At 57.9% G+C, this 57,671-nt stretch carries 51 protein-coding genes, 1 tRNA gene and 1 pseudogene (1 of these 53 running past the window's edge); 36 read left to right on the forward strand and 17 right to left on the reverse strand.

Translation table 11 applies throughout. The annotated features are described in order from the left end of the window. The first annotated feature begins 36 nt into the window (after nt 1–36). Nucleotides 37–1,229 (forward strand): IS3 family transposase gene (locus HMPREF1257_RS05780; protein ID WP_156904635.1). Its coding sequence is split into 2 segments (ribosomal slippage): nt 37–316 and nt 316–1,229, totalling 1,194 coding nucleotides; the frame shifts between segments, so codons are not numbered across the junction. 53 nt (nt 1,230–1,282) lie between these two features. Further along, a complete protein-coding gene (locus tag HMPREF1257_RS12490) occupies nt 1,283–1,456 on the forward strand; it encodes a hypothetical protein (RefSeq protein ID WP_232208528.1) in 174 nt (57 codons plus the stop codon). A gap of 69 nt (nt 1,457–1,525) precedes the next feature. On the opposite strand, the pseudogene HMPREF1257_RS12625 reads toward HMPREF1257_RS12490, so the two are convergent. From HMPREF1257_RS12625 to HMPREF1257_RS05800, 5 genes and pseudogenes are all read right to left on the reverse strand, one after another. Further along, nucleotides 1,526–2,116, reverse strand: a pseudogene (locus tag HMPREF1257_RS12625) (transposase); the annotation flags it as partial. 719 nt (nt 2,117–2,835) lie between these two features. Then, entirely contained in the window at nt 2,836–5,025 is a 2,190-nt protein-coding gene (locus tag HMPREF1257_RS05785) for a YhgE/Pip domain-containing protein (RefSeq protein WP_023026461.1), read from the reverse strand. Then, entirely contained in the window at nt 5,022–7,694 is a 2,673-nt protein-coding gene (locus HMPREF1257_RS05790) for a YhgE/Pip domain-containing protein (protein WP_023026463.1), read from the reverse strand. Before HMPREF1257_RS05790 ends, HMPREF1257_RS05785 begins: the two co-directional genes overlap by 4 nt. 233 nt (nt 7,695–7,927) lie before the next feature. Beyond that, on the reverse strand, nt 7,928–8,221 hold the full coding sequence (locus HMPREF1257_RS05795) for a hypothetical protein (protein WP_023026465.1): 294 nt from the start codon (nt 8,219–8,221) through the stop codon (nt 7,928–7,930). A gap of 216 nt (nt 8,222–8,437) precedes the next feature. Further along, a complete protein-coding gene (locus HMPREF1257_RS05800) occupies nt 8,438–9,121 on the reverse strand; it encodes an IclR family transcriptional regulator (RefSeq protein ID WP_023026467.1) in 684 nt (227 codons plus the stop codon). 52 nt (nt 9,122–9,173) lie between these two features. Between HMPREF1257_RS05800 and leuC the strand changes: the two genes are divergently transcribed. The 3 genes from leuC to HMPREF1257_RS05815 all read left to right on the forward strand — a co-directional run bounded on the left by leuC (nt 9,174) and on the right by HMPREF1257_RS05815 (nt 12,134). Further along, nucleotides 9,174–10,595: a 3-isopropylmalate dehydratase large subunit gene (gene leuC, locus HMPREF1257_RS05805; RefSeq protein ID WP_023026469.1), complete on the forward strand. Its 1,422-nt coding sequence runs from the start codon at nt 9,174–9,176 to the stop codon at nt 10,593–10,595. A 22-nt stretch (nt 10,596–10,617) separates the two neighbouring features. Next, nucleotides 10,618–11,208: a 3-isopropylmalate dehydratase small subunit gene (gene leuD, locus HMPREF1257_RS05810; protein ID WP_023026471.1), complete on the forward strand. Its 591-nt coding sequence runs from the start codon at nt 10,618–10,620 to the stop codon at nt 11,206–11,208. Between the two features lie 137 nt (nt 11,209–11,345). Beyond that, entirely contained in the window at nt 11,346–12,134 is a 789-nt protein-coding gene (locus tag HMPREF1257_RS05815; protein WP_023031207.1) for a hypothetical protein, read from the forward strand. 28 nt (nt 12,135–12,162) lie between these two features. On the opposite strand, the gene HMPREF1257_RS05820 is transcribed toward HMPREF1257_RS05815, so the two are convergent. Further along, nucleotides 12,163–13,161: a bifunctional NUDIX hydrolase/histidine phosphatase family protein gene (locus tag HMPREF1257_RS05820; RefSeq protein ID WP_023026475.1), complete on the reverse strand. Its 999-nt coding sequence runs from the start codon at nt 13,159–13,161 to the stop codon at nt 12,163–12,165. A gap of 149 nt (nt 13,162–13,310) precedes the next feature. Here HMPREF1257_RS05820 and HMPREF1257_RS05825 point away from each other — a divergent pair, with 149 nt between their 5' ends. Both HMPREF1257_RS05825 and HMPREF1257_RS05830 read left to right on the forward strand, forming a co-directional pair. Next, nucleotides 13,311–14,309 (forward strand): NAD(P)H-dependent glycerol-3-phosphate dehydrogenase, encoded by a 999-nt coding sequence (locus HMPREF1257_RS05825; RefSeq protein ID WP_023026477.1) that lies wholly within the window; start codon nt 13,311–13,313, stop codon nt 14,307–14,309. Between the two features lie 22 nt (nt 14,310–14,331). Then, on the forward strand, nt 14,332–15,399 hold the full coding sequence (locus HMPREF1257_RS05830) for a D-alanine--D-alanine ligase family protein (RefSeq protein WP_023026479.1): 1,068 nt from the start codon (nt 14,332–14,334) through the stop codon (nt 15,397–15,399). Between the two features lie 42 nt (nt 15,400–15,441). On the opposite strand, the gene HMPREF1257_RS05835 is transcribed toward HMPREF1257_RS05830, so the two are convergent. Next, a complete protein-coding gene (locus HMPREF1257_RS05835; protein ID WP_023026481.1) occupies nt 15,442–16,341 on the reverse strand; it encodes a DUF3515 domain-containing protein in 900 nt (299 codons plus the stop codon). On the opposite strand from HMPREF1257_RS05835, the gene HMPREF1257_RS05840 reads away from it, so the two are divergent. The 8 genes from HMPREF1257_RS05840 to HMPREF1257_RS05875 are packed head-to-tail and all read left to right on the forward strand — an operon-like array spanning nt 16,289 to nt 23,517. Beyond that, nucleotides 16,289–17,326 carry a thiamine-phosphate kinase gene (locus HMPREF1257_RS05840; RefSeq protein ID WP_034659362.1) on the forward strand — a complete coding sequence of 346 codons (1,038 nt, stop codon included), beginning with the start codon at nt 16,289–16,291 and terminating at the stop codon, nt 17,324–17,326. The two genes, HMPREF1257_RS05835 and HMPREF1257_RS05840, sit on opposite strands and share 53 nt — an antisense overlap. A 2-nt stretch (nt 17,327–17,328) precedes the next feature. After that, nucleotides 17,329–17,967, forward strand: coding sequence for a uracil-DNA glycosylase (locus HMPREF1257_RS05845; protein WP_023026485.1), 639 nt, complete (start codon nt 17,329–17,331; stop codon nt 17,965–17,967). A gap of 10 nt (nt 17,968–17,977) precedes the next feature. After that, nucleotides 17,978–19,330, forward strand: a complete 1,353-nt coding sequence (locus HMPREF1257_RS05850; protein WP_034659361.1) for a DAK2 domain-containing protein — start codon at nt 17,978–17,980, stop codon at nt 19,328–19,330. A 2-nt stretch (nt 19,331–19,332) separates the two neighbouring features. Beyond that, nucleotides 19,333–21,459 (forward strand): ATP-dependent DNA helicase RecG, encoded by a 2,127-nt coding sequence (locus HMPREF1257_RS05855; protein WP_023026489.1) that lies wholly within the window; start codon nt 19,333–19,335, stop codon nt 21,457–21,459. Between the two features lie 19 nt (nt 21,460–21,478). Beyond that, nucleotides 21,479–21,691 carry an acetyl-CoA carboxylase biotin carboxyl carrier protein subunit gene (locus tag HMPREF1257_RS05860; protein ID WP_023026491.1) on the forward strand — a complete coding sequence of 71 codons (213 nt, stop codon included), beginning with the start codon at nt 21,479–21,481 and terminating at the stop codon, nt 21,689–21,691. Further along, nucleotides 21,692–22,285: a 16S rRNA (guanine(966)-N(2))-methyltransferase RsmD gene (gene rsmD / locus HMPREF1257_RS05865; protein ID WP_023026493.1), complete on the forward strand. Its 594-nt coding sequence runs from the start codon at nt 21,692–21,694 to the stop codon at nt 22,283–22,285. Between the two features lie 15 nt (nt 22,286–22,300). Next, on the forward strand, nt 22,301–22,774 hold the full coding sequence (gene coaD / locus HMPREF1257_RS05870) for a pantetheine-phosphate adenylyltransferase (RefSeq protein WP_005280301.1): 474 nt from the start codon (nt 22,301–22,303) through the stop codon (nt 22,772–22,774). Next, complete coding sequence (locus HMPREF1257_RS05875; RefSeq protein ID WP_023026495.1) at nt 22,771–23,517, forward strand: sulfite exporter TauE/SafE family protein; 747 nt, start codon at nt 22,771–22,773, stop codon at nt 23,515–23,517. The genes coaD and HMPREF1257_RS05875 overlap by 4 nt, the downstream gene beginning before the upstream one ends. A 28-nt stretch (nt 23,518–23,545) precedes the next feature. Here the strand turns inward: HMPREF1257_RS05875 and HMPREF1257_RS05880 are convergent, their stop codons facing one another. From HMPREF1257_RS05880 to HMPREF1257_RS05900, 5 genes are all read right to left on the reverse strand, one after another. Beyond that, on the reverse strand, nt 23,546–24,310 hold the full coding sequence (locus HMPREF1257_RS05880; protein WP_023026498.1) for an amino acid ABC transporter ATP-binding protein: 765 nt from the start codon (nt 24,308–24,310) through the stop codon (nt 23,546–23,548). Beyond that, nucleotides 24,310–25,263, reverse strand: a complete 954-nt coding sequence (locus HMPREF1257_RS05885; RefSeq protein WP_023026500.1) for an amino acid ABC transporter permease — start codon at nt 25,261–25,263, stop codon at nt 24,310–24,312. The genes HMPREF1257_RS05880 and HMPREF1257_RS05885 overlap by 1 nt, the downstream gene beginning before the upstream one ends. Next, complete coding sequence (locus tag HMPREF1257_RS05890; RefSeq protein WP_023026502.1) at nt 25,256–26,143, reverse strand: ABC transporter substrate-binding protein; 888 nt, start codon at nt 26,141–26,143, stop codon at nt 25,256–25,258. Before HMPREF1257_RS05890 ends, HMPREF1257_RS05885 begins: the two co-directional genes overlap by 8 nt. Further along, nucleotides 26,143–26,979, reverse strand: coding sequence for a DUF368 domain-containing protein (locus HMPREF1257_RS05895; RefSeq protein WP_023026504.1), 837 nt, complete (start codon nt 26,977–26,979; stop codon nt 26,143–26,145). The genes HMPREF1257_RS05890 and HMPREF1257_RS05895 overlap by 1 nt, the downstream gene beginning before the upstream one ends. 354 nt (nt 26,980–27,333) lie before the next feature. Then, nucleotides 27,334–27,407, reverse strand: a tRNA-Leu gene (locus tag HMPREF1257_RS05900). A gap of 144 nt (nt 27,408–27,551) precedes the next feature. Here HMPREF1257_RS05900 and polA point away from each other — a divergent pair. The 3 genes from polA to HMPREF1257_RS12500 all read left to right on the forward strand — a co-directional run bounded on the left by polA (nt 27,552) and on the right by HMPREF1257_RS12500 (nt 31,553). Next, the gene (polA, locus tag HMPREF1257_RS05905; RefSeq protein ID WP_034659248.1) at nt 27,552–30,200 is read left to right on the forward strand and encodes a DNA polymerase I; all 2,649 of its coding nucleotides are present in this window, start codon (nt 27,552–27,554) and stop codon (nt 30,198–30,200) included. Nucleotides 30,201–30,204: 4 nt separating this feature from the next. Continuing rightward, nucleotides 30,205–31,143, forward strand: a complete 939-nt coding sequence (locus HMPREF1257_RS05910) for a DNA glycosylase AlkZ-like family protein (protein ID WP_023026508.1) — start codon at nt 30,205–30,207, stop codon at nt 31,141–31,143. 206 nt (nt 31,144–31,349) lie between these two features. Then, nucleotides 31,350–31,553 (forward strand): hypothetical protein, encoded by a 204-nt coding sequence (locus HMPREF1257_RS12500; protein WP_232211478.1) that lies wholly within the window; start codon nt 31,350–31,352, stop codon nt 31,551–31,553. On the opposite strand, the gene HMPREF1257_RS05920 is transcribed toward HMPREF1257_RS12500, so the two are convergent. Further along, the gene (locus HMPREF1257_RS05920; protein ID WP_023026512.1) at nt 31,517–31,984 is read right to left on the reverse strand and encodes an RDD family protein; all 468 of its coding nucleotides are present in this window, start codon (nt 31,982–31,984) and stop codon (nt 31,517–31,519) included. The genes HMPREF1257_RS12500 and HMPREF1257_RS05920 overlap by 37 nt on opposite strands. A 10-nt stretch (nt 31,985–31,994) precedes the next feature. Next, nucleotides 31,995–32,726, reverse strand: a complete 732-nt coding sequence (locus HMPREF1257_RS05925; RefSeq protein ID WP_023026514.1) for a class I SAM-dependent methyltransferase — start codon at nt 32,724–32,726, stop codon at nt 31,995–31,997. A 249-nt stretch (nt 32,727–32,975) separates the two neighbouring features. Between HMPREF1257_RS05925 and rpsA the strand changes: the two genes are divergently transcribed. The 7 genes from rpsA to HMPREF1257_RS05960 all read left to right on the forward strand — a co-directional run bounded on the left by rpsA (nt 32,976) and on the right by HMPREF1257_RS05960 (nt 41,178). Further along, nucleotides 32,976–34,457 carry a 30S ribosomal protein S1 gene (gene rpsA / locus HMPREF1257_RS05930; protein WP_023026517.1) on the forward strand — a complete coding sequence of 494 codons (1,482 nt, stop codon included), beginning with the start codon at nt 32,976–32,978 and terminating at the stop codon, nt 34,455–34,457. Between the two features lie 296 nt (nt 34,458–34,753). Next, nucleotides 34,754–36,802: a glucose PTS transporter subunit IIA gene (locus tag HMPREF1257_RS05935; protein WP_023026519.1), complete on the forward strand. Its 2,049-nt coding sequence runs from the start codon at nt 34,754–34,756 to the stop codon at nt 36,800–36,802. 74 nt (nt 36,803–36,876) lie between these two features. Further along, on the forward strand, nt 36,877–37,479 hold the full coding sequence (gene coaE / locus HMPREF1257_RS05940) for a dephospho-CoA kinase (RefSeq protein WP_023026521.1): 603 nt from the start codon (nt 36,877–36,879) through the stop codon (nt 37,477–37,479). A gap of 75 nt (nt 37,480–37,554) precedes the next feature. After that, on the forward strand, nt 37,555–37,917 hold the full coding sequence (locus HMPREF1257_RS11615) for a DUF4259 domain-containing protein (protein WP_023026523.1): 363 nt from the start codon (nt 37,555–37,557) through the stop codon (nt 37,915–37,917). A 39-nt stretch (nt 37,918–37,956) separates the two neighbouring features. Next, nucleotides 37,957–40,050, forward strand: coding sequence for an excinuclease ABC subunit UvrB (gene uvrB, locus HMPREF1257_RS05950; RefSeq protein WP_023026525.1), 2,094 nt, complete (start codon nt 37,957–37,959; stop codon nt 40,048–40,050). Between the two features lie 151 nt (nt 40,051–40,201). After that, a complete protein-coding gene (locus tag HMPREF1257_RS05955) occupies nt 40,202–40,654 on the forward strand; it encodes a universal stress protein (protein WP_023026527.1) in 453 nt (150 codons plus the stop codon). 83 nt (nt 40,655–40,737) lie between these two features. Beyond that, nucleotides 40,738–41,178, forward strand: coding sequence for a universal stress protein (locus HMPREF1257_RS05960; protein WP_023026529.1), 441 nt, complete (start codon nt 40,738–40,740; stop codon nt 41,176–41,178). Between the two features lie 91 nt (nt 41,179–41,269). Here the strand turns inward: HMPREF1257_RS05960 and HMPREF1257_RS05965 are convergent, their stop codons facing one another. The 3 genes from HMPREF1257_RS05965 to HMPREF1257_RS05975 all read right to left on the reverse strand — a co-directional run bounded on the left by HMPREF1257_RS05965 (nt 41,270) and on the right by HMPREF1257_RS05975 (nt 45,368). After that, a complete protein-coding gene (locus tag HMPREF1257_RS05965; RefSeq protein ID WP_023026531.1) occupies nt 41,270–43,528 on the reverse strand; it encodes a UvrD-helicase domain-containing protein in 2,259 nt (752 codons plus the stop codon). A gap of 143 nt (nt 43,529–43,671) precedes the next feature. Continuing rightward, entirely contained in the window at nt 43,672–44,688 is a 1,017-nt protein-coding gene (locus tag HMPREF1257_RS05970; RefSeq protein WP_023026533.1) for a DoxX family protein, read from the reverse strand. A 77-nt stretch (nt 44,689–44,765) separates the two neighbouring features. Then, on the reverse strand, nt 44,766–45,368 hold the full coding sequence (locus tag HMPREF1257_RS05975) for an MBL fold metallo-hydrolase (protein ID WP_023026535.1): 603 nt from the start codon (nt 45,366–45,368) through the stop codon (nt 44,766–44,768). A 64-nt stretch (nt 45,369–45,432) separates the two neighbouring features. On the opposite strand from HMPREF1257_RS05975, the gene uvrA reads away from it, so the two are divergent. The 11 genes from uvrA to argJ form a co-directional block, all read left to right on the forward strand. Continuing rightward, a complete protein-coding gene (uvrA, locus tag HMPREF1257_RS05980) occupies nt 45,433–48,273 on the forward strand; it encodes an excinuclease ABC subunit UvrA (protein WP_023026537.1) in 2,841 nt (946 codons plus the stop codon). A 104-nt stretch (nt 48,274–48,377) separates the two neighbouring features. Continuing rightward, the gene (locus HMPREF1257_RS05985; RefSeq protein ID WP_232208517.1) at nt 48,378–49,193 is read left to right on the forward strand and encodes a hypothetical protein; all 816 of its coding nucleotides are present in this window, start codon (nt 48,378–48,380) and stop codon (nt 49,191–49,193) included. A 270-nt stretch (nt 49,194–49,463) separates the two neighbouring features. Then, nucleotides 49,464–49,985, forward strand: a complete 522-nt coding sequence (infC, locus tag HMPREF1257_RS05990) for a translation initiation factor IF-3 (protein ID WP_081443661.1) — start codon at nt 49,464–49,466, stop codon at nt 49,983–49,985. A gap of 35 nt (nt 49,986–50,020) precedes the next feature. Then, nucleotides 50,021–50,215, forward strand: coding sequence for a 50S ribosomal protein L35 (gene rpmI, locus HMPREF1257_RS05995; protein ID WP_005280326.1), 195 nt, complete (start codon nt 50,021–50,023; stop codon nt 50,213–50,215). Nucleotides 50,216–50,271: 56 nt separating this feature from the next. Beyond that, a complete protein-coding gene (rplT, locus tag HMPREF1257_RS06000; RefSeq protein ID WP_023017886.1) occupies nt 50,272–50,655 on the forward strand; it encodes a 50S ribosomal protein L20 in 384 nt (127 codons plus the stop codon). Nucleotides 50,656–50,818: 163 nt separating this feature from the next. Then, on the forward strand, nt 50,819–51,229 hold the full coding sequence (locus HMPREF1257_RS06005; protein WP_023026542.1) for a TM2 domain-containing protein: 411 nt from the start codon (nt 50,819–50,821) through the stop codon (nt 51,227–51,229). Between the two features lie 95 nt (nt 51,230–51,324). Then, nucleotides 51,325–52,131, forward strand: a complete 807-nt coding sequence (locus HMPREF1257_RS06010; RefSeq protein ID WP_023027922.1) for an RNA methyltransferase — start codon at nt 51,325–51,327, stop codon at nt 52,129–52,131. A gap of 120 nt (nt 52,132–52,251) precedes the next feature. Beyond that, nucleotides 52,252–53,298, forward strand: a complete 1,047-nt coding sequence (gene pheS, locus HMPREF1257_RS06015) for a phenylalanine--tRNA ligase subunit alpha (protein ID WP_023026546.1) — start codon at nt 52,252–52,254, stop codon at nt 53,296–53,298. A 23-nt stretch (nt 53,299–53,321) separates the two neighbouring features. Further along, nucleotides 53,322–55,838, forward strand: a complete 2,517-nt coding sequence (pheT, locus tag HMPREF1257_RS06020; RefSeq protein WP_023026548.1) for a phenylalanine--tRNA ligase subunit beta — start codon at nt 53,322–53,324, stop codon at nt 55,836–55,838. A 202-nt stretch (nt 55,839–56,040) separates the two neighbouring features. Next, nucleotides 56,041–57,084, forward strand: coding sequence for an N-acetyl-gamma-glutamyl-phosphate reductase (argC, locus tag HMPREF1257_RS06025; protein ID WP_023026550.1), 1,044 nt, complete (start codon nt 56,041–56,043; stop codon nt 57,082–57,084). A 28-nt stretch (nt 57,085–57,112) separates the two neighbouring features. Next, nucleotides 57,113–57,671, forward strand: partial view of a bifunctional glutamate N-acetyltransferase/amino-acid acetyltransferase ArgJ gene (gene argJ, locus HMPREF1257_RS06030; protein WP_023026553.1) — the start only. The gene runs 611 nt beyond the window's last position; only the first 559 of its 1,170 coding nucleotides appear in the window; its start codon is at nt 57,113–57,115; its stop codon lies off the right edge, out of view.

Genomic DNA, 57,671 nt, shown 5'->3' on the forward strand with positions numbered 1-57,671 from the left:
GCCCAGTCGGGCTGGAAAGAAAGGTAATCTACCACCATGTCCAGGTACTCCGAACAGTTCAAACGCGATGCCGTGGCCCTCTACGAAAACAATGAGGACCTCTCACTGAACTCAGCATCAGCAGAGCTTGGCATCAACCGTGCCTCGCTGCATTCTTGGATCAAGAAGTACGGCACCGGCAAACGTGCCCGCATAAAAGCAGTGCACGATCAAGCCCAAGCAGCGAATAATTCCGAACGGATCCGCCAGTTAGAAAAAGAAAACGCAAAACTGCGCGAAGAACGTGACATCCTGCGCAAGGCCGCTAAATATTTTGCCGAAGAGACTCACTGGTGATCCGCTTCCAGTTTGTCTATGACCACCGAACCGAGTACTCGGTCAAGCGGATGTGCCATGTGTTAAAGCTGAATCGTTCCTCGTTTTATAAATGGGTCCAAACCCGTAAAAATCGCAGGTTAAAGATATATTCTGATGCCGTTATCGGTGCGAGGATCGCAACCATCTTTGATGATGAGCTTGGTCTCTACGGCGCTAAACGCATCGCTGCAAGCCTTAAAGCCGATACGAGCTTTGGCCCGACGAATCACAAGAAAGTCGCACGAATCATGAAAGCCATGGGGCTTAAAGGCTTTACCAAACGCCGCCGATGCATCACTACCAGGCGCAAGCCTGGCCACCGCGTCATGCCGGATTTACTTGGCCGCAAATTCACAGCCAACGAGCCGAACCGCGTCTATGTCGGCGATATTACCTATCTGCCGTGTAAGGGAGGGAAAAACATGTATTTGGCCACAGTCATTGACACGTATTCACGCAAACTTGCAGGTTATGCACTCGCAGACCACATGCGAGTCTCACTGGTCATCGATGCCCTAGCCCACGCACACGGTGTACGCGGCAGTCTTGACGGGGCTGTATTCCATTCCGATCATGGCAGCGTGTACACCTCACAAGCTTTTAGGAACTATTGCTCGTCGTTGGGTGTGCGCCAGTCTATGGGCGCGGTAGGAACGAGTGCTGATAACGCCCTAGCAGAATCGTTTAACGCCACGCTCAAGCGGGAAGTCTTGCGTGATAGGAAAGTCTTTGACAATCCGATCTCCTGCCGCCGGGAAGTCTTCCGGTGGTGCATGCGCTACAACACGCGCCGGCGGCACTCCTGGTGCAATCTTGTAGCGCCTGATGTCTTTGAAGCCGAGACTTCAGCTACACTGACTAAAGCAGCATAGCTAACCCCCGACGTGTCCACTTTCCGGGGGTCAGGCCCGAGATAGGAAAATAGGTGACCATTCCTGCTCATTTTCTTCAGCTCCAGGTAAATACCCCGGTGGATATGGTGGGTGTACCACCATTTTTTGTTGCCGCGTTTAGATTTCGGGATTTGCTCAAAGGGGACGTCTTTGACGTAGGTACGGGCTTTGAGTTGAGTTCTAAATACGGTGCCGAACTGGTGTAGCTTGCCTGTCCATTCAGCGGCTTCATCTAGAGTGCTTACTGCCAGTAGCTCAAATGAAAGCCGTCGCAGTGCTTTACCCATCGGGGAGGTGGGGTGAAGGCCGGTGCCGCGTTGAATGTTGCGTTTGACGTGGACAATGCATCGCTGCACGGCGGTGTCAGGCCACAGGCGGCTTACTGCTTTAAGCCCTCCTGAATGCCCGTCACAGGTGACAAGTCGTGGTGGGGCCAGAGGGTCTAGCAGGCGCATATACGACCAGGATGATTCCTTAGTGCACCAGAACCAGTTGATGACATGGCTGGCATCGGCGACTACGACTAGGCACTTGGTGTTGACGTAAGTGCCGTCGATGAAGATTTGATCGTATATTCGCTGCTTATCAACGCTTCGGGGAGGTTGGATGAGCCAGAAAGATTTGAAGCGTCGTTGCAGAGTTCGCGTTGAAACACCGCAGGTTTTAGCGGTCTCTGCCAGGCTGCGGCCTGAGGTGAGCCAACTGATAAAAAGGCGGAACCATTTTGCTTGAACTGCGTCGTCATTGGCGCGGGTGAAGGTGGCTTTGCAGGTGCGGCATCGCCAGCGTTGACGCCCAGTACTCGTCGTTCCGTGTTTGGTGCACGCCCCGCTACAGACGGGACATCGAGGATGATTCTTACTCATCCATTCATCGTGAACCTCGGCACCTAGCACATCAGCACGCCCCCGACGGTATTTCAGGTCCGAGGCTGCGTTATCCCTCCGGATAAGTGAAATAATCCTAATACCAGCACGCCAGACCGGCTAAACATATAACTTCACCAACACATCCTGTCGTTTAGGCCGCCGCTGGTGGCTTGCGTTTCTTGGCTGGCTAGGGTGTGTGCTTTGGCTAAGGCCTGGCCTCTGATGCGTCCACTTTCCTGGCTCAGCCTCTAGCGCGAGTGACAGTGGCTTTACAGGCGTTCCATCGCCATCGCTGGCGGATTGATGCTTGTAGTCCCGTATTTTGGTGCACGCCCTGCTACAGACGGGGCATCGAGGATGATTCTTACTCATCCATTCATCGTGAACCTCGGCGCCTAGCACATCAGCACGCCCCCGGTGGTATTTCAGGCCCGAGACTGCGTTATCCCTCCGGATAAGTGAAATAATCCTAATACCAGCAGGCCAGACTGGCTAAACATATAACTTCACCAACACATCCTGTCGTTTAGGCCGGAGGCATCGGAAAGCGCCTGCTATGGCCCCAGAGCCCGCCCTTCGCGCTCACTGGCTATGCGAGAGCTGGGGTGGGTTGTGGGCCTCCGTGAGCGCCAAGGGAGGGTGGTGGCTCGACCACTGCAAGAAAGAACGCCCAGCGAGCCTCTCAGGCTGCACTGGGCGTTGTTCGAAGGTGGAAGCTAAGCCATGACCTTCGTCTTCTTAATCGCCTTCTGGAGGCGCTTGTGGTAGTTATCCATGGCCGGGCGCAAGAACAGGCCGAGGATGAGCGCTGGGATGGCGAAGAGGAGGAGCATGCCGAGCTCGTGGAGGATATCGGCTTCGTAAATGCCGGCGATGGCGCTGCGGAACGCGTCGATGCCGTAGGTAGCCGGCAGCCACGGGCTGACATTTTGGAACCATTCCGGAAGCAGCGGCAGGGGATAGGCGCCGCCGGAACCGGAGACTTGGATAACCAAAAGCAGGACTGCGAGGGCCTTACCCGCGCTATCGAATGTGATAACCAGTGAATATATTATCAACATAAACACCAGTGAGATTATCCACGAGGCAAAGAGCATCATGAATGGGTGCTCGGGCTTGATCTCCACAAAGAAGATCAGGCTGAGGACGACAAGGGTTGCTTGGGCGATACCGATGAGCCCGAACGTAAGGAAGCGGCCCAAGAAGGCTTGGTTCCTAGTGAAGTGGTCCTTCTTGTCGAGGCCTTCGTTCTTCTTCAGGTACTTGCGCTCAGCGTTGGTGTGCACCAGCACACAGGCGAGCAGGGCGCCCACCCACAGCGAAAGCGTGAGATAGAACGGCGTCATTCCAACACCGAAAGCAGCAACATCGTAGATGGGCTGGCGGTCCACATTGACCGGCGAGGCGATGCGGGAGGCCAGAAGCTCGGGGTCATCGCCAATGAGACCGGCGAGCTGGCTGAGGTCACCGCCGTCGCGGATTTCATCGATCTTTTGGCTGAGTTCGCCAAAGCGGCCTGCCTGCTGCTGCAATGTGCCGGATAGACTTGCGGTTAGATCGCGCACCCGCACGAGTGCATCGTTGTCGTCAGAGACGGTATTGCGGATGCCCGCGATATCGCGCTTGACCGCATCAACATCGCTAGCAACCGTACCTACACTATCTCCCAGAGCCGCTAGCTGTGGCTTCAGATTAGAGTTATAGGAGTTGCGGGCGTTTTCGACGGCCTGCTTGGCGCTGGCGATCGCATCTTGCGTTTGCTGCTTGGAGTCCTGGGAATCCCCGCCACTTTCGATGTTATCGGCTGTAGAAGTCAAAGAATCGTGCAGCGCATTGCTCTGGGCAATGCTGGCATCCAGCTGCCCCATCATAGCCTTATATCCTGCCGCTACAGGGCCTGGAAGGTCGACCTTATCGGCTTCCTTCTGGATGCTGTCTTTGACGCCTTGGAACGCGGCGGTTTGCTGTCCCACGCGGTCTGCGGCAGTGCGGAAGGTCTGGGCGGTTTGCGCGGAGGTGGCGCTGGCGTTGTTCAGCAATTCCTCGATTTGTGAGGATAGTACCTCGTAGCTCTGCGTCGTTGCGGCAAGGGAAGCATCCAATGAACCAGTGGATTCATCCAGCGTGGACTTTAGGATATCGATGGGGGAATCGCCGTTGTCATTGGTCGTGCTGGAGGCTTGGTTTCCCGCCTCATTCAGGATGTTATTGGCCGCCTGGGTGAGCGGAATGGTGGAATCTACCAGGTTGCTCAGCGCCATGACCGTGCCAGAGGCCGCATCGAGGCGCGACTGTACGGTATTGACTCGGTTGTGCACGTTATTGAGCGCAGCCTGGGTATCACCCTCATCAAGGTACTGGTCTAGCGAGGAAATGACGCCTAGGCCCACATTGGATACGACGCGGGTAAATGACTCATCGATCTTCTGGATCACACCGGTAGCACTGCGTTGGGTAATCGTGGTCGACAGCGCGTTCTTCTTCTCGTTGGTGTAGAGGTTGAGCTTGCTCGGCTCGGTTCCTTCCACATAGAAGGTGAGGAGGTTGGAGCTAAAATCCTTGGGCAAGACGATGCCGGCGTAGTACTCACCGGATTTGGTGCCTTCTACGGCATCATCGCTGTTGGTGAGGACCCAGTTGATTTCGTCGTTGCGACTGAGCTGGGATAAAACCTCATCGCCTAAGTTGAGCTTAAGCGAAGCGAGGTCGCTTTGGTGGCCCTCATCCTCACTGGCGACGGCGATTTTGAGCTGTTTGGTGTTGGCAAATGGATCCCAGCTGGCGAGCACGTTAAAAGTGGTAAAAAGCAGCGGGATAATGGCGAGGCCGAAAATGATGACGGCGGTCATTACGTTGCCACGGATGGCCTTAAGGTCATCGCGGAGAATGGTCAGGATATTGTTCATGACTTATCTCCCTTTCCGGATTCTTCGCCGTCGTCGGCGGGCTTATCTGTAGTATCGCCCTGCGATTGTGGGGTGGAAGATATTTCGGGGTGTTTATCTGACTGGACATCTTCTAGCCGATACTGATTGGGGTTTTGGCGTTGATGCTCTAGGTGCTGCTGAATTTCTTCATCGCTGAGATCCGCCAAGCGGTTATCGTGCGCGATGCTTTGTTTAACGTATTCCAGCGAACAAATGACCGCGACCGCAATCAGCGCCACGAGGCATGCAATGCCGAAAAGGATCGCTTTCTGGTCCGGCATGAACCGGGAGCAAATCACGAGCGCGAGCACCAAGGCCACCCCGATGGCAATGGTCAGCTTCATCAGCTGCGAATAATTCTTCCGCGCGGTCATCCACTTGGTATCCAAGCTCTTTTGGTATCCCTCGCGGTCTGCGGAGGCATACAGAAGATCGGTGAAGCGGTAGCGGCTGCCAATCAGGTGGACCTGCTCGTTGATAACGAGCCCGCCCTTGGCCAGCTCGTCATTGACCAGCATGGTGACGTTGGACAGGCTGCGCCTTAAGAGTGTGCCCATGAGGTAGGCAACAACCGCCATTCCGGTCAGCGCGGCGATATCGCGGATGTAATGGGTGCCGTAGAACCCGCCCACCGTCTCGCGCATCGCGTCGATGCCGTAGGTAAAGGGCAAGAAGGGGTGGACGGCGCGGAAGAAGTCCGGCGTCATCTCGATGGGGTACAAGCCCGATGCGCCGGGAATCTGAATGAAGGCAAAGACCACCGCTATGCCGCGGCCCACGTGACCGAATGTCGAGACTAGGCCATAGGTAATGCTGAGGTAGCACAGGCTGATGAATACGGAGGTAAGGACATAAGCGGTGGCGCTGACGTGCTCAACGCCGATGACCAAGTTACCGATGGAAACGATCAGCGCCTGGGCAATGGCGAAAAAGCCGAGCAGCAAGAAGCGCGAGAAGTACGCCTTAGTGATGGTCAGATCCCGGCGGCCCTGTGGGTCAACCTCGGCGCGGAAAATGATTAGGAGCATAAACGCGCCGATCCACAGCGTGAGGTTGATAAACAGCGAGGACATGCCGGAGCCGTAGTGCGTGACGGGGAAGACCGCATGGCTTTCCATCTCTGCAGGCGAGGAGAGGAAGGAAGACACGTGGTCCGTATCAAGACCGTTGACGGACTTCAGCACGGTGTTGTTATTGGCCGTGTTGCTTAAGGCAATAACATCGGTGCGCGCGGAGCGAAGGCCTTCTTCGACGCGATCCAGATCAACCGAGAAGCGCTTTACCACTTCTTGGGCGTGGGTTAGCTGCTCGTCGACGCCCCCGAGAAGCCCGTCCGTTTGCCCAACCAGAGCCTTTTGGCTGTTGAGCGAGGCAGATAGGCGTCCGGCGGTAGCTGAGACATCAGACAGCGCAGAATTGAGCTTAGGCAGGCCGTTGGCCACGTCATCGCGCAGTCCGTGGGAATCATCGCGGGCCTGGGACGCCATGGAATTGAGCAATTCCGAGGTTTTATTCAGCGAATCAAGGGTGGCATTGGTATCGCTGTTAAGGGAATCCAGCTCTCCTAACACCGCCCGGTTTTGATTGTTGCGGTCGCGCAGATCAGAGACCGATTGGTTGATCTGCTGGGAGACCTCTGGGGGAAGTGCTGGCAAGGAAGCGACACCGGCTAATTGGTCGATGGCTTTATCCGCCTGGCCGAGGATGCCTTGGGCGCCGTCGGTGGCGGCATCGACGCGGTTGAGAGCGCCGTTTAACCGACCGGTGACAGAACCGATATTGGCATTGGCGTTCGCGGTGCCATCGGCAACCGCAGTCGTGCCTTGGATATAAGCAGCTGTTGCATCGTCGGCGAAGGAAGTTACTTCCTTTTGCACCTCGTCGGTCAAGGAGGTGACCTGGTTTAAGGCCTGCTGCGCGTCATCAATCGTGGTCTGCACGGAGCCTAGCGACGTGCGCGCCTGTGCGATAGTGGGGCGAGCATCGTCGATAGTGGCGTTGACATCCGCCAGGGAATTGCGCGAATTGGCCACGGTATCGGCGGTCTCTGAGAACGAATTCGCGGTATTGCCCGCGGTGCTATTGATCCTATCGCTGAGGTCGCCGCCAGAGTTTCTCAGCTCGGTGGAAACCGATTTCGCGACGTTTTCATTAAAGGTCGCGCTAATCGTGGTTTCGAGGGTAGAAGAACCAGAGTCGGTGACCTTTGGCGCAATGGCATTGATTTTCTCATTTACCTGGTACTCCAAGGTGGGCTGAGAATACGTGCCTTGGAACAGGCTGACAAAGTCAGAAGAAAAATCTTCCGGCACAATGATGGAGGCAAAAACGTCGCCAGATTTTACGGCGTGTTCAGCTTCGCCGCGGTCCATAAACTGCCAACCGAGCTTGTCATTGTTGTGCAGCTTTTCCATCATTTGCCCGCCGACGTCAATATCGCCGGTGAGATCTGACGAGGCACCCTTGTCCTCGTTCACCACGGCTACCTTGAGGTGTTCGGTATTGCCATAGGGATCCCAAAAACCGGAGACATTGACCCAAGAATATAAGGCAGGGGTAATCATCAAACCGATGAGAATCACCCAGACTTGCGGCGTCCGCCACAGGCGGACGAAGTCTTGGAGAAAAAGCTTCCAACTAGTAATCACTCGAAAGACCGTAGCACCGAAACGGTGTTAACTAATAGTCAAGCGGGCAGATTCCGCGAAATTGACAGCTTGGTCACCTCTTAGCCACCGTGCTCCGCGAACGACTGCGGCTAAGGTTAATAAAAGGTTAATTCACGCTGGGCTAATACGTAGAAAAGCGCCGCCATAATCCATGCACCAAAGCGGTGGATTATCGCGACGCTCGGGCGCTGCAGGGCGCTTGCCGGCGAGGCTTAGTGCTCGTCGTAGTGGTCACCGTGAGCGGCGTGGCGGTGACCGTCGTGGATGTAGTCAACGTGGTCGCCGTGCGGGACAGCAACGTGGCCGCAGCCCTCACCGTGGGTGTGGTCGCCGTGGGGTTCAGCCTCAATGTGCTCGTTGGTCTCGCACTCGTCCCAGTGGCCTTCGTGCTCGCGGTGGATGTGGCCATCGTGGACGAAGTCGGTGTGGTCCTTGTGTGGGAAAGCAACGTGGCCGCAGCCTTCGCCGTGGGTGTGCTCGTGTTCAGTGTGGGTAGCGTGAGTCATAATCGTGAATCCTTTCTGCGTCTTGGACGGGGAGTGACCTTCTCGTTTTCACTCTGTTTTCATTAAATCATGTTTTCAGTTCGGTTTCAATAGTGTGCGGGAGATTTTTCGGTGTTTTTCACTAGGACGCAATTGGGGTGGGCTATGCGGAGGTAAAACACGGCAACGCCCTGGGCCGATGGGCGGCGCAGGGCGATGGTTACGGAGATGGGGATGCTAGAGCGACTCTGAAAGCTCTCGGGCAGCGGAGGTAAGGAGGTGGGCGTACTTCTTAGCGGGCGAGGGGCGGAAGCGCTCAGCGGAGCCTGAGATAGACAGCGCTGCGCGAAAAACGCCAGAAGAATCAAAGACGGGGGCGGAAATGGAAGCTAGGCCAGCTTCGCGTTCCTCGATGGATTCTGCATAGCCTTGGCGGCGGGCAGCTTCCACCTCGGCGGTGCTGAATTGCGCGGCGTCAAGGGGGAAATCCACGTAGCCGGCGATGATGCGTGCTGCAGAACCAGAGGTTAGTGGTAGCTGTCGCCCCACCGGAACCACGTTGTGTAGGCCGGATTTGGGTTCGCGAGTGGCAATGCAGGTGCGGGTGGTTCCCGTGAACTCATAGAGCTGAATGGACTCACCGGTGCGGTTGAGGAGCTGATCCATGATGGGGTCTGCGACTTCTAAGATGTGATCGCGGTTGCCGGGGAGTGCTGGACCTGCCTTCCACTTTCCTTCAGGGGTGCGCACGAGGATACGGTGTGCTTCTAACGCGGTGGCTAGTCGGTGCGTCGTTGCCCGAGGTAGTCCCGTGGTTTCACATAACTCATTAAGGGTCGATGGATGGTTTGCGGCGGCCATCATGATGGCCATTGCACGATCTAGTACCTTAATGCCGGAAACTGCGCTATACTCTCCCATATAATGAAATCTACGTCCCAAATTATGAGATTTCAAGTGTGGAGTGATGTTTATGAACCAGCAGCTGACCTTGGCAGAAAAAGTATGGCGTGACCACGTTGTCCAGCAGGGCGACGTGGGCGCACCAGACCTTATCTATATTGACTTTCAACTTTTGCACGAAGTTACCAGTCCGCAGGCCTTCGATGGGCTGCGCCTGCAAGGCCGCACAATGCGGCACCCGGAATTGCACCTGGCAACCGAGGATCACAACGTGCCAACGGAAGGCATTAAATCCGGCAACCTCTTAGAGATTAAAGATGAGATATCGCGCACCCAAGTTTCTACCTTGCGCAAGAACTGCGAAGAATTTGGCGTGCGGTTGCACTCGATGGGTGATGAGCAGCAAGGAATCGTGCACACCGTTGGCCCACAACTGGGCATTACTCAGCCCGGCATGACTATTGTGTGCGGCGATTCGCATACCTCGACCCACGGTGCGTTCGGCTCCATCGCCATGGGCATCGGCACCTCAGAGGTAGAGCACGTCATGGCTACCCAGACGCTATCTTTGAAGCCATTTAAGACGATGGCCGTCGAAGTCACCGGCGAATTGCAGGAAGGCGTCTCCGCAAAGGACCTCATCCTGGCGATCATCGCCAAGATCGGCACCGGTGGCGGCCAAAGCTACATCATCGAATACCGCGGTGAAGCCATCCGAAAGATGTCCATGGAAGCCCGCATGACCATCTGCAATATGTCCATTGAGGCCGGCGCTCGTGCCGGTATGGTTGCGCCCGATGAAACGACGTTTGAGTACGTCAAGGGTCGCGAGTTCGCTCCTAAGGGCGCCGACTGGGATGCCGCGGTGGAGTACTGGAAGACGCTGCCTACTGACGATGGCGCCGAATTCGATCGCGTCGTAGAAATCGACGGATCAGCGTTGACACCATTTGTGACGTGGGGAACGAACCCGGGCCAAGGCCTGCCGCTGGGCGAAACCGTGCCGGATCCAGAAGATTGCGGCGATGACAATTCCAAGGCCACCGTGAAAAAGGCCTTGGAGTATATGGACCTGCAACCAGGAACCCCACTGCGCGATATCAAGATCGATACCGTCTTCGTGGGATCGTGCACCAATGCCCGCATCGAGGATCTGCGCGCCGCCGCCGAGGTGGTCAAGGGCCGCACCATCGATGCCAATACGCGCATGATCGTGGTTCCTTCCTCCGCGGTGGTTAAAGCCGATGCGGAAAAGGAAGGCCTCGACCAAATCTTCCAGGAGTTCGGTGCAGAGTGGCGCACGGCGGGATGCTCCATGTGTCTGGGCATGAACCCTGATCAACTGAAACCAGGGGAGCGGTCTGCATCCACGTCTAATCGTAACTTTGAAGGCCGGCAGGGCCCTGGCGGGAGAACCCACCTCGTTTCCCCACAGGTTGCTGCCGCTACCGCCGTCACCGGATACCTGTCCAGCCCGGCTGACCTGAAATAAGCACGCGAGAAAGGTTGAAATAATGGAGAAATTTATCACCCATACCGGCACCGGAGTCCCGCTTTGGGCATCCAACGTGGATACGGACCAAATCATTCCCGCGCGCTATCTCAAATCGGTCAAGCGTACGGGCTTTGCGGAGGGCCTGTTTTCCAACTGGCGCTCTGATTCCACCTTCGTACTTAACCAAGAGCAGTTCAAGGACGGCTCCGTTCTCTTTGCAGGGCGCGACTTCGGTACCGGTTCCTCTCGCGAGCACGCAGTATGGGCCCTGCGCGAATACGGCTTCAAAGCAGTGTTCTCCTCGCGTTTTGCGGATATCTTCCGTGGCAACTCGGGAAAGTCTGGTCTGCTAACAGGGCTGATGGAACAAGAGGACATCGAGCTTATTTGGAAGCAGTTGGAGGCAGGGGAAACCCAAGTCACGGTCGATCTGGAGGCGCGCACCGTTCAGGTTGGTGAAAACACCTACTCATTCGATATTGATGACTATACGCGCTGGCGCCTGATGGAAGGCCTCGATGACATCGGCATCACCCTGCGCAATGAAGAAGCGATCACGAGCTTCGAGCACTCCCGCGCCAGCTTCAAACCTGCGGTTCACGCGGACTAATCCAGCAGGTGCGCCTCACGCTTTGGCGGGGGCGCACACCACCGTCGCCATGATCCGGGGCAGTGGTGGGGTAACGGTCAAATAACAATACTAACTTTGCAAGCGTGCAGCTGGGTTTATCTATTATTCTCTGCGGTATGACTTCGCCTTATTCCGGATCACGCGACCATGATGGCTACAACCACCACTCCCAACAGCCCTACTCAGGTGGGCAACCGGGATATTTTCGTGAGTCGCCCGGCCCAGGCGATACTGATACCGTCAGCATTATTGGCGATAGTTTCCGCTATTTCGGCCGCAATTGGGTACCGTGGCTTTTTGCCCCGCTGGTGCAAATGGTCGTTCTTTTCGTCGCATACCTCATCATTGCCATCGTCTTTGCCGCCGGTGGCGGTTCCCTTTCCATCGAGGCGGCGACCGAGGGAGCAGCCTTGGACGGTTCCCTCGGCGTCCTGGGCGTGGTGTTACTCGCCCTCGCGGTAATAGCCCTGTTAATTGTCTATCTGTGGGCAAATGCAATCTGGTACCAAGCCGCTAATAAGCAGGTCAATGGCCAGGATTTAACATTCAGGGATTTCTTCACGTTCAAGGGCATGGGTGGCATCATGCTGGCCTACCTCGTTACCAGCGTGGTCATCGGCATCGGCATAGTCCTGCTGGTAATTCCCGGACTTTTCGCCCTGTTCTTCTGGTGGTGGGTCCCCGCCGTCAAGGCAGTACGCCCTGACCTAGGCCTAGGGGACTGCTTTAAGTTTTCCGCGGAGATCGCAAAGAGGGACGTCGGTACCACCTTGCTGGTCGGAATCGCGCTCATCATCCTCTACATGGCGCTGGGCTCAACCGTGGTGGGCGTCGTCGTGTTGCCGGGACTCATGGCCTTGACCCCCACCCTCTTTGTGCGCCGCAACCTCGGCATGCACGGCTAGGGGCAGGGGCTCGTGCGTCCCGGTCTGACTAGCGCACCGGCAGGGGGCTGGGAAGATAATCGGCGCCAGTTAATTCACCGTTATTGAAGGACAAAACCCACACCGAGGCCTTTTTAAACTTCAATTCCTCCTGCGGCTTCTTGAGGAATTGCGGCGCTAAGTCCTCAATGATGCCGGGGATGGTTTGTCCCTGGCTGATAATGACAGGCACCCCGCCGTCGTTTACAACACGACGGAAAGCTTTCTTGGCGGCCGCCGGGTTCTTTTCCCACACCTCGTCGCCAAAGTCCTTATTAATGGCAATGTCTTTACCCAGCTCATCGGCAAGCGGCGCGGCGGTTTGCTGGCACCGGTGCGGGCGAGCGGAATAGATCGCGGTGGGGTGGTATGCGGCCAGCATAGGCACGAGCATTTCCGCTTGGCGGCGGCCCTTCTTATCCAAAGGTCGCAGGTTGTCATCGCCTTCCCACTTCTTACGGTCATGGGCGTGAGCGTGGCGAACGTACAATACGCGCGTCGTGGGGGCGAGCTGCAGCCGCTTTTGCGCCTTGGCGACGACGTCGGTGTCAACGTCATAAGACAAAAGCTGCTGTGCTTGGTCAATGGGCACCCAACGCAGCTCGTCGGTCTCATCGTTGGGCGTATATGTGCCGTTGAGGTAGAACGCCGCCCAGTAATAGACCACCTTGGTGCGCCCCTGTACAGGGTAGGTAACCTTGCCAATCAACTTGCCAAGGCGCACGTGAAAGCCGGTTTCTTCCTCGATTTCCCGCGCCGCGGTAGTAGGCAGCGATTCGCCTGGGTCCACCTTTCCCTTGGGCAGGGACCAATCGTCATAATGCGGGCGATGGATGAGTGCGATTTCTGGGTTCGCAGGGTCGCCGCGCCAGACGACGGCACCGGCGGCAAGGGTAGTGCGGGGAAACTCCTTGGCGGGATCCACCGGAATTTCTTGATGCCGGCCGGAAATGAATTTTTCGGACTTTTTATCTTTATCGGTCTCGTGCATCTTCTTCGCGCTCGGCATAGCTCTTTGTGCCTTCCTTCGGTAAGTGAAAATTTGGCGTTAACCTCATGGTCATTGTTCCACGGGGGAGATCCCTGCCGCATCCTTGCCACGCCCAGAATGATAAATGCCTTAAGGTGGAAATAATAGGAAAACGTTTGGAGGAAGCCATGGTAAATGTAGCGGTGATGGGTGCTGGTTCCTGGGGTACCACCCTGGCCAAAGTATTTGCGGATGCAGGAAATGATGTCACCCTGTGGGCGCGACGGACCGAATTGGCGGACGCGATTAATAGAACGCACATCAACCCGGATTATTTGCCGGATATTCACCTACCTGCGGCACTGCGCGCCACACACGACGAGGCAGAGGCGCTCTCCGGCGCGGATATCGTGGTCTTCGGCGTGCCATCGCAGTCCTTGCGTGCCAACGTGGAGCGGTGGGCGCCCGCACTGCCTGAAGATTCCACCCTGGTCTCCATTTCCAAGGGCGTAGAGACCAGCACGCTAAAGCGCATGAGCGAAGTCATCGTGGATGCGGCGGGCGTGGATCCCCAGCGCGTGGCGGTACTTTCTGGGCCCAACTTGGCTAAAGAAGTGGCGCAGGGGCAGGTTGCGGCCACGGTCATCGCCTGCACCGACGAAGAGCGTGCCAAGGCGGTGCAGGCGGCCATCGCAGCGCCCTACTTGCGGCCCTACACAAATACCGATGTCATCGGCGCCGAAATCGGTGGTGCTTGCAAAAACGTCATCGCCTTGGCCTGCGGCATGGCCTCAGGCAAGGGGCTGGGCAATAACACCATGGCTACGATGATTACCCGCGGCCTGGCGGAAATTACGCGCCTTGGCATGGCATTGGGCGCGGAGCCTTTCACCTTTTCCGGCTTGGCAGGTTTGGGCGATTTGGTGGCTACGTGTAACTCTACGCTCTCGCGCAACAGAACCTTCGGTTATCGCCTCGGTCAAGGCGGCAGCCTAGAAGAAGCGAAGGCGGCCACCAATGGCCAGGTGGCAGAAGGTGTGTTTTCTTCGGATTCCATCTTCCGCTTAGCCCAGCAGGCTGGTGTAGAGATGCCCATTACGGAAGCCGTCTACGGTGTGTGCCATCAAGGCATGGCGGTAGACGATATGATTATCGCCCTTATGGGTCGCTCCAAGAAGTCGGAGTAGCAGAAAGGTAAAATCATCGCCTATGACTGAAAAGACCCGCGTGGCCGTCCTTTATGGTGGCCGCAGTACCGAGCACTCCGTGTCCTGCGTATCTGCAGGCGCAATTATGAAGCACCTCGATCCGAAAAAATTCGAGGTGGTGCCCATTGGCATTACGCGCGAGGGTACGTGGACGCCCGGTGATACCGAGGGGCTAGAAATCGTCGATGGCGTCATGCCAGAGGTCAAGTACGGCACGGAAATGGCATTGTCTGTCGATCCTTCGCGCAAGGGCGAAATCCGCGCGATTAATGATGGATCGTTGTATGCCCAGGTCGACGTTATTTTCCCCATTCTCCACGGTCCCTATGGTGAAGACGGCACTATGCAGGGGCTTTTTGAGCTTTCCGGTATCCCTTATGTGGGCCCTGGCGTATTGGCGTCTTCGGTGGGGATGGATAAGGAATTTACCAAGAAGATTCTATCCGCAGCGGGCTTGCCGGTGGCACCAGAGGCTATCGTCCAAGGGCGTACGGAATTAACCGCGGAGGAAAAAGACAGCCTCGGTCTCCCGGTCTTCGTCAAACCCGCCCGCGGGGGCTCTTCGATTGGAGTATCCAAGGTGAGCGACTGGGCAGATTTCCCAGAAGCCATACGCATTGCCTTGGAAGACGATGACAAAATTTTGGTCGAGCCAGAAATCGTCGGCCGCGAGGTGGAAGTCGGTGTCCTGCAATACCCGGATGGCGAGCTGATTGCCTCGGTGCCGGCCCTGCTCAAGGGCATTGATGATTCCGATGAGGGTTTCTATGGCTTTGAGACCAAGTACCTAGATAACGTGGTTACGGCCCAGATTCCCGCGCCTTTCCCGGAAGAGCTCACGGAGCAATTGCGCGATATGGCGATTCAGGCCTTTAAGGCGCTCAACTGCGCCGGCCTTTCCCGCGTGGATTTCTTCGTCACCGAAGAAGGCCTGTACATCAATGAGGTCAATACCCTGCCGGGATTTACCCCGATTTCCATGTACCCGCAGGTGCTGGCGGCCTCTGGCGTGGATTATCCCACGCTACTTGAGGTGCTCATCGCCCGCGCCCAAGCACGCACCGCGTAAGCCCGTACCGCGTGACGTAGCGGTACGGCAGTCACGCTGGTTTTACCTTTCTGGAATGTGCTCCGCGGTGATATCGCTGAGGGCCACCAATGCTGCCTGCGCGGAATCCTGCGGGGCGTGCAGTGCCAGGTAATTCTCGCGGCCTAGCGCAAACCAGGTTCCAGCAGTAGTGCCTTGCGCCAAGGTCGTGTCCTCAAACCACGCAATGTCGTTGACCTGTTGGAGCTGCACGCCTGCCTCGTAATTTTCCGGCTGGGCGACGCCACAGCGCGCGACGATGTCCTCGTGCCCCTCAGAGCTCCACACGTAGGTGTCCTTATCGTCTACATCGCGGCGGTGGTAGCCATCCGCAATCTCATCCGGTAGCGCCTTTTCTACTGCGGCGCAGCGGTCATTTTTGGCCGGTTTCAGATCGCGCAACGGGGCAGGGTGGGTCTCCGCTGGCTTATTCTCCAGGGTAGAAACGGCCTCGTTGAGGTCCTTCGGCTCTTCGTCATTAAAAGTCGTTACCGCCACGACGGGAAAGCGCTGGGTCGAATACCAGGTAGAAAGGTTGGAGCCAGAGGTTGCGTCCTTTACCTTGAACCACTGCTCACCATCGATATCTTGCGTGGTGGAGTAATCGGTGTACTGGAAGGGCATGGAAACACCACAGCGCGCCGTTACCTTTTCCTGGGAATTGGCGGCCCAGGCGGCAACGCCGGCGGGTACGGGTTCCGCAACATCGGCGCGCGGTTGACCCATGGCTTCATCGGGAAGCGCGTGCACAAAGTCAGTGCACGCCTGCGAGTTGGCCTCTGGGGAATCCACCGGGGAAACCGCCACGGGGGACTTGGCCGTGTTTGTGAATACGTATTTCGCGCCGAAAAGGACCGCTAGAACCATCACTATGGACAACCCAAGTGAAATGAAGATCGCGGTGCGGTTAAATTGGGATGTCATAGGGGCTCATTTTATCGAAAGGATGCCGGTGAACTTAAGTCAGACTCTCGCGGACGTGGGGGAGCAGGCGGTGATTCGAGAAATTACCGCGGCCGCTCCCAGTAGCTTGAATGGCGATGATGCTGCTGTGCTTTTCGCGGCACCACCTAATTCACGCACGGTGGCCTCTACCGATCTGATGGTAGATGGCCGGCACTTCCTGCGGGAATGGTCCACGCCGCGCGAAATTGGCAAAAAGGCCATTCTGCGCAACTTCGCCGATATCGAAGCCATGGGTGCGCGCCCAGTGGCGGCCCTTTTAGCCATCGCTGCACCGAGCGACACGCCGGTGAGTTTCGTCAGGGGCGTGGCCAAGGGCATCGCCGAGCATTGCTCTTTCTACAATGCTGAGCTGGTGGGCGGGGATATTACGAAATCGGACCTGCTGGTTATCAATATCACCGCCATTGGCTTTTTGGGCGGCAGCCGGGCCGCGTTGACCCTTGATGCGGCGCGGGCGGGCCAGAAGGTCGTGGCCCACGGCGAGATTGGCCACGCCGCAGCAGGCTTGTCCCTGCTGCAGCGATTTGGCCGCGACCTGCCGGCAGAGCATGCGGATTTGTACCCGCTCATTGATGCCCAATGCGCCCCGTGGCTCAGCCCCGGCCGCGGCGTTATCGCCCGCGCCGCTGAGGTTACGGCCATGACCGATAATTCCGATGGCCTCATCCAAGACTGCGGAACCATGGCGCAGCGCTCTGGGGTACACATTGATTTGGATGCCGATGCCATCCAGCCCGATCCACTCCTGCACGCCGCGGCCGCCGTCCTTGACTGCGATCCGTGGCAATGGGTCCTAGCCGGCGGCGAGGACCATACCCTGATTGGAACCACCGCAAAGCAGGCGCCTTCGGGGTTCCGGGAAATCGGCACCGTCTCGCGCGGTAGCGGCATCACCGTAGATGGTCAACGACCCCGTTATGCAGAAGGGTGGGCAGGATTTTAGATATGCACCCGACTTACCATCCCTCGTGGGAACCGGTTCTCGCGCCGGTGCTGGAGCAGCAGTGGCCACGGATTTCTCAGGCGCTGGACAATCAGGATTACCTGCCGCCGGCAGAAGACGTATGCAGGGCATTGCAGATGCCGCTTGACGATGTCCGCGTGCTCATCGTCGGCCAAGATCCCTATCCCACCCCCGGCCACGCGATGGGGATGGCCTTTTCCACCAAGCCAGGGGTTAAACCCCCGCGGTCCTTGGTCAATATTTACCGCGAGCTGTATGACGATGTGGGCGTTCGCGGGCGCGAAGACGGCGATCTGAGCGCCTGGGCCGACCAGGGGGTACTGCTTCTGAACCGGGTGCTGACCGTGGCGCCGGGGCAGGCGGGATCGCACCGGCGCATCGGCTGGGAAGAGGTGACCGAGGCCGCCATTCGCGCCCTTAACCGCACGCCTATGGTGGCCATTTTATGGGGCCGCGATGCCCAAACCTGCGAGCGCTTCCTCCCCGATGTGCCCTGCATTACCTCCCCGCACCCGTCGCCGCTTTCGGCCAGCCGCGGGTTCTTTGGGTCTCGCCCATTTTCCCGGGCAAACGCCCTTTTGCGGGACCAAGGCGCGCGAGAGATCGCGTGGGACTTGTAAACTATTGCGCATGTCATACCCCAGCACGCTGGACGCTCACGGATTGCGCAATTGGGCGCACCGCGCTGTAGGCGAGCTTTCCCATCGGCGCGCCGAAATCAATGCGCTCAACGTTTTTCCGGTGCCGGATTCTGATACCGGCTCGAATATGGCGCACACCATGGAAGCCGCCGTCGCCGAGGTGGAAAAGGGCGGCGGCGACGTTGCGGCCGCGCTAGCCATGGGGGCTGTGCGCGGGGCGCGGGGAAATTCCGGAATGGTCCTCTCGCAGGTCTTGCGCGGGGTCGCGGAGGCCACCGTGGATTCCACCATCGATGGCGCCATCTTTGCGGCTTCGCTTATGCATGCGGTAGAGCTCGTGGACCGAGCCATTGCGGAGCCGGTGGAAGGCACGGTCATTACCGTATTGCGGTGTGCGGCAGAAAAGGCGGAGCACACCGCGCGGCAACCCGAATCTAGTTTTCACGGCGTCGTAGCGGAGACGATTTCGGCAGCCCAGAAAGCCCTTGCGGAAACACCCTCGCAGCTGCCAGAACTGCGTGCAGCCGGGGTCGTGGATGCAGGCGGTGCCGGTTTAGTCATCCTTTTAGAAGCCCTCCTTGCAGAAATCGAGGGCACTACCAGCCACGCAGCCGAATCCATGGAAGAGACCGTCACTGAACTCGAGGTGGTCTTCTTTTTCGAAGGCGATAGCGCGGTACTGAAGGAGAAGATTGCCCCCTTGGGCACGAGCCTGGTCATCGCGCAGGCAGGAGAGGATAGCGCCTCCATCCATATCCATTCCACCCAGGCCGGTGAGGTCATCGAAACCGCCTTTGCCGCAGGATCGGTCAGTAACTTGCGGCTTGAGGCACTTCCGGAGACCTCGGCCCCGCGCGGAGACACTGGCGCCGGTCATACGCGCACCGTCTATGCCGCAGTGCCCGCCGGCCCCGTGGCTGAGCTTGTGCAGTCCGCTGGGGTTACGGTGGTCGAACCAGGAGAAACCATCCACGCGGCTGGCGAGGACATCGTCTTATCCAGCGGGCTAGAAGAACACGCAACTGCAGCGCATACCGTGGACATTTCTTCGCTTGCGGCGGGGCTTGCCGCCATCTCCGTCTATGAGCCGGATAATGCGGATACCGCCGCGGTAGTAGAATCCATGCGCGATGCGGCGCAGTCGATGCGGGTGGCGCACCCAGCGGAAGAATCTGAAGAAGCCATCGCTAAGATGTGCCGCCAGCTGCTCGCCGCAGGCGGGGAGCAGGTCACGGTCATTAGCCCGCTTACTATCTCGCAGGAAGAATTGGCGGCAGAGCTTGGCGTCGACGTTGTGGCCCTGCAGGTGCCGGATATTCCCACTGAGATTGGGGTGGAATAGCGATGCTTGGCTGGCAGGATGACCGACCTTTGACTGATGTACTGGATAAAAAAGACGCCACGAAGATCACCAAAGCGCTGGGATATAAGACCTGCGGGGAACTCTTAGCGCACTATCCGCGTGATTACATTCGCCACAATCAAGACGTGGGGCTTGGCGATGCCGCCGAGGGCGATATCGTAACCGTCACCGGAACCGTAACGGGAATAACGACCCGCGATACGGGCAAGACGACCATCATCAACGTCCAGCTCGATGGTCATATTATCGCCACGTTTTTTAATGCCATGTACGTCTTGCGCATGCTCCATCGCGGGCAGCGGGTGATGATGAGTGGAAAATTGAAATATTTTCGCCAGCAGCCCCAGCTACAACAACCGGATTTCGTAGAAATCGATGCCTTCGGACGCCCAGACGGGGAACTAGCCGCCTACCAGGCGCCTGCGGCGGGAAAGAAGAAGCCCCAAAAGGCAACTGGGTCCCTGCGCAACCTGTCCCAATTCGGCCGACTCGATAAATTATTGCTCGAGCGGGAATGGATCCCGGTATATCCCGCCACGGCAAAGATCACCTCGTGGTACCTCATGGGGGCCACCCACTACGTGCTCGCGCATACCCCAACCATCCGGGAACCATTAGACCAGCAGATGATTATCAGCCTGGACCAAGCGGTGCGCGAAATCCATGAGCCCGGCGCGGCTGGCCCGCAGCGCGCGATCCAGCGCCTCAAGTACAACGAGGCGCTCTCCATTGGCCTGGTCATGGCGCTGCGCCAGCGCGATGCGCACGCGCACACGGCGCCGACGATGCCCGCCATTTTGGGCGGCTTCCGCGAAGAGTTATTGACCCACCTGCCTTTTGAGCTCACACGAGGCCAGCGACGGGTCATCACTGAGATCGATGATGACCTGTCTGGTTCCTTACCCATGATGCGCTTGTTGCAGGGCGAGGTGGGCTCGGGGAAAACGATGATCGCCACCTGCGCCATGCTGCAGACCGTCGATGCTGGGAGCCAGGCGGCGCTGCTTGCTCCCACCGAGGTTTTGGCTTCCCAGCACGCGGCCTCTATTGGCACGTCGGTGCCAGAAGGCGTCAAGGTTGTGCTCTTAACCGGCTCCATGCGGACCGCCGAGAAGCGCCAAGCCCTCCTGGATATCGTCTCGGGTGAGGCTAATATCGTCATCGGCACGCATGCCATCATTCAAGAATCGGTCGAGTTCTTCGATTTGGGGTTGGTGATCGTGGATGAGCAGCACCGCTTTGGCGTAGAGCAACGCGATAGCCTGCGCTCTAAGACGCGCGAGGGGATAAGCCCCCACGTTTTGGTCATGACGGCAACCCCCATCCCACGCACCATCGCCATGACGATTTTCGGTGATCTCGCGGTATCGACGCTCGCTGAGCTGCCCGGCGGGAGAAAGCCGATTCAATCCGCAGTGGTGGCGGAGTGGCGGCCCATATGGGTGGCGCGGGCGCTCGAGCGCATCCGCGAGGAAGTGGCGCATGGCCACCAGGCTTATATCGTCTGCCCGCGCATCGAAGGCGAGGGCGGCGTGCTTGAACTGGCGGAACAGCTTGCTGCTGGCCCGTTTAAGGGGCTGAGGGTAGATATCTTGCACGGCAAGATGCCGAATAAGGATGAGGTCATGACCTCATTTGCCCGGGGCGAGATCGATATCTTGGTATCCACCACGGTCATCGAGGTGGGCGTCGATGTTCCCAACGCCACGGTCATGCTCATCCGCGAGGCGGAGAATTTCGGCGTCTCCCAGCTACACCAATTGCGCGGGCGCGTAGGCCGCGGTGGCAACGCGTCCATTTGCCTGATGCATACGAAAGCGGAGGATAACTCGGCCTCGTATCGGCGCATTACCCAGATTGCCCAGACCTCGTCTGGGTTTGACCTTGCGGAATTAGACCTTCGGCAACGCCACGAGGGCGATATCCTGGGTGCGGTGCAATCTGGTACGCACCGGACGCTGCGGTTGCTCAACCTTGCCGATGACCAAGATATCGTTGAGCGCACTCACGCGGATGCGTATGCCATGGTCCAGCGCAATCCCCAGTTGGCCGAAGAGTTGACGCGGAATTTGAGTCAAAGCGAGCAGGAATACTTGGAGAAAAATTAAGAGGGGATAGGCTATAGGTATGAAAATCTACGCCCCCTTCGCGGGCATCGTTCGCTGCCATGTCGATGTAGGCGAGAAGATCAGCACTGGTCAAGAGCTAGCTACCGTTGAGGCGACGAAGCTGGAATCGCCCGTCGTGTCCCCAGGCCCGGGGACGATTACTCGCATAGCGGTGGCAGATTTTAGCGATGTTATTGGCGGAGACTTAATTATGGAGATTGGAGAAGCGTAAATGACGCGGATTATTGCAGGCGAAGCGCGGGGGCGGACCATCAAGGTTCCGGCGGAGGGTACGCGCCCGACCGCCGATCGCGCGAGGGAAGGCCTGTTTTCTTCGTTGAATGCCCGCTGGGGGTTCCAGGGTTCCAAGGTGCTTGACCTATTCGCTGGTTCCGGTGCCTTGGGGTTGGAAGCATTAAGCCGTGGGGCAGAAGAGGCGGTGCTGGTGGAATCGAACCCTGCGGCGGTGTCCATCATCAAGCACAACATTGGCGTGGTGAAACATCCTGGTGCCCGCGTGGAGGAAAGGAAGGTATCTACGTACCTGGCCAGTGCCCCGCGCGGCTACTTCGATCTTGTTTTAGCGGATCCGCCTTATGCGTTTGACGATGTCGCCGGGCTCATCGCCGCAATAGAGCCAGTGCTTACAGATAGCGCGATGGTGGTCATTGAACGCCACGTCGAATCGCCCGAGACCGAATGGCCAGAAGGGTTTGTGCCGACGGGGCAGAAATTAAAGAAGCGTACCTTCGGCATCGCGCGCATGGATATGGCAGTCTATACCCGTCCCGGCACCGACGATGCCGATGACACCTTAGATAACTAGAGAAAGCGATATTTTATGACCACAGCCGTATGTCCTGGGTCTTTTGACCCCATCACTCTTGGCCACGTCAATATTTTTGAGCGCGCCAGCCAGATGTTTGATGAGGTTACGGTGCTTGTTACTGGCAACCCAGAAAAGCCTTCCGGGTTATTTAGCGTGCACGAGCGCATGGATCTCATCCGCCAAAGCGTGGATTCGCGCATTAACGTGGACTATTGGTCCGGCCTGCTCGTGGACTATACCTCGCAGCACGGCGTAGACGTTTTGGTCAAGGGACTGCGTTCTTCCCTGGACTATGAATACGAGCTGCCGATGGCCCAGATGAACCGGCGCTTGTCCGGCATCGATACGGTCTTTTTGCTAACCGATGAAAAGTACGGCTACATCAGCTCTTCCCTGTGCAAGCAGGTCGCGCAATTTGGCGGCGAGGTCACCGGCATGCTTCCTGATCCGGTAGTACAAGCGGTGAAGGAAAAATACCGCCGATGATATTGTCGCTGATTATTTTTGCCGTCGTTGTCGCGGGATCCACCCTGCAACGCGTCTCCGGCATGGGGCTTGGCCTTATTGGCGGGCCCATTCTCATGCTGGTCATGGGCCCGGTAGAAGGCATCCTCGTGATCAACGTCTTGGCGGCGGTCAATGCGCTGCTGACCACGGTGACTGTCCGCCGCAATGTTAGCTGGCGAATGTTTGGGCTCATCGCGCCAGTGATGATTATCGGTTCTCTCGCGGCCGCAGCGTTGATTAGCAAGATCGATACCGCAGGGCTATTGATAGTGGTGGGTGCAGCACTGCTCATCGCCTTGGCAGTGGTGACCTACGGCGCTAGGTTCGTCCCGCCGATGGAAGGCAAGGGACCTGCCATCTCCGCGGGCATTCTTGGCGGATTTACCAATACTCTGGCGGGAGTGGCCGGCCCAGTCATTACCGTCTACGCTCAGGCAGCCAAATGGCCGCAAGCCATGTACACGGCGACCCTGCAACCGATCTTTGTGGTGGGCGGAATCTTTTCCGTTATCACCAAGACCGCGCTCGGTGCCGCGACATTTGATGGCTTGCCCTGGATCATTTGGCCCGCAGGCATTGCCGGCATGTTCATCGGCATCTGGCTGGGATCGCGCATCGCGCACGCGGTGTCCAGGGATATCGCGCGCGCACTGTCGCTATCGGTCGCTAGCCTCGGCGCTCTCAGCGCACTGATTCGCGGCATCGTCACCTACGGTGCCTAGGGCGCGGCTGGCACCGCACGAGGTTTACCTAAAGAAGCGAGGACAAGAACTCTTTGGTGCGCGGCTGCTGTGGATTGTCGAGCACTTCAGCCGGGGTACCGGATTCAAGGACTACTCCGCCGTCCATGAAGAAGATTCTATCGGCGACCTCGCGCGCAAAGCCCATCTCGTGGGTGACCACGAGCATGGTCATACCCAGGGCGGCGAGATCCTTCATGACGCGGAGAACCTCGCCAACGAGCTCGGGATCGAGGGCGGAGGTGGGTTCATCGAAAAGCATGAGCTTGGGCTCCATCGCCACGGCGCGGGCGATGGCAACGCGCTGCTGCTGGCCACCAGAAAGCTGAACCGGGAAGTTATCGGCCTTGGCCGCAAGTCCCACCTCGTCTAACAGCTCCATGGCACGCTTCCGCGCCTTATCCTCCGGCACCTTCTTGACCTGCATCGGTGCTTCAATGATGTTTTCAATCACCGTGCGGTGGGGAAAGAGGTTGAAAGATTGGAAAACCATGCCGATATCGGAGCGCTGCTGCGCAGCTTGCTTCTCGCTAATTTCGTACAGAATTCCGTTCTTTTCGCGGTAGCCAATGAGTTCACCATCGACATAAAGGCGGCCTGCCGTGGCCTTATCCAGGTGGTTAACGCAGCGCAGGAAGGTCGACTTACCTGAACCGGAAGGGCCTAAAAGGCAGGCAACCTCCCCGGGTTGGACCTCCAAGTCGATGCCCTTGAGCACCTCGAATTGACCGAAGGATTTGTGCACATTTTGCGCGGAGATCATGGGAATAGTCATTAGTTTTTACCCTCCTGGATTACGGAGACGTTGCGGGGGATAGTACCTTCGGCATCGGCAAGCGCGGCAAGTTGGCGCCCGGTGAGCTCGCGGGTGGCGCCGCGCTCAAAGTGGCGCTCGAGGAAGTACTGGCCCACCATGAGCAGGGAAGTAATGACCAAGTACCACGAGGCAGCGACCATCAAGAGCGGAATGGGCTGGAAGAGGGCTGCGGAAATGTCCGTAGCGCGGCCGAAGATCTCGTGGGTATAGGGAATGGCAACCACCAGTGACGAGGTCTTGAGCAAGGAAATGAACTCATTGCCTGTCGGCGGGATGATAATGCGCATCGCCTGCGGCAACACGGTGCGCCGCATGGTCATCCACCAAGACATGCCGAGGGCCTTTGATGCTTCTTTTTGGCCTTCTGGCACCGAGGAAATGCCCGATCGCACGATTTCTGCCATATAGGCGGCCTCATTGAGGCCCAAGCCCATGACAGCCAAGAAGAAGGCATTGGTCAACACGCTTTGCAGGGAGATCTCTGTAAAGCCCAAGTTGATGGACTGGTAAATCGCAGAAAGCAAGCCCCAGAAGACCAGCTGGACATAAATCGGGGTGCCGCGAAAGATCCACAGAAAGATCCAGGAAATGGCGCGCAGGATAGGGTTGGGCGACATGCGCATCACTGCGAGGATGGCGCCGCCTACCACACCAATGATCATGGACAAGATGGTGATCGCAATCGTGTGCAGGGAGGCGATGGCGATGCGCTGATCAAAGAGATACTGGAAGTACGTGTCCCACCCGAAGGCCTCATTGCGCGCGGAGGCAATGACAAACCACAGACCAAGAATAAGTAGCACGGCCGCGCAGAGCCACCGCCAAGGGTGGCGCAGGGGCCGGGCTTCGATCTTGGCGGGTGCCTCTTGCTGTGCCGTGGGGCCGGCTGCCTCTTTGTGCTCGTTAACCATTGATGGGCCTTTCATTAATCATCGCCTGGTCTACTAATCCATCTTCAATTCCCCAGCGGGCCAAGATCTCCGCGTACTCACCGGTATCGATGAGATGCTGGAGGGCAGCGGCTGAGGCCTTAGCCAAGTCCGAATCCTTCGGAACCGCGAACCCGTAAGGGGAGGCCTGGAACATATCGCCCACAGCGCGCATCTTTCCCTCGGAGCGATTGACCGCCCAAGCGGTCACCGGCGAGTCTGCGGATAAAGCATCGGCGCGGCCCATAAGGACGGCCAGTGCGGCATTATCCCCGGTGTCATAGGACAAGACGGTGAGATCGCCATCGCAGGCTTCTTGCTTGGGGCGCACATCATCGGTCTCTGACACGGTGGTGCGCTGCACGGCGACGGTCAGACCGCAAGGGTTTTGGGGATCGACCTTATTGGGGCCATCGACAAGCTCTGCCCACTGGATGCCTGCATAGAGGTGGTCCACGAAGTCGAATTCATCGCGGCGATCGGCCGTATCCGTAAACCCGGAGGCGCCCATGTCTATCTGGCCGGATTGGACCGCCGGCAGGATCATGGAGAAGTCTTGCTCCAGGGCCTGGAATTTCAGGCCCAGCACCCCGGCTACGGCGCGGGCGAGGTCGAGCTCTACGCCCTGCAGATTGCCGTGTGAGTCCTTGAGCTGAAATGGGGCATAGGGCGGGTTCGTTCCTGCCGTGAGCACGCCGTCATCGTCGTGGTACATCGTGGCGATCTCTGGAACCTTGCTGGTTTCTGGCTCCTCCCACCCCTGCGGAGTGGAATCCTCCTCGTTGACCACGCATGCGCTCAAGGGGAGTGCGCACGCCACCACGGCGGCCGTTAGTGGTCGATGATTAATCGCCCAGGGCATTAATACTCCGCCGTCCTTTCCTCGATGGCTTGCGCGTTTCTGCGGTCGACGTAGATGAAGATGGACACGATAATGGCACCGAGGATGAAGTACCCAATGATGGCGCCCGAAGAGGCGTCCTGGTCTGCACCCCACGGCCATAGGGCGCGCAGGGATCCCAGCATGAAGCCCGCCATGGCGGCCAGGGTGGGCGCGCGGTGGGTGCTCAGCAAATAGTTGAGCAATTTGATGAAGGCGGCGAGACCACACAGGGCACCCAGCGCAAAAACGCCCATGGTGCCTAACTCGCGGTCCGATACCGCGCCGATGATCGGCTGGTATAGCCCCATGGTCAGCAAGATGAGCGAGCCGGAAATGCCCGGCAGGATTAGCGCGCATACAGCAATCGCCGCGGCAAAGAAGACCACGATGAGGCTCGGGTCATCTTGCGGCTCGGAGGTAAAGCCCGTGACGATGAAAATTACGATGGTAGCTACGATAAACGCGATGATGGAGGAGGGGGCGGTGCGCTCTGCCTTAGACAACATGGAAAGCGGAACGATGATGGAGACGACCACCATGCCTAAAAAGAGGGCGCTGGAGGCAGAGACGTTGTTGTCGACGAAGTTAGACAGGAGCGTAGAAAAACCGAAGACGGCGATCAGCATGCCGACGGCGACGGAGGCCAGAAAGGACCACTCGACCTTTTTGAAGTTGCCGGAGATGAGGTCATTGGCATTGCGGACGGCGCGCTCATAAATCCCCACGATGAGGGCGACGGTTCCGCCGGAAATGCCGGGAACCAGCTCGGCCATACCGATGAGGGCGCCACGAATGGCGTTCAAAATATAGTGCATAAATTAAAAATCTACCTGGGTATAAGACATGACTGCGGTTGACGGGCCACTCGGGATGCCAAAAAGCTCGTTGTTCAAGACCGTACGGCGAGGTGTAGCACCGCCCGTGGTGGCTTAAGCCTGCATATCTTTCATTGCTTTAACGGTTATCTACCTTATATGAGATGGGCTGCTGCTTAAAGTCTCGAGGTAAGAAGGTATTATTTTGCAGCGAACTTGCTCCTCGGGCGTTGTGTAAATATGCAATTCGCGGAAGGATATACGCAGATGCGAAGCGGGAAGATAAGCAAGGCGGCATGACGAAACCCCGCTTCCTCCGTCGATTTTTATCCGGAAGGAAGCGGGGTTGCAATGTGCCCCTGGTGAGACTCGAACTCACACTGGACGGGTTTTGAATCCGTTGCCTCTGCCAATTGGGCTACAGGGGCAATCAAAAGCGTGCGCCTTTGACTGTTGGAAATACTAGCGCAGGGGTTGGCGCAATTCCTAATTGGGGTCCCCTACCCGTAAAAAGCCCTGCTCAATGCGGTGAAGTTGGGTGGGGTATCGCCGTGTCCACGGTGTTGCCTAGTATGGGGCAGGTGACTTCCAATAAGAACCGCCTTTTGCTCATTGACGGCCATTCGATGGCATTTCGTGCCTTTTATGCCCTGCCGGTAGAAAACTTTTCTACCTCCGGCGGCCAGCACACCAACGCGGTGTATGGCTTTTTATCCATGCTGTCCAACATTGTCTCTGAGGAAAAGCCGGATGCTATCGCGGTTGCCTTTGACGTTGGCCGGAAGACTTTCCGCACGGAGATGTTCCCGGATTATAAGGCGCAGCGCGAGGCCGCGCCGGAAGAATTTAAGGGCCAAGTAGATATCATCCGCGATACCTTGGAGACCTTGGGGATAACGACGCTCTCGCGTGAAAATTACGAGGCCGACGATATTTTGGCCACCCTAGCAACACAGGCGCAGGACTACGAGACGCTGATTGTCACCGGTGACCGCGATTACCTGCAGCTGGTTACGGATTCGACCACGGTGCTCTATCCCATGAAAGGCGTATCCACGCTGCACCGGTTTACCCCAGAAGCCGTCGAGGATAAATACGGGCTTACCCCCGCGCAGTATCCCGACTTTGCTGCCCTGCGAGGTGATCCATCCGATAACCTCCCCGGCATTCCCAAGGTGGGAGAAAAGACCGCCACCAAGTGGATAGTCAAGTATGGAGACTTGGCTTCCTTGGTAGAGCACGCCGAAGAAATCAATGGCGTGGTGGGAAATAACTTCCGCGAACGCATCGAGCAGGTGCAGATGAACCGGAAGCTCACCCAGATGATTACAGATATGGACTTAGATGTTGGCCCAGATGATCTGGCCTTTAAGGAAGCCAAGGTTGCCGATGTTGCCGCGAAGTTCGATGAGCTGGAGTTTGGCACCAACCTGCGCGACCGTGTCCTTTCCGCCATCCCAAATGATGGCGCAGAGGCTGCTGAGCAAGCCGCAGACGCCCCAGACGTCGAGCTCACCATCGATGACGCCTCGCTGAGCGAATGGCTACCTAACCGCGAGCACGTAGCCGTATATGTGCAAGGTGAAGGTACCCCGGGCCAAGGCGATGCCTCTGCCATCGCTTTTGTGGACCGCGACCACCACGGCCTGCAGGTGGAACTCGGGGAACTTTCCGCCGATGAGGAAAAGGCCTTGGTCCAATGGCTAGAATCGCCGGCCCCTAAGTATTTCCACGCCGCGAAGGCTGTGTTCCACATGCTGGCAGGGCGCGGGATTGAGCTCAACGGGCTTGCGCACGATACGGCCTTGGCGGCGTATATCCTGCGCCCAGGCCAGCGCACCTACGAGCTTTCCGATGTCTACCAGCGCCATCTTCAAAAGTCACTCGGCGCCGCCTCGGAGCAGATGTCGCTGCTCGATAGTTCCTCCTTGGTAGATCAGGCGGCGGCAATCATGGAGCTGGCGGAACAACTCACCGCGGAGCTGCAGGACATCGACTCGTTCGAGTTGTACACTGACCTGGAACTGCCGCTGGTGACCATCCTGGCGCGCATGGAGGCTACGGGTATCGCGGTCGATGTAGACATTTTGGAAACCCAAAAGGATGCCTTTGTGGAGCAGGTGGCGGAGCAAGAACGCTCCGCGCGGGAACTTGCTAGCGATGACAAGCTCAACCTAAATTCTCCTAAGCAGCTACAAAAGGTGCTTTTTGATACCTTCGATATGCCCAAGACGAAAAAGACGAAAACGGGCTATTCCACGGCCGCGAAGGAAATCGAGCAGCTGGCCATCAAGCACCCTCACCCGTTCTTGGACCACCTTTTGGCCCACCGCGAGTACCAAAAGATGAAGACCACGTTGGAGGGCCTCATCAAGACCGTCCAACCGGATGGCCGCATCCACACCACCTTTAATCAGACGGTGACCTCGACGGGGCGATTGTCCTCGACGGAGCCCAATCTGCAAAACATCCCAGTGCGCACGGAGGCCGGCCGCCAGATTCGCTCGGCGTTTATCGTAGGCGAGGGATTTGAGCAGCTAATGACCGCGGACTACTCGCAGATTGAAATGCGCGTGATGGCGCACCTGTCTGCCGATCCTGGGCTGATTGAGGCCTACAAGGCCGGCGAGGACCTGCACAATTTCGTTGGTTCTAGGGTCTTCGATGTGCCCGTGGATCAGGTGACTCCTGAGCTGCGCCGCCGAGTAAAGGCCATGTCCTATGGCCTTGTCTATGGCCTGTCCGCGTTTGGACTTTCGCAGCAGCTGGGAATCCCTGCCGGTGAAGCCAAGTCCATTATGGAAAGCTACTTTGAGCGCTTTGGCGGTGTGAAGAAATACCTGGATGATGTTGTGGAGCAAGCCCGCAAGGATGGTTATACGGCCACGCTCTTTGGCCGCCGCCGCTACCTGCCAGAGCTCAACTCCGATAACCGGCTGGCCCGCGAAAACGCGGAGCGCGCTGCGTTGAATGCCCCGATCCAGGGAACGGCCGCGGATATCATCAAGGTCGCGATGATTCGCGTGGACCGTGCGTTGCGCGATATGAAATCACGTGTTTTGCTCCAGGTCCACGATGAATTGGTGGTGGAGGTCGCCCCCGGCGAGGCCGATCAAGTCCGCGAGATTCTTGAGCGCGAGATGGATTCTGCCATCGAGCTGAACGTGCCCCTCGAAGTCTCTGCCGGCGCCGGCACGGATTGGGACGCCGCGGCCCACTAGTTCGATGATGACGCTTAACCGGCGCGAACGCGCCCGCATGCGCTTGGCCGCCCAGGGGCTCACGGCCCAACGCTGGCACACCGCTGCAGAGGCGGTGCGCGCCTTTGGCGTTACGCAAGGCCAGGACCTGCATTCGGTGCGCCGGTCCTTGGCGCTGCGCGCAACGGATGAATCGGATAAGTCCGAGATCGTGCGCGGCTATGCGATGCGCAATACGCTGTTCGCCGCCTCCGTCAAGGATATGGGCTGGATAACCGAGCTATGCGCGAAGCCTCGAAAAGGCGATGCAGCGGTACGGGAAGCCGTGCTGCAGCTTATCGATGCCCCATTAACGCGCGCAGAATTGAAAGCACGCGCCGCCCGGGCCTTGCCCGAGCTACCTTTCTGGCACGTGGTACGCATCGCCATGGAAAGCGGGCATGCGTGTTATGTAGGCGAAGAGCAGCTCATTACTCCGGTGGAGCTAGACGGCATCGAGGTACTTTTTAACGGTGACGCGGTGGCCGCCACGACGGAACTGATGACGCGCTATTTCCGCACCCATGGGCCGGCGACTGTGCAGGACTTTGCCTGGTGGTCCAAGCTGCCCCAAAAGCTCATTCGTCCCGCAGCCGAGAATTTGCCGGATGACCTCATCCGAATAGGCAGGGAAGGCGAGGAGCTGGTCTCTGCAGAGGTCCTAGAGCTACCAGAGGTGAAAAAGAAGAAATCGGTGCTGCTATTGGGCGCCTTTGATGAATACATTTTGGGCTACCAAGATCGACTTTTTGCCATGTCAGCGGATATGCACCACGCGCTCGTTCCCGGGAACCAGGGCATTTTCCGCCGCGCCATCGTTATTGACGGCCAAGTGCGCGGCATGTGGAATAAACAGGGGATTGAGGACTGGGGGATTCCCGCTTACGCAGCAGGCCGCGTGGAACGCCAGTGGAAGGAGTGCTGAGAAGTGCGTGAGGAAGAAGAGTATTTTAAAGTAATTTCATGGAGTTTCTCGGAAAACGTATTAGGTGGAAGTCTCGCCCCTTCGTCTTGCGCTTTTTTGAGTCTATATGGGCAGCCATGGTCCCATACCCGGCGGGACAGATTGCTGAGAGCGGCTTAAAAGAAGCGGTAAGCAGCGATACATTTTACTTCATTTACTATGCGGTCATGGTTTTTGGGTTTTTCCTTTCTGCTGGTAACGCCGCCAGGGAAGGCGAGAACCCGTGGCGCTACCGGGGGCAGGCGGCCGGTGTAATGATCGCTGTAACTGTCATTGCCGTGGCCTTCCCGTATTCGTGGGTATTTGCGCTCATTACTATTGCTGCCGTGGTGTACTACCTCTGGCCGCGCATCGCGGTGGAATCCTCCTGAGGTCGCTTTTCCACTAAGCAGCCGGCCAAGAGGTCAAAGGGCGTTTGGCCGATGGCTAAAACAGAAAGGCCTAGAATCGCAACGATAATGCCGTCGATATTCCAGCCGGTAAGCGTCAGGGGCGTGAGCAGTAGCCACGAATTGCGCAGGCACGCGGTGACAAACGGCGAGCGGGCCGGGATGATTTCGAGCTGCATCGACCATTTGCCCAGGGAGGTAGACTTCTTCGTTTCCACCCACACGCGGTAGATATAAAAGACCACGGCGAGAGCGACCGCCTCGTAGATCTCTTCGGGGCGGCCGGATAAGGGGGAACCGGCAAGCGCATTAATCAGCCACCGCACCACGGTGACGATGGCGGCCACGAGAAAGGCGTCGATCCACCACGCCACGGCGCGGCGCAGGGCAATTCCTAGTCTTTCGGCGATCATGTCCTCCACGTTAGCTGTAGGCGCGGCAGATGAAAATCATGCTGCCAGGGAAAATTTCTCCGCGCTGCCTAGACCACTGACCCCAGGTGGTATCTAAGCCTTCGGGCCATTCCGGTTCGATGATGTCCTCGATGAGAAACGGGCCGCGACCTTGGAGCGCGCGGAACCAATCACTGATGGTGCGGTGAAATTCGGCGTAGGTGAGCGTCCCGGCGGAATCGTGTTCAAGATAGGCGCGGTCGAAGTAGCTGATTTCTGCGGTGAGGCTGGTGGGATCATCGGGGAAGATCCAGCGCATTGGATGCGTCACGGAGAATACGAAGCGCCCACCTGGGCGCACTACGCGGGCAACTTCCGCGAGCGCGGCATCGAGATTGGCGAGGAAGGGGAATGCGCCGAACGCAGAAAATGCCACGTCAAAGGAGTCGGTGGCGTAGGGCAGTGCCAGCGCATCGGCTTGGATGAGCGCCAATCCGGGATCTGCGTGGGCGAGCATTCCGCGGGAAATATCGCAGCCGGTGACAAAGCGGGCGCGGGTGCTCAGCCACTGGGTGCAGGCGGCAGACCCGCAGCCGATTTCGAGGACGGCGGCGGAGGAGACATCGCCAAGCAGCTGTGCATCGGCCTCGTGCAGCATCTCCGGGCACCAATAAAAAGAGGAAAGGTACTCGGGGTGCTCGGCATGGTAGTTGGCCGCATCACCGTCCCAGTGGGATTGATTGGCGTGAGAAGGCGAAGTCACTGGGGTGGGTTACCTTTCTGTTTGGCGTGCAATATTTGCCGTATAAGCTGGACAGATGTAGGCTCTTACAAGCATGTCTATGCCACGGGTTGTTGCAGGCTATTGTAGGAAAGCTTGGGGCAATCACGCGGCGGGATCGAATGTGGCCTCTATCTCCTGTATTTGTGCAGCGCAGATGGGCTTTTAATTCGAGAGACACGCAGTTGTCCACGAACGATTTCCTACATTTATTCGGAGCATTTTTACAATATGCCATCTTCTACTACCCCTCAGGTTGCGATCAACGATATCGGAACCGCAGAGGACTTCCTCGCAGCTGTAGACGCCACCATCAAGTACTTCAACGATGGTGACATTGTCGGGGGTACCGTCGTCAAGGTTGACCACGACGAGGTACTGCTGGACATCGGATACAAGACCGAAGGCGTTATCCCCTCCCGCGAGCTGTCCATCAAGCACGATGTCAACCCCGACGAGGTCGTCGAGGTCGGCGATGAGGTTGACGCGCTTGTCCTGACCAAGGAGGACAAGGAAGGCCGCCTGATCCTGTCCAAGAAGCGCGCACAGTACGAGCGCGCTTGGGGCGCCATCGAGGAGCTGCAGGCCAAGGAAGAGCCGGTTACCGGTACCGTCATCGAGGTCGTCAAGGGCGGCCTCATCCTGGACATCGGCCTGCGCGGCTTCCTGCCTGCTTCCCTCGTTGAGATGCGTCGCGTCCGCGACCTGGAGCCCTACATTGGCCAGGAGCTGGAAGCTAAGATCATCGAGCTGGACAAGCAGCGCAACAACGTTGTTCTGTCCCGCCGTGCATACCTGGAGCAGACCCAGTCTGAGGTCCGTTCCGAGTTCCTGCACCAGCTGCAGAAGGGTCAGGTCCGCAAGGGCGTTGTCTCTTCCATCGTCAACTTCGGCGCCTTCGTCGATCTTGGCGGCGTCGACGGCCTGGTTCACGTCTCCGAGCTGTCCTGGAAGCACATCGACCACCCATCTGAGGTTGTCACCGTTGGTGACGAGGTAACCGTTGAGGTTCTGGACGTTGATCTGGACCGCGAGCGCGTTTCCCTGTCCCTGAAGGCAACCCAGGAAGACCCATGGCGCGTCTTCGCCCGCACCCACGCTGTGGGCCAGATCGTGCCGGGCAAGGTCACCAAGCTGGTTCCGTTCGGTGCGTTCGTTCGCGTCGAGGAAGGCATCGAGGGCCTGGTTCACATCTCCGAGCTGGCTCAGCGCCACGTCGAGGTTCCGGACCAGGTTGTCACCGTTGGCCAGGAAGTTATGGTCAAGGTTATCGACATCGACCTCGAGCGTCGTCGTATCTCCTTGTCCGTCAAGCAGGCTGACGAGGACTACTCCGAAGAGTTCGATCCGTCCAAGTACGGCATGGCTGACTCCTACGACGAGCAGGGCAACTACGTGTTCCCAGAAGGCTTCGACCCGGACACCAACGAGTGGAAGGAAGGCTTCGACGAGCAGCGTCAGGCTTGGGAGGCGCGCTACGCAGAGTCCGAGCGCCGCTTCAACCTGCACACCGCTCAGATCGAGCGCAACCGCGCTGCCGCCGCAGAGGCTGCAGAGTCCGCTGAGGCATCCTCCAACTACTCTTCTGACTCCACCGATGCAGCTCCGGCATCGGAGACTCAGGCAGAGTCCGGCGGATCCTTGGCTTCTGACGAGCAGCTCGCCGCACTGCGCGACAAGCTCGCCGGCAACGAAGACGCCTTTGGGGTTTAGGGTGAGATAGTCCCTAACTCCACGCAGCTGCACTAGCCGCGTCCTTCTCCTTTCGGGGAGATAGGACGCGGCTTTGTGAGTTTTATGACAGTATATGCAAACGATTGCCCGTTATTTTTCGTTTGCGGGTTCTTGACCTGCGGCAAAGCAAAGGCGCCTGCAAAAAAGACAACTATCCCCACTTAAGACCACTAAATTGGGCTTTTGTTTGTGTTGCCTCTCACTTATAATCCAAGTGTGACGTAATAGCCAGTTGAGTACTGACTATTGTTTTGTCTTTATGCAAGGAGTATGAAGTGGCATCTGTGAAGGACACTTCCACACACATCATCGATAGCTTGGGCGGCGCCGATAACATCACGTCGCTAACGCACTGTGCGACGCGCCTGCGTTTTCAACTCGCTGATGTGGGGAAAGTAGATCAGGAAAAGCTGGAAAGCGATACGGCCGTACTCGGTTCCGTCACGCAGGGCACGCATGGCTACCAAGTGGTCATGGGTGGCGGCGTGGCCAACTACTACGGCGAAATCATCAAAGACCCCGGGGTAACTCCCGCTGATGAGGAATCCTCGTCATCGAAAAAGAATTACGACGGCGTGCGCGGAAAGTACGATTGGATCGACTACTGCTTCGAGTTCCTCTCTGATACCTTCCGCCCGGTTTTGTGGGCGCTGCTTGGCGCCTCCCTCATCATTACGCTCTTGGTGCTGGCGGATACCGTTGGTATCCAAGACTTCCGCGCGCCGATGGAGGAGCAGCCGGAGGGCTTCCGCTTGGCCCATGCGATGTTCCAATCGGTCTTCTACTTCTTGCCGGTAATGGTGGGTGCCACCGCCGCTCAAAAGCTGGGCGCGAATATGTGGGTCTCGGCCGCCATTCCGGCTGCTCTTCTCACACCAGAATTCATGTCCCTGGGTGAACAGGGCGATACCGTGAACGTATTCGGCCTGCCGCTGGTGATTAACTCTTACGGCTCCCAGGTATTCCCGCCGATTTTGGCCGCCATCGGCCTGTTCTGGGTAGAAAAAGGCTTGAAGAAGATCATCCCGAGCGCCGTGCACATGGTCTTCGTGCCGTTCTTCTCGCTGCTCATCATGATTCCGGCAACGGCCTTCCTGCTCGGCCCATTCGGCATCGGCGTGGGCAACGGCATCTCCTGGGTACTGTTCCAGATCAATGACTTCTCGCCGTTCATTCTGGCCATTGTCATTCCACTGCTGTACCCATTCCTGGTGCCCATGGGCCTGCACTGGCCGCTCAACGTGATCATGATTCAGAACATCACGACCTACGGCTACGACTTCATCCAAGGCCCCATGGGTGCGTGGAACTTCGCCTGCTTCGGCGTCACCGGCGCCGTGATGGTCATCTCCATGAAGGAGAAGAACAACTCCATGCGCCAGGTTTCCGTCGGTGCCTTCGCGGCCGGCATGCTCGGCGGTATTTCGGAGCCGTCCCTCTACGGCATCTTGCTTCGCTTCCGCCGCACCTACTACCGCCTGCTGCCGGGTTGTGCCATTGGTGGTGCAGTGATGGGGCTTTTCGATGTCCGCGCTAACGCCTTCGTCTTCACCTCCATCTTGACCACCCCAGCTATGACCCCGCAGGTGGGCTACATCATCGGCATCGCCGTGGCATTTTTCACCTCCTTCTCCCTCACGCTGCTGTTTGGCTACCGCACCGCAGAGGAAAAGCAAGCCGATCTTGAGCGCATCGCCCGCGAGAATAACGAGACTGTGGAAGAGGTTGCTAGCCGCTCCGAGTCCCGCATCATCGGAGGATCCGATGATGAGTCGGACGGTTCCGAGAATGCACAGGCTGCAGTGGTTGTCTCCGCCACCGGGATCGCCACCAAGGAAGCAGAACAGGCAATCATCAAGCTGGACTCTCCTCTGGAGGGCGAGGCCGTGGACTTGTCTGAGGTACCGGATCCCATCTTCGCCGGCGCCAAGCTTGGGCCTGGCGCTGCAGTGAAACCAACCGGAAATACCGTCTACGCGCCTGCCGATGGCACCGTGCTCACCGTTCAAAAGTCCGGCCACGCGATCGGGCTTAACCTGGATAGCGGCGTACAGCTGCTCATCCACGTTGGCCTGGATACCGTGGAACTGGGCGGCGAGGGATTTGATGTCCACGTGGAAAAGAAGCAGCGCGTTTCTGCTGGCGATAAGCTCATCAGCTTTGACGCAGACTTCATCAAGTCCAAGGACTACAACCTGATTACCCCGGTCGTTGTCACCAACGCCAAGAAATTTGGTTCCGTGAGCGGCGCTACCGGCGCGGTCGCCCCAAGTGATGAGCTCTTGCAGGTTCATCCAAAGCCGGAAGAAGAACTCGAGTCCTAATAGGAACTCATAGGTTGTCCAACAAGGAGCCCAGACCTACGACCTGGGCTCCTTTTCGCGTACCCTGGTATCTTATGAAGCTAATCGGATTAACCGGGGGAATCGGCAGCGGGAAATCTACGGTAGCGAAGCTGTGCGCCCAGCGCGGCTGGCGGGTTGTGGACGCAGACCGCATTGCCCGGGACATCGTCGAGCCTGGCCAACCGGCCTTGGCCGAGCTTGCGGAGAAATTCGGCGAGGACATCCTGCAGGAAGACGGCAGCCTCGACCGCAAGGAACTTGCCCGCCGCGCGTTCGTGGATAAGGAACACACCGAGCTTCTTAATTCGATCACGCACCCGCGCATCCAAGAAGAGACCCAGCGACAATTTGCCGCCGCGCGCGAAGAGGGCGTTGATTTTACGGTCTATGACATGCCGCTGCTGGTGGATAATGGGCTCGACGGAGATATGGATTTTGTCATCGTCGTTGATGTGGATCCAGAAGAGCGAGTGCGTCGCCTCGTGGAGTTCCGCGGACTCGATGAAGCAGACGCGCGCAAAAGGATTAACGCCCAAATTTCTGATGACAAGCGCCTCGCGGCAGCAAGCCATGTCATAGACAATAACGGCACGCAGGAACACTTGGCAGAGCGCGCGGCTGCGGTCTGCGATGAGATCGAAGCGGCGTCTTCTTAACCTTAACCTTTTTGGTAAGTAGCGTTAACGTATTTTCCTATAAACGTTTACTTTTGGCCCCTACACTATTTAAGCGTGGGAACTTGGGGCACTGGACCATTCGATAATCACGCGGCGCGAGACATACTCGATAGCCTGCGGGATGGTTCTTTTGATCTCCGGCACTTTCAGCGCTCCTGCGGCACGGGTGCGCTCGATTCAGATGAAGCCGAGGCGGTCATCGCATTAGGTGCGCTGACGAAGCTGCCTGCCGATGGCCTGCCGGACGGCGTAGCGCCACGAGATTTGGCGTCTCTGTACACTCCGCAATCCAAAGCGTGGCTGCGCCGGCGCATCAACCAAGCCATGTGTTCTGATTCCTCGTCGGTCTACGCACTGTGGGAACCGACAGGGGAGCTGGACCAGTGGCTGCACACCGCCCAAGCCGCACTGCCGTGAAATGGCTAGCAGGAGCGTATAAGCAGTAGAATAGCGGGCATGGCTTTTGCTGCTGAACACCCCCTTATTCCAAATTCTGAACACCGCGTCGTCGGTGAGGTAGAACGCACCCCCGGCAAGTTTCAAGTCGTTTCTGAATATGAACCCGCCGGTGACCAGCCTGCGGCCATCAAGGAACTTGATGAGCGCCTCAACCGCGACGAGCGCGACGTTGTGCTCATGGGTGCAACGGGTACCGGTAAATCCGCGACGGCCGCGTGGCTGATTGAAAAACAACAGCGACCCACGCTAGTGATGGCTCCCAATAAAACCCTGGCCGCACAGTTAGCCAATGAGCTGCGCCAATTATTGCCCAATAACGCGGTGGAATACTTCGTCTCCTATTACGACTACTACCAGCCAGAAGCCTATATCGCGCAGACCGATACCTATATCGAAAAAGACTCCTCCATCAATGAGGATGTCGAGCGCCTGCGCCACTCGGCCACCTCTGGATTGCTCTCGCGGCGCGATGTCGTGGTGGTCTCTTCGGTCTCGTGCATCTACGGCCTGGGTACCCCGCAATCCTATTTGGATCGCTCGGTCATTATCGCCGTTGACGAGGAACTCGATAGGGATCGTTTCCTGAGACTGTTGGTAGATATCCAGTACGAGCGCAATGACGTGGGCTTTACCCGCGGTACCTTCCGCGTGAAGGGCGATACGGTCGATATCATCCCGGCATATGAGGAGCGCGCGGTGCGCATCGAGTTCTTCGGTGATGATATTGACTCGCTGTACTATATCCATCCGGTGACAGGTGATGTTATCGAGCAGGTCGAAGAAGTGCGCATTTTCCCCGCCACGCACTATGTGGCCGGCCCAGAGCGCATGGAAAAAGCCGTGGCCGATATCAAGGAAGAATTGGCTGAGCGCCTAGAAGATCTAGAAAACCGCGGCAAGCTCCTGGAAGCGCAACGGCTGCGCATGCGCACGGAATATGACCTAGAGATGATCGAGCAGGTGGGGTTCTGTTCCGGCATTGAGAACTACTCCCGCCACGTGGATGGCCGCCCGGCAGGGTCCGCACCAGCTACGCTCTTGGACTATTTCCCGGAGGACTTTCTTACCATCATCGATGAGTCCCACGTGACCGTGCCGCAGATTGGCGGCATGTACGAAGGCGATATGTCGCGCAAGCGAAACCTGGTGGAATTCGGCTTCCGCCTGCCTTCTGCGGTGGACAACCGGCCACTGACCTTCGACGAGTTTGAGGAGCGCGTCGGCCAGACGGTCTACATGTCTGCTACTCCAGGCGATTTCGAAATGACCTCCTCCGGCGGCGAGTTTGTCGAGCAGGTCATTCGCCCGACTGGCCTGGTTGATCCTAAGGTAACGGTGAAGCCCACCAAGGGCCAGATCGATGACCTCATTGATGAAGTCCGTGGTCGCATTGCATCTCAGGAGCGCGTGTTGGTCACCACCTTGACCAAGCGCATGGCAGAAGACCTGACGGATTACCTCTTGGAGCAGGGGATTAAGGTCCGCTACCTGCACTCGGATATCGATACGCTGCAGCGCGTGGAGCTCTTGCGTCAATTGCGCCAGGGTGAATTCGACGTGCTCGTGGGCATTAACCTTTTGCGTGAGGGCTTGGACTTGCCCGAGGTCTCGCTCGTGGCCATCCTCGATGCGGATAAGGAAGGCTTCTTGCGTTCGACGACGTCGCTCATCCAGACCATTGGCCGTGCTGCGCGTAACGTATCGGGCGAGGTCATCATGTATGCGGATAAAATCACCGACTCGATGCAGGAAGCCATCGATGAAACGGAGCGCCGCCGCGAGAAGCAGATTGCCTATAACAAGGAACACGGCGTGGATCCGCAGCCTTTGCGCAAGAAGATCGCCGATATTTTGGATCAGGTCTACGAAAACAATGGGGAAGAGGCAGCCGAGTCGGATCCCTCGGCGGTGGTGGAAAAGCGCGATGTCTCCAGCATGGCTACCGATGAGGTTGAGGCTCTCATTAATGACCTGCAGGCACAGATGGGCGCGGCCGCGCGCGAGCTGAAATTCGAGCTGGCCGGCCGGCTGCGCGATGAGATTGCGGATTTGAAGAAGGAATTGCGCGGCCTGAAAGAAGCTGGAATCTAGCAGCACGCGTTAGTCTCCAATAATGCTCTCCCCCTAAAAGTGCGCACTCCTGCAACCTTGGGCTTATTGATTCAGCGTCCTGACTATACTGGGGGCGACTTAATAAGCCGGTTCAATGTGCCGACCTAGTAATTCACCAGCAAGGAGAATCATGCTTACGTATCACACCATCGCCGTCGGTACCGATGGCTCCGAAACTTCCCTGCGTGCAGTGCGCTCGGCGGCATCAATGGCACGGGCATATGACGCCAAGCTCATCATCGTCTCCGCGGCCTATAATCACTCAGGCTCCATGCTTGGTGCCCCCAGCGGGGAAGGATCCCGGCTACCGGTGGTCAGCGAGGAAATGGCCAATACTTACCTCACGAATGCACAGCGGATTGCCGAGTCCGAAGGCGCGGAAAATATTGAGGTGGTCACCACCCCCGGTGACCCTGTCAACGCCTTAATTGAGGTTACGGAGAAATACGACGTGGAGCTCTTGGTCGTGGGCAATCGCGGCGTTAATTCCGTGCGCGGACGCGTTTTCGGTTCAGTGCCTACGGAACTTACCCATAAATCCAAGGTGGATGTCGTGGTGGTCAACACGAGTGAAAAACGTTAATCATTTTTCATTGTTACACTTGCAGTAACGCCAAGTTGGCACACTAGAATAGATAGGGTACACACCCACAAAGAAAGGTCATCATGAGCGACTACAGCACGATTGTTGTCGGTACTGACGGTTCCAAGTCCTCCCTCCTCGCCGTGGAGCGAGCAGCCAAGATTGCCGCTGCATTCGATGCCACGCTGATCGTCGGTTGTGCTTACTACGAGAATCAAGAGCAGGCCTCGAAGACCTTGCGCCAGGATTCCGTCACTATTCTCGGTGATGAGAAGGCTGAAGCTAACCTGCAGGCGGGCAGGGAAGAAGCGGAAAAGCACGGGGTTTCCAAGGTGGAAACCGCAGTCCGCCCTGGCACGCCGGTACAAGCCCTCATGTCCATTGTCAACGACAATGATGCAGACCTGCTCATCGTTGGTAACCGCGGCATAAATTCCCTGACCGGTCGTTTGCTTGGCTCGGTGCCGGCAGATGTGGCGCGCCAGTCCGACTGTGACGTCATGATCGTGCACACCGTCAATTAACCTAGGCTTTCGCCTTACCGGCATTCGCCTTACCCACCGCAGCGAGTCCTTTTCTGGGGTCGCGGCGGTGGTTTTGTGATCCTAGCGGGGGTTAAATCACATCCCCGGTATCTCCTACCAGGGTCAGCGTCTGCGTGGCCCGTGTGATGCAGACGTATAGATTCTGCAGCCCCTGCGGGGAGGCGTCAACAATCTCGCGCGGGTTAAGCACGATCACGTGGTCAAACTCGAGGCCCTTGACGGATTCGGCGTTCGTGGCGTCAATGACCGCAGTCAGGCGCCCATCGTCCTCGGTGGTGACGCCGGGGGTGAAGTCGGCATCGGCAAGCCGGCGCACCGGCGCGCCATCGCGAATGGCAATGGCAGGGGTGGCGTCAGGATCAATGGCGGCCAACAGGCCATTGGCAAGCTCGGTAATGGGCTCAGGTGTGCGGTAGTTGACGGTAAGGAGGTGGTGGCGGAAGCGCTGGGCGATGAACGGCTCCAAGGCCTCGCCCCAGTCATCCACGCCGGCCGGGGACCCCGTCTGCGAGGTATCGCCCACCAGCGTCATCCACCGCGAGGGGCAGCGGCGGAAGAGCATCCGCCATTCCATCGGGGTAAGTTCCTGCGCCTCGTCCACGATGATGTGGCCAAAGGCCCACGTGTGATCCTCCCGGGCGCGCTGCGCGGTGGTGCGCGTATCCCGCACCTCCTGGCGCTGCGCCAGAGTTTCTGCGTCGATCACGTCGTGCGCCGAGAGGATTTCCGCCTCGAACATGTCATCGTCGTTATCAGTGGATTCAGAGGAGGACAGGATATCCAACGCATCTTCTGCATCCGCGATCTGCTCGCGCCACTCGGCGTCCTTGGCCGCCTTCTTCTCTTCAGGATTGGGCAGGCCTATGAGGACGGCCAACTCATCCAAAAGGGCGGCATCGGAATCAGTCCAGGCGTAGCCATCAGCGCGGTACAAGGCGGCTTGGGTCTCCTCATCGTAGCCGCGGGCAGCGGAGGCAATGAGTTCGCGGGAGGACAATAGCGCGGCGAGTACCTCAGAGGGATCAAGCTCGGGCCAAAAATCATCGATGCAGCCCACCACGGACTCATCAACGGCAAGATCGTCGTGGAATTGGTCCACATCCGCGCGGCTTAAGAGGTTCTCCCCGCCCAGCGGATCCGTGCCCACCTTGTTGGCCATCCCCTGGGCCAGATCCTCTACGAAGTGTTCGATGAACGCCTCGCGCGCCTGGTTATGCGGCTTGCGGGAGCGGCGAGCGCGGGTCCGCGCTTTTTTCACCATGGAGGGCGTGATGGTTAGGGTCAGGCCATCCACGGTGATGTCCTGGGGCTCATTTGGCACCTGCTGATAATCCTTGACGGCGGCGCTCAGGATTTCCGCCATGGCCTCGCTGCCCTTAATTTCGCGGCCCACAAGCCCCTCGGTATGAGTGGGAGTGATGCCGGGGAATAGCCCACCGATGGTGGAGAGCACGACACCGGTTTCACCGAGCTCTGGTAGCACGCGGGAAATATAGTCCAAAAAGTTGGTATTGGGTCCAACGATGAGCACACCGGTGGAAGATAGCTGCTCGCGGTGGGTGTAGAGCAGGTAGGCAACGCGGTGTAGCGCGACGGCAGTTTTACCGGTGCCGGGACCGCCTTCTACGACCATGACGCCGCGGGTATTATCCCGGATGATTTCGTCCTGCTCGCGCTGGATGGTTTCCACGATGGACGTCATGTGTCCCGTGCGGGCGCGTTGCATGGCAAAATACAGGGCGGATTCGCTTGCCACGCCTGCTTCTTCCTCGCGCACACCTGGGCCATCTAAGGCCTCGTCATTGACATCAGTGACCGTGCGCCCGGTCATGCGGATCTGGCGGCGAGTGTGTACGCCTTCAGGTTGTGCGGTAGTGGCGAGGTAAAAGGGGCGAGCCATGGGCGTGCGCCAATCCAGCAGCAGGGTGCGGTAGTTTTCTTCGCGCGCATCCAAACCCATGCGGCCGATATAGCGGCGATCGAGTCCTTCTTCCGTCGGGTTATCGCCGGGGGCATCGATATCGATGCGGCCAAAGACGAGCCCCATCTGTGCGACGTTGAGGCGGTCCAACTTGGCCTGGAGGCCGTGGTATTCCGTTTCGCGGCGCACTAAGGCATCGGCATCGGGGGTCGCCGGATCAACCTCGGCTTGGACCTCATTCAGGCGCGCGTTTGCCGCGGCTACCTCGTCATCGAGGCGGTCAAAGAGGCCATCGACATAGTTCTGCTCGGCTTCGATGGCTGAAATTCCAGCGTTATCCGCGCGGCGGGATGAAGATGCATCAGCAGGAGAATGAGTGGCTGGAGAATTCTTCGGTGCAGAGTTCACAAGACTCCTCAGAATGAAACACGAAAATATGGGGTAAGCACGCACACGCGTGCCGTGTAGGGGAGGTTCGAGTTTAGACCTTGCCGTGACAAAGAACAACGGCCCAGCGTAAAGGCTGGGCCGTGTGCGAGGGTTAAGGCGAATTACTTAGCGCGCTTTTCAATCTTCTTGATAGCGGCTTCGATCTTCTTATTAGCCTTCTTTTGCAGCTTATCTGCGTGCTTAGAAGCCTTCTTAGCAGCGCGCTTGGAGTCTGCCTTGTCGAGCTTCGATGCGGCGTCATCGGCACGCTTTTGTGCCTTGTTCGCGGCCTTGACGGCACCCTTGCGGGCGGTCTTAGCGTTGGACTCAGCGGACTTCAGCCAGTCCTGCTTGTTGTCGCCGACGTAGGACTTGGCGCTATCCACGGAGTCCTCGATGAAGGACTTCGCGTTGTCCAAGAAGCCGCGACCGGAATCCTGCCAGTCGTCCTTGTTGTCATCGACGTAGTCCTTGGCGTCATCAACATAGGACTTTGCGGTATCCAGGAGGCCGCGACCGGTGGACTGCCAGTCATCCTTGTTGTCATCCACATAGGCCTGAGCCTTCTGGGAGGTCTCATTGAACCAGTCGCCGGCCTTGTTGGACAGCTCGTTGGCGCGAGCGGAAAGCTCCTCGCGCTTTTCCTGGGACTCAGACTTGGTAGGCAGCGCCTGCTGAATCTTCTTATTGGTGCGCTCACCGGCCTTCTGTGCGCGCCAGCGCAGGGAAGGCTTGCCCTCGGTGTCCTGGGTGGTGATAAAGAGCGCGCCGAGCAGGGCGGTGTTGGTAATGAAGCCGTTGCGACGGTCTTCCTTGTCCTTCTTGTTATCTGCGGCCCAGAAGTTATTCTTGCCCACCAAGTTAGGCAGGGTAGCGGCAGCCAGCACGGCTGCGGAGGTGCGGGGTGCCTTGCCCAGAGCCAAGGTGGTACCTGCACCGATCTTTGCGCCGCCGAGGGCGCGGGTAGCTAGTTCCGGATCATTGGGAATCAGGTTTTTGTAACCAGAGGGGACGAACTTGCGCAGGCTCTTGAGGAAGCCTTCGGTTTCCTTGGTGTGCTCCGAGGCATTGCGCAGGTCGTCTACACCTTCCCATACAAATACCGATGCCAGCATGGGGCGGGCAAACTTGCGAATCATAGTCCTTTAAGCTCCTTAGCTCGTTGTTTTAGACCAATCGTGTGATTGACCATTGTACGCTGAAATAGCCGCCTAGATCACCACCGGCGCTCCCACCAATCACCCAACTTGGGGCGTTCTTCCCCCAAGGTGGTGGGCTTGCCGTGCCCCGGGCGGATGATGGCGTTATCTGGGAACTCCTCGAAGATGCGCTTGCTGACGTCCTTATATAGCCGCACAAAGTCGCCCTCAGAGGTCGTTCGGCCCAATCCACCGGGGAAAACGGAATCTCCCACGAAGAGGTTGGTGACACCGTCAACGGTCGCTACGAGTGCCACGCCGCCGGGGGTATGGCCGCGCAGGATGATGATCGGCAATTTCATACCGGCAAACTCGATGGAATCGCCCTCGCGCAGTTCAACGTCCACGTCTTCTGGAATGGCGGGCGAATCAATAAAGGAGGCGTAGTGTTTTGCGTTGGTGGCCTGCAGGACCTCCCCGAGCGCACGCACGTGATCCCAGTGGCGGTGCGTGGTGAGCACGGCGGTGATGTCAACGCCTGCCTCGCGCGCCATGTCGAGGATGGCGGGGGCGTTATCGGCGGCATCGACAAGCAAGCCTTGATCGCCGGCAGTCAGCAGGTAGCAGTTATTGTCCATCTCCGAAACGGAGATCTGGTGAAGATGTAGCTCGTTAGTCATACGTCCCAGCCTACGGGTACATTCAAGGGGAGATTAAAATCTATGATGTGGAGGCTGGAGCGCAGTGGCAGAACGATTGATTGTGCGAGGCGCACGGGAACACAATCTCAAGGGCGTGGATATCGATATTCCGCGCGATAAAATGGTGGTTTTTACTGGGCTTTCGGGCTCTGGTAAGTCCTCGCTGGCCTTCGATACCATCTTTGCGGAGGGCCAACGCCGCTACGTGGAATCGTTGAGCTCTTATGCCCGGATGTTTTTGGGCCAGATGGATAAACCCAACGTGGAATACATCGGTGGCTTATCGCCGGCGGTGTCCATCGATCAGAAATCCACGAACCATAACCCGCGCTCTACCGTGGGCACGATTACGGAGATCTACGACTACCTCCGCTTGCTCTTCTCGCGCGCCGGCACGCCGCACTGCCCCAAGTGCGATGCCGTCATCGAGCGTCAGACGCCGCAGCAGATCGTCGATTCCGTGCTGGAGCAGGAAGAAAAGCTGAAGTTTCAGGTGCTTGCCCCGGTAGCGCGCAAGCGCAAGGGCGAGTTTGTTGACCTCTTCCAAGACCTTTCGGCACAGGGCTACTCCCGCGTGCGCGTGGATGGAGAGACCCACCAGTTAAGTGATCCGCCAAAGCTGAAGAAGCAGGTTAAGCACACCATCGAGGTGGTGGTGGACCGGTTGCAGGTCAAAGCCTCCCAGAAGCAACGCCTGACCGATTCCGTGGAAACGGCTTTGCGGCTTGCCGATGGCCTCGTCACCATCGAGTTCGTTGATAAAGAGGAACTCACGCATACTTATTCTGAAAAGGCGGCCTGCCCCAATGGCCATGCACTTACCATCGAGGAGTACGAGCCGCGCGCGTTTTCCTTTAACGCCCCCTTTGGCGCCTGCCCGGTCTGCGATGGCTTGGGCACTAAGCTCGAAGTGGACGTGGATCTGCTGATTCCGGATCCGGATGCCCCAGCTGTCGATGCCGTGCAGCCGTGGCATTCGAGCCCGAACTCCCGGTACTTTGTCAAACTCGTGGAAGGTTTGGGCAAGGCCATGGGCTTTGATCCGCAGACCCCCGTCAGCGAGCTGACGAAGGAGCAGCGCGATGCGTTGATTTACGGCACCGAAACCGAGGTGCGGGTGCGCTATAAGAACCGCTATGGCCGCCAGCGCAATTGGACCGCGCCTTTTGAGGGCGCAGTAGGCTTCCTGCACCGCAAATTGGATACCACGGATTCGCAGTCCCAAAAGGATCGCCTGCTGCAATACACCCGCCGGGTGCCGTGTAGCACGTGTAAGGGAACGCGCCTGAAGCCGGAAATCCTCGCCGTGCGCTTGGCGTCGACCTCGCATGGTGAACAGTCCATCGCGGGGCTAAGCGCCCTGTCCATCGAGGATGCCTCAGAGTTTTTGGATTCGCTCGTCTTGGGGCACCGTGAGGAAATTATCGCGGGAGCGGTGCTGAAGGAAACCCAGGCCCGCCTGCGCTTCTTATTGGACGTTGGGCTTAACTACCTCACCTTGGACCGCGGTGCTTCGACCCTGTCCGGCGGCGAGGCCCAGCGTATTCGCCTGGCCACGCAGATTGGATCCGGGCTGGCTGGAGTGCTCTACGTCTTGGACGAGCCGTCTATCGGTTTGCACCAGCGCGATAATCACCGCCTGATCTCAACCCTGCAGCGCCTGCGCGATATTGGCAATACGCTCATCGTGGTCGAACACGATGAAGACACCATCCGCTCGTCCGATTGGCTGGTGGATGTGGGCCCGCGCGCCGGTGAATACGGCGGCGAAGTGGTTTACCAAGGCGAGCCCGCCGGCGTGGAGAAGGTAGAGAAGTCCTTAACGGGGCAGTACCTGTCCGGTTCCAAGGTCCTGGCCGTTCCGGATCATCGCCGCGAGATCGATAAAGATCGTACCCTCAAGATAGTCGGCGCACGGGAAAATAACCTCAAGGGGATTAATGTCGAGATTCCGCTCGGCGTGCTGGTGTGTATTACCGGTGTGTCCGGATCCGGCAAATCCACCGTGGTCAATGAGATCCTGGCCAAGACCTTGGCTAATAACCTCAACCGCGCCCGTCAGGTTCCTGGGCGCGCCAAGCGCGTGGAGGGCATCGAGCACCTAGATAAGTTGGTGCAGGTGGATCAAAGCCCGATTGGCCGCACACCGCGTTCTAACCCGGCTACCTATACCGGCGTCTTTGATAAGATTCGCAATCTTTTTGCGGAGACCCAAGAGGCGAAGGTGCGCGGCTACAAGGCCGGACGTTTTTCCTTCAACGTCAAAGGTGGACGCTGCGAGGCTTGCCAGGGCGATGGCACCATCAAGATCGAGATGAACTTCTTGCCGGATGTCTATGTTCCGTGTGAGGTCTGCGAGGGCGCGCGCTATAACCGCGAGACCTTGGAGGTCCACTACAAGGGCAAGAACATTGCGGAAGTGCTGGACATGCCCATCTCAGAGGCGGCGGACTTCTTCGAGCCCATTACCTCCATCCACCGCTACTTGGCCACGCTTGTCGATGTCGGCTTGGGTTACGTGCGCCTCGGCCAAGCCGCCACCACATTGTCCGGCGGTGAGGCCCAGCGCGTGAAGCTTGCCTCGGAGCTGCAAAAGCGCACCAATGGCCGCACCATCTATATCCTGGATGAGCCGACGACCGGTCTGCACTTTGAGGATATTCGCCGGTTAATGTTGGTGATTCAAGGCTTGGTAGATAAGGGCAATTCCGTGCTCATCATTGAGCACAACCTTGACGTTATCAAGGCTGCGGACTGGATTGTGGACATGGGTCCAGAAGGCGGTGCTGGTGGCGGCACCGTGGTCGCGCAGGGAACTCCGGAAAAGGTTGCACAAGTGGAAGGGTCCTATACCGGCGGCTACCTCAAGGAAATGCTGACCTAATCACTAGAGGAATAGTTTCTGCGAAAAATTGCCCTCTTTTTAAAATATGGGCTAGTCTGTGAGGAATGAATCTACGGCGGAAAGTGGGGGCGATACTGGCCACGGTGTCGCTTGCTGCCGTGGCGGCGTGTTCGTCTCCCGAGCAGGCGCCGGATACGGCGGGGGAAGGGGCATCGGCAAGCGCGAGCGATAAAGCCGATGCAACACTCACCAAAGATCTAGACCGCGCTGTTGATACGGTATCCAGGCACTATGACGCCAAGGTCGGCGTGGCCATTTCCGCCGGCGAAGAAAAAATCTCTGCGGGAGACAAAGGTGAAGGGCCAGCTTGGTCCACGATCAAAGTGCCCATCGCCATTACCGCGCTGCAAGACGGCGCCGATCCGTCCTTGGTAGATCTAGCGATCAAGGAATCCGATAATGATGCCGCGTACGCATTGTGGTCCCAGGTGCAGTGGGAAGAAGGCGAGGCTTCGGAGGCGGTGGAAAAGCTCTTGCGCGAGCACGGTTCGAAGGCCTCCATTGAGGCTGACGCTTTTGGTTACTCCACCTGGCCATTGCAGGAGCAAGCAAATTTTGGCGCGCAATTGCCCTGTATCAAAGAAGCCGAATACGTCCATGAGGTATTAAATGACATCGTAGAATGGCAAAGCGTCGGCCTATCGAAACATGCAAGCACCCGGGCCAAAAGCGGCTGGGGGCTTGATGAAAATAGCGATGATTACACTTTCCGCCAATTCGGTGTCCATGAAAAGGACGGCAAAAGGGTAGGAGTAGCACTAAGCGTCGTCGTCGAAGGCGAGGATTATGAAAGTGGCTCCGCCGCGATTGATGATCTTGCCGATGACGTCCTCAAGGTCATCGACAAATCCATTGAAGATAAAAATCTAGAGCCCGATTCCACCTGCGAGGATGCTTAGTTCACCGCGGTTTGCCTTGAGTGGCAGCGGCTGCTAGTCTCATACCTACTACCGCCCAAGGTACCTTTTGCAGGAACCTGGGTCACAAGCGGAGATTCTCCCACCCGATGCCGCGAACTTAAAGCTCGTTGGATAACGGTAAAGGTAACCAGACATTAGTGTCTGGCTCTGTGAGATCTCCCGGCTGCCATTGGCAGACCGGGTTAGATTCGTTTGTGGTCCACGGTAGGTGAACTCATTACCCAAAACCCCTAATCGAGGAGAACCACAATCAGCGCTGAAGCTCGCATTAATGAGCGTATCCGAGTACCCGAGGTCCGTCTTGTCGGACCCGGTGGTGAACAGGTGGGTATCGTCCGCACTGATGATGCCCGCAAGCTTGCCTATGAAGCTGACCTGGATTTGGTCGAGGTTGCTCCAAAGGCTAAGCCCCCAGTTGCCAAAATCATGGACTACGGCAAGTTCAAGTATGAGCAGGCCCAAAAGGCTCGCGAATCTCGTAAGAACCAGCAGCAGACCGTGGTGAAGGAACAGAAGTTCCGTCCGAAGATCGACGATCACGATTATGAGACCAAGAAGAGTAACGTAGTTCGCTTCCTGGAAAAGGGATCCAAGGTCAAGGTGACCATCATGTTCCGCGGCCGCGAGCAATCGCGTCCGGAGCTGGGTTTCCGGCTTTTGGAGCGGTTGGCCGATGACGTCGCTGAGGTTGGCGTAGTTGAGTCCCGTCCCAAGCAGGATGGTCGCAATATGACCATGGTTTTGGGTCCGGTTCGTAAGGGCAAAAAGTAAACCATATTCCACGTAGGATTTAAGGACTTATACTCATGAAGCAGAAGACCCACAAGGGCACCGCAAAGCGCATCAAGGTGACCGGTTCCGGCAAGCTGCGCCGCGAGCAGGCAAACCGCCGCCACTTGCTGGAGGGCAAGCCCTCCAAGCGCACCCGTCGCCTCAAGGGCACCGAGTCCGTCTCCCAGGCAGACACCAAGCGCGTCAAGCGTCTGCTCGGTCGCGCTTAATAGCGCCCAATCAACCCACATCCACCATCTCAACCAGAATTTAAGGAAGTATTACTGTGGCACGAGTAAAGCGCTCAGTTAACGCAAAGAAGAAGCGTCGCGCGATCCTGAAGTCCGCCAAGGGCTACCGTGGTCAGCGTTCCCGCCTGTACCGTAAGGCTAAGGAGCAGTGGCTGCACTCTATGACTTACGCTTACCGCGACCGTCGCGCGCGTAAGTCCGAGTTCCGCAAGCTGTGGATCCAGCGCATCAACGCTGCTGCCCGCATGAACGACATCACTTACAACCGCCTCATCCACGGCCTGCGCTTGGCCGAGATCGAGGTAGACCGCAAGATCCTCGCCGAGCTTGCCGTCAACGACTTCGAGGCTTTCTCCGCACTGTGCGAGACCGCCAAGGCTGCCCTGCCTGAGGACGTCAACGCACCGAAGGCTGCGTAAGCTTTTCAGCTACATAGCTGCTTGCCCACTCCATCACCGGCTAATCCCCGGCGTGGGGTGGGTTTCGTGCTATCTCAACGCCTAATGCTCGTCAAAATCGTGCACGCTGTGTGCTAGATTGATGAGTCTATAAAGCCAGTATTTGCAAGGAGACTGCCAAGCTATGATGAGCCCGTATAACCGTGAGCAACCAGAAGGAAACTCTGGTTCCAACCAATTTCCTGGCCAGAATCAGCCTTATTACTCCCAGGATTTCCAATCCGGTGGTTATGCGCCGCAGGGCTATCCACAGCAACAATATGTAGCTGCAGGCAACCAGAAGTCTTGGGTTGCTACCTTGCTCCTGTGCTTCTTCTTGGGCAGCGTCGGTGCGCATAACTTCTACACCGGCCGCACCACCTATGCCATTGTGCAGTTATCGCTCAATATCATCGGCTGGTTTACCTTCTGGTTCCTGTTGGGCATCCTCTTCTGGGCCGTGCTGGGAATCTGGGTACTCGTTGAGTTCTTCATGATTCTTCTTGGCATGGGTGATTATGACAAGGATGCGCGCGGAGTTCCCCTTCAGAAATAAGCGATTGCGCCAAGGCCCTGCCGGATTTCCGGCAGGGTTTTGTCATGCCTAAGGTGCGAAACGAGAAGTATTGGGGCCAAGGTAGGGTAGAGCCTATGAATTTAGACTTTGAGTCCGCCTTTACCGAACGCACTCCGCGCATTGTTAACGCGGTGAAATTGCACCGCGCTGCTAACCGCAAGAAAGCCAAACAGTTCATTATCGAGGGCGAAAATGCCGTGGACGCAGCGGTGTCTACGGGTGCGGCCACGGATGTATTTGTGACGGAAAAGGCCGCGGAGCGCTTTGCGGACATCGTCACGGCCTGCGGCTATATGGATGTCTACGTCCACCCCATTACAGATAAGGCCGCAAAGCATCTGGCCGATACTGCGACTACGACGGGAATTTTTGCCCTGTGTAGTTCTTCGGTCTTGTGGTCCGCAGGAAAGATTCTTAATGGAAAGCCGAATTTGATTTCGGTGCCGGTGCTTACCTCGGAGCCCGGGAACGCGGGGACGTTGATTAGGACTTCGGATGCGATGGGCGCTGATGGCGTGATCTTCGCTGGCGAGACCGTTGACCCCTTAGGCAGCAAGGTTGCCCGCGCTTCGGCCGGCTCCTTATTCCACGTCCCGGTTGCGCGCGATCCCAATATCAAGGACGTTCTCGGCCAATTGCGCAAGTCTGGCATGCAAATCGTCGCGACGGCCGCAGATGGGGAAGTAGAGCTTGCCGATGCCGACCTCACCCAACCCACCGCCTGGCTCTTCGGAAATGAAGCCCACGGGCTGGGCGAGCTGCTTGAAGAGGCCGATATGCGGGTGCGCATCCCGCTGCGGGGGCGCGCGGAGTCACTCAACCTTGCCACCGCGGCCAGTATTTGTTTGTACGAATCCGCCAAGGCACAGGAACAGAGTTAGGCCGCAATCGCGTTTATCCGCTGTAGCGAATGAAAAAGGGGTCCCTGGGACCGTCCGTGTCCTAGTGACAGAGTATGATTGCACGCGTTAGTTTTCGCGCGAGAAGAAGGTACGAAGTACGTGTCCGATACACCGCAGATCGAATTGACCGAACAGGCCCTCGGGGCCGCGGCCGATAAGGCTATCGCAGCCTTCGAAGCAGCAGAGACGCTAGAGGATCTCACCGCTGCCCGCCGCGAGCACTTAGGCGAAAACGGGTATATCCCGCAAGCCCGCCAATCCCTCGGCCAAATCCCCAAGGAACAACGCAAATCCGCCGGCAAGGCCGTCAATATGGCCCGCGGCAAGATGGAAAAACGTTTTTCGCAGGTCAAGGACGAATTGGAGCAGCAGGCTCGCGAGGCCCAGCTGAAGGCCGAAACCGTTGACGTGACCATTCCTACGACTCGGGCGCAAACGGGTGCGCTGCACCCCATTACCTCCTTATCGGAGCGCATTGCCGATATTTTCGTTGGCATGGGGTGGGAAATCGCCGACGGCCCAGAGATCGAGGCAGAGTACTTTAACTTCGATGCCCTGAACTTCAAGCCGGATCACCCAGCGCGCACCCTGCAGGATACGTTCCACGTGGGCAAGGAAGGCTCCAAGCAAGTTCTCCGCACGCACACCTCGCCGGTGCAGGTGCGCACGATGCTCGAGCGCGATGTGCCCCTGTACATCGCCTGTCCGGGGCGCGTTTTCCGTACGGACGAGCTGGACGCTACTCACACCCCGGTCTTCCACCAGGTGGAGGGGCTCGCCGTGGATAGGGGTCTGACCATGGCTCATCTGCGCGGAACGCTTGAGCACCTGGCCAAGGTGCTCTTCGGCCCCGAAACCACGACGCGCATGCGCGTTAATTACTTCCCGTTCACGGAACCTTCTGCTGAGGTAGATGTGTGGTTCCCCAATAAAAAGGGCGGCGCCGGCTGGATTGAATGGGGCGGTTGCGGAATGGTAAACCCCAATGTGCTGCGCGCGGTAGGCGTTGATCCGGAAGAATATACGGGTTTCGCGTTCGGCATGGGCCTTGAGCGCACCCTGCAATTCCGCAATGGACTAACCGATATGCGCGACATGGTCGAAGGCGATGTCCGCTTCACCTTGCCCTTTGGCGTACAGGCTTAAAACCCAGAAAGGATAGATACATCATGCTTATTTCCCAAGACTGGGTTACCCGTATCCTTGGCGCTTCCAATCCGAATTGGAGCGTGTCCGCTGCCGATATGGATTCTGGTTTTGTCCGTGTAGGTTTTGAAACCGAGGGATATGAGCCTATCCCTGAGACTACTGGACCACTGGTCATTGGCCAGGTCGTAGAAATCGAAGAACTTACGCAATTCAAAAAGCCCATTCGGTATTGCCAGGTCAACGTCGGTCAGGCCAATGGTACCGGTGAATTGCAGGGCATTATCTGCGGCGCGCGTAACTTCCGTTTGCATGACTACGTCGTAGTCTCCCTGCCCGGCGCAGAGCTGCCCGGCGGCTTCAAAATCGCAGCGCGCGAAACCTATGATCACATCTCCAATGGCATGATGTGCTCCGCTGCTGAGCTGGGCCTTGGCGCGCAGGCAAACGGCATCATCGTGCTGGGAGAGGAAGTTGCGGACATGGTGGGCGAAGATGCCCGTCCAGTCATCGGCCTGTCCGATACCGATTTTGACGTCAATATCACCCCAGACCGCGGTTACGCACTATCTGCGCGTGGCTTAAGCCGCGAAATCGCTGCCGCTTTTGATCTGGAGTTTAAGGACGTCGCCGATGCCCCAGCGGTCGCCGGAATCGATACCTCTGCTGTGCCAGAGGCCGAAGGATCGCTTCTCAACATCGATCTGCGCGAGGAAACCAAGGCGCAGCGATTTGGCGTGCGCAAGGTAACCGGCATCGATCCGCAGGCACGCACCCCATTTTGGATGGAACGCGAACTCATGCTGTGCGGTCAGCGCAGCGTCAATGTGGCAACGGATGTGACCAACTACGTCATGTTGCTCTTGGGCGCCCCGATGCATGCCTTCGATGCCAATGAAATCGCAGGCGACCTTACGGTGCGCAATGCACACGAAGGCGAGAAGTTTGAGACTCTCGATCACGTCACTCGCGAACTCGCTGGTGAGGACGTGGTGATCTGTGATGACAACGGCATCCAATCATTGGCCGGTGTCATGGGCGGCACGAGCTCAGAGATTTCTGACCAGACCACCGATGTCTACTTTGAGTCCGCAATCTGGGATCCCATTACCGTGGCCCGCACTTCTCGCCGGCACAAGCTTTCTTCTGAGGCATCGCGCCGGTTTGAGCGCGGCGTCGATCCGGCCATCGTCGAGGTGGCCCTCGACATTGCGTGTGCATTGTTGCACTCCATCGCGGGCGGAACGATTGAAAAGGGCCGCGCCCTCGTCGGTGAGGTAACTCAGCCAGAGGCCATTCGTTTGCGTGCGGAAAAGCCGAGCGAATACGCAGGTGTGGAGTACTCCCGCGAGACCGTTATCTCCCGCCTGGAAGAGGTCGGCTGCTCCGTCGAAGCAGAATCGGATTCGGTACTAAAGGTCACACCCGCGACCTGGCGTACCGATATTTCTATGGACGTTGACCTCATCGAGGAGGTCTTGCGCCTTGAAGGCCTAGAAGATATCCCCACCGTTCTGCCTACGCCAGCAGGCGGTCGTGGTTTGACCCCAGCGCAAAAGCGCCGCCGCGCCATCGGCCACGGTTTGGCCTATGCCGGCTACGCAGAGGTATTGCCCACGCCGTTTATCGCAAACGACACCTTTGATGTGTGGGGCCTTGCCGCTGACGATGCCCGCCGCACTACCGTGGCAGTGCAGAACCCGTTGGAGTCTGACAAAGCCATCTTGGCCACGACCTTGCTTCCCGCAACGCTTGAGGCTTTGGGCCGCAACGTAGCTCGCGGCCGCAAGGATCTGGCGCTGTATGGCCTGCAGCAGGTGGCATTCAAGCGCGCAGAATCGTCACCGATGCCTTCCGTTGCCCAGCGTCCTGGCGATGAAGTTGTGGAAGAACTCCTGCGCACCCTCCCGGATCAGCCCTTGCACGTGGCAACCGTCGCTACGGGCAAGATGGAACACGAGGGCCCGTGGGGCGAAGGCCGCGATTACACTTATGCGGATGCCATCGAATCCGCACGTCTGGTTGCCCGCGCCGCGGGCCTTGATATCGAGGTCGAAGCCGCGCAACACCTGCCGTGGCACCCAGGCCGGTGCGCCGCCATCAAGGTGCCAGGAACAGATGACATCGTGGGCTACGCCGGCGAATTGCACCCCCAGATTCTTGAGGCGCTCAACTTGCCGCCGCGCACGTGTGCGATGGAGCTTAATATCACGGCGCTGCCGTTGACGGAGCGCTTCCCAGCGCCGGTGCTGTCTGCATTCCCAGCTTTGCACCAAGATATCGCGCTGGTGGTAGATGAAGATATCCCAGCGGAAAAGGTGCGCGCCACGGTAGAAGAGGGAGCAGGCGACCTCATCGAGTCGGTCGACCTCTTCGATATTTTCCGCGGTGAGCAATTGGGCGAGGGCAAAAAATCCTTAGCTTTCCAGCTGCAATTCCGCGCTGCAGACCGTACCTTGACCGATGAGGAGGTCAACGAGCACCGCACTACAGCCGCCGAATTGGCCAAGCAGCGCTTCGGCGCAGAAATGCGAGCATAGGGCAGACCCAGTAGTCCAGCCCTTTGCATTAAACGGCGAAGAACCAGACTTTGGTGGCACATAAGCCACTCGGGTCTTGGCTCTTCGCCGTTATGCTATTTCATGCAGATGTTTATTATTTTCACGCCTTGTGAGCTGCGAAAAGTAATCCAATTCACTGAATAACATACAGTGGAGCGTATTTCTTGCTATAGTTTCGGGTATGACGATTTCAGTAGCAGTGGCAGGGGCCACAGGATACGCTGGCGGAGAGATACTGCGCTTGCTGCTATCCCACCCTGCCTATCACTCCGGTGACCTGCGCATTGGTTCCTTGACGGGAAATTCCCAGGTGGGCCAGCGCGTCGCAGAAATTATGCCGCACCTGCCGCAACTGGCAGAGCGCGTTATCGCCGAAACGACACCCGAGGAACTTGCAGGACATGACGTCGTATTCTTGGGCTTGCCGCATGGACACTCGGCGCGGCTCGCGGAGCAATTGGGCGATGAGGTCACGATCATCGATTGCGCCGCCGACTTTCGGCTCCGCGAGGAGAGCGACTGGAAAGCCTATTACGGCGGGAACTATGCGGGGCAGTGGCCGTATGGCATCCCGGAAATCCCGGAAAACAGGTCAAACCTTAGAGGTACAAATCGGGTAGCCGTGCCGGGATGTTTCCCCACGGCCATTACCTTGGGGGCACTGCCCGCCATTGCGCGCGAGCTGGTGGAGCCAACCCTGTCCGTGATTGCCATTACCGGCGTCTCCGGAGCGGGAAAGAAGGCGTCGGTCGCGCAATTGGGCGCGGAGACCATGGGAAACGTGAAGGCGTATAAACCGGGCGGCACTCACCGGCATACCCCAGAAATCGTGCAAAACCTGCAACCATTTTCCCACGATGAGGTGTCTGTGAGTTTCACCCCGGTGCTTGCGCCCATGCCCCGTGGGATTCTGGCGACGATTACGGCGGAGCTGAAAGGGGGCATCGGCAAGCAGCAGGTGCGCACCGCATTTGAGGAATTCTATGCCGAAGAGCCCTTCTGCCTCGTGCTGCCAGAAGGCCAACAACCGGAAACCCAGAACGTGGTGGGCACGAACATGGTGCATATCCAAGCCCACGTCGATGAAAATTCCCACCGCCTCATCATTACCGCGGCGCTAGACAATTTATGCAAGGGTACCGCCGGTGCCGCCGTGCAATGTATGAACCTTGCGCTGGGATGGACAGAAACTTTGGGATTGCCCCAAGCCGCAGTCGCCCCTTAGGGCTGCGCACAATACAGAGGAGGAAATGATGACTACACCAGGAATCACAGGACCCGCCGGATTCAGTGCCGGCGCGGTAAAGGCCGGAATCAAGCCTTCCGGAAAATCGGATTTAGCTTTGATCGTCAATGAGGGCCCGCGCTCGGATGCGGCGGCGGTGTTTACGCGCAACCGCGTGGTGGCTTCCCCAGTAAAGGTCTCCCGCGAGGCGGTAGCGGATGGCCAGTTGCGCGCCGTAGTCATCAACTCCGGCAATGCCAATGCGTGCAATGGCGCGCAAGGCGATGCCGATGCGCGCGCAATGGTGGACGCCGTATCTCATCGCACGGATATCGCCGTGCAGGATATTGCCATCTGTTCTACCGGGCTTATCGGCGAGCCGTTGCCCATGGAGAATGCGCTTGCGGGCATCGCTGACGTCGTGCACCACGTGGGTACGACTCCACAGCACGGCAATGATGCCGCCACAGCCATTATGACCACGGATACCGTCCCCAAGGAATCCGCTTTTGCAGGCGATGGATGGTCCGTGGGCGCTATGGGCAAGGGCGTTGGCATGATGGCGCCGTCGCTAGCCACGATGTTGG

It is taken from the genome of Corynebacterium sp. KPL1814 (assembly GCF_000478175.1).
Taxonomy (GTDB): Bacteria; Actinomycetota; Actinomycetes; order Mycobacteriales; family Mycobacteriaceae; genus Corynebacterium.

Bases quoted from the DNA above. Each gene is read 5' to 3' on its own strand.
- HMPREF1257_RS05785 (WP_023026461.1), bottom strand. From the start codon at position 5,025: ATGAACAATATCCTGACCATTCTCCGCGATGACCTTAAGGCCATCCGT.
- HMPREF1257_RS05795 (WP_023026465.1), bottom strand. From the start codon at position 8,221: ATGACTCACGCTACCCACACTGAACACGAGCACACCCACGGCGAAGGC.
- HMPREF1257_RS05800 (WP_023026467.1), bottom strand. From the start codon at position 9,121: ATGGGAGAGTATAGCGCAGTTTCCGGCATTAAGGTACTAGATCGTGCA.
- leuC (WP_023026469.1), top strand. From the start codon at position 9,174: ATGAACCAGCAGCTGACCTTGGCAGAAAAAGTATGGCGTGACCACGTT.
- leuD (WP_023026471.1), top strand. From the start codon at position 10,618: ATGGAGAAATTTATCACCCATACCGGCACCGGAGTCCCGCTTTGGGCA.
- HMPREF1257_RS05815 (WP_023031207.1), top strand. From the start codon at position 11,346: ATGACTTCGCCTTATTCCGGATCACGCGACCATGATGGCTACAACCAC.
- HMPREF1257_RS05820 (WP_023026475.1), bottom strand. From the start codon at position 13,161: ATGCCGAGCGCGAAGAAGATGCACGAGACCGATAAAGATAAAAAGTCC.
- HMPREF1257_RS05825 (WP_023026477.1), top strand. From the start codon at position 13,311: ATGGTAAATGTAGCGGTGATGGGTGCTGGTTCCTGGGGTACCACCCTG.
- HMPREF1257_RS05830 (WP_023026479.1), top strand. From the start codon at position 14,332: ATGACTGAAAAGACCCGCGTGGCCGTCCTTTATGGTGGCCGCAGTACC.
- HMPREF1257_RS05840 (WP_034659362.1), top strand. From the start codon at position 16,289: ATGGACAACCCAAGTGAAATGAAGATCGCGGTGCGGTTAAATTGGGAT.
- HMPREF1257_RS05835 (WP_023026481.1), bottom strand. From the start codon at position 16,341: ATGACATCCCAATTTAACCGCACCGCGATCTTCATTTCACTTGGGTTG.
- HMPREF1257_RS05845 (WP_023026485.1), top strand. From the start codon at position 17,329: ATGCACCCGACTTACCATCCCTCGTGGGAACCGGTTCTCGCGCCGGTG.
- HMPREF1257_RS05850 (WP_034659361.1), top strand. From the start codon at position 17,978: ATGTCATACCCCAGCACGCTGGACGCTCACGGATTGCGCAATTGGGCG.
- HMPREF1257_RS05855 (WP_023026489.1), top strand. From the start codon at position 19,333: ATGCTTGGCTGGCAGGATGACCGACCTTTGACTGATGTACTGGATAAA.
- HMPREF1257_RS05860 (WP_023026491.1), top strand. From the start codon at position 21,479: ATGAAAATCTACGCCCCCTTCGCGGGCATCGTTCGCTGCCATGTCGAT.
- rsmD (WP_023026493.1), top strand. From the start codon at position 21,692: ATGACGCGGATTATTGCAGGCGAAGCGCGGGGGCGGACCATCAAGGTT.
- coaD (WP_005280301.1), top strand. From the start codon at position 22,301: ATGACCACAGCCGTATGTCCTGGGTCTTTTGACCCCATCACTCTTGGC.
- HMPREF1257_RS05875 (WP_023026495.1), top strand. From the start codon at position 22,771: ATGATATTGTCGCTGATTATTTTTGCCGTCGTTGTCGCGGGATCCACC.
- HMPREF1257_RS05880 (WP_023026498.1), bottom strand. From the start codon at position 24,310: ATGACTATTCCCATGATCTCCGCGCAAAATGTGCACAAATCCTTCGGT.
- HMPREF1257_RS05885 (WP_023026500.1), bottom strand. From the start codon at position 25,263: ATGGTTAACGAGCACAAAGAGGCAGCCGGCCCCACGGCACAGCAAGAG.
- HMPREF1257_RS05890 (WP_023026502.1), bottom strand. From the start codon at position 26,143: ATGCCCTGGGCGATTAATCATCGACCACTAACGGCCGCCGTGGTGGCG.
- HMPREF1257_RS05895 (WP_023026504.1), bottom strand. From the start codon at position 26,979: ATGCACTATATTTTGAACGCCATTCGTGGCGCCCTCATCGGTATGGCC.
- polA (WP_034659248.1), top strand. From the start codon at position 27,552: ATGGGGCAGGTGACTTCCAATAAGAACCGCCTTTTGCTCATTGACGGC.
- HMPREF1257_RS05910 (WP_023026508.1), top strand. From the start codon at position 30,205: ATGATGACGCTTAACCGGCGCGAACGCGCCCGCATGCGCTTGGCCGCC.
- HMPREF1257_RS12500 (WP_232211478.1), top strand. From the start codon at position 31,350: ATGGTTTTTGGGTTTTTCCTTTCTGCTGGTAACGCCGCCAGGGAAGGC.
- HMPREF1257_RS05920 (WP_023026512.1), bottom strand. From the start codon at position 31,984: ATGATCGCCGAAAGACTAGGAATTGCCCTGCGCCGCGCCGTGGCGTGG.
- rpsA (WP_023026517.1), top strand. From the start codon at position 32,976: ATGCCATCTTCTACTACCCCTCAGGTTGCGATCAACGATATCGGAACC.
- coaE (WP_023026521.1), top strand. From the start codon at position 36,877: ATGAAGCTAATCGGATTAACCGGGGGAATCGGCAGCGGGAAATCTACG.
- uvrB (WP_023026525.1), top strand. From the start codon at position 37,957: ATGGCTTTTGCTGCTGAACACCCCCTTATTCCAAATTCTGAACACCGC.
- HMPREF1257_RS05955 (WP_023026527.1), top strand. From the start codon at position 40,202: ATGCTTACGTATCACACCATCGCCGTCGGTACCGATGGCTCCGAAACT.
- HMPREF1257_RS05960 (WP_023026529.1), top strand. From the start codon at position 40,738: ATGAGCGACTACAGCACGATTGTTGTCGGTACTGACGGTTCCAAGTCC.
- HMPREF1257_RS05970 (WP_023026533.1), bottom strand. From the start codon at position 44,688: ATGATTCGCAAGTTTGCCCGCCCCATGCTGGCATCGGTATTTGTATGG.
- HMPREF1257_RS05975 (WP_023026535.1), bottom strand. From the start codon at position 45,368: ATGACTAACGAGCTACATCTTCACCAGATCTCCGTTTCGGAGATGGAC.
- rpmI (WP_005280326.1), top strand. From the start codon at position 50,021: ATGAAGCAGAAGACCCACAAGGGCACCGCAAAGCGCATCAAGGTGACC.
- HMPREF1257_RS06005 (WP_023026542.1), top strand. From the start codon at position 50,819: ATGATGAGCCCGTATAACCGTGAGCAACCAGAAGGAAACTCTGGTTCC.
- HMPREF1257_RS06010 (WP_023027922.1), top strand. From the start codon at position 51,325: ATGAATTTAGACTTTGAGTCCGCCTTTACCGAACGCACTCCGCGCATT.
- pheT (WP_023026548.1), top strand. From the start codon at position 53,322: ATGCTTATTTCCCAAGACTGGGTTACCCGTATCCTTGGCGCTTCCAAT.
- argC (WP_023026550.1), top strand. From the start codon at position 56,041: ATGACGATTTCAGTAGCAGTGGCAGGGGCCACAGGATACGCTGGCGGA.